We start from the raw sequence: 54,478 nt of genomic DNA on the forward strand, positions 1-54,478 counted from the left end.
TGCCCGTGGCCGTGGCGTTTTTGGTCTGGGACGAGATCGCCATCGCCGCGCACGTGTGGACGTACAACGGCGAATACATCACCGGCCTGGACATCCCGTTCCGGGTGCCGATCGAAGAGGTGCTGTTCTTCATCGTCATTCCGATCTGCGCGCTGCTCACCTACAACGCCGTGAGCACCATCCTGGGCAGGGTCAACCGGCGGTGAGCGGCCTGGGTTATACCGTTCCGGCCGTCGCATCGGTATTCGCCGTGTGCGCACTGGAATTGGCGGTGTTGCGCACCGGGCTCTTCCGACGGCCGGCGTACTGGCTGTCGATGCTGATCATTCTCGGGTTCCAGGTTCCGGTCGACGGATGGCTGACCAAGCTCAGTTCCCCCATCGTCAGCTACGACCCCCGCCACATCACCGGCCTGCGCGTCCCTTTCGACATCCCGGTCGAGGATTTCTTGTTCGGCTTCGCACTCGCCACCGCGGTGCTGCTGGGATGGGAACGCCAACGTGCGCGTCGGTGAAGCCGGCCCGACCCCCGGCGAACTGTCGGCCGCCTTCGACGCCGGAGCGGCGGCGTACGACGGGCTGGTGGGTGCCAGCCCCGGCTATCACAACCAATTGCTTCTCTCCGCCCGCCGCATGCGAATACGTGACCGCGGCAAGGGCTTACGCCTGCTCGACGCCGGCTGTGGCACGGGCGCGTCGACGGCCGCGCTGCTGGCCGTCGCCCCGGAGGCCGAGATCGTCGCCGTCGACGCGTCGCGGGGCATGCTCGACGCTGCGGCCGCGAAGGCCTGGCCCCGGTCGGTGCGATTCGTGCACACCCCCGTCGAGCAACTGGCCGAGCACGGGATCACCGGGCCGTTCGACGGAATTCTGGCCGCCTACCTGATCCGCAACCTCGCCGACCGGGACGGCCAATTGCGGAAACTCCGGGCCCTGCTGCGACCCGGTGCCACACTCGCGGTGCACGAGTACTCGGTGCGCGACTCCCCCGCCGCCACCGGAATCTGGCACGCCGTGTGCTGGGGCATCATCATTCCCGCCGGATGGTGGCGCACCCGCGACGCGGCGCTGTACCGCTACCTGTGGCGCAGCGTGCTCGAGTTCGACGGCGCGGCCCGATTCCGGGACCGCCTCGCCGACGCGGGCTTCACCGCCGTGCACAGCGAAACGATGCCGGGCTGGGAGGCCAACATCGTGCACACCTTCCTGGCGGACGCGCCGCTATGACGGCCCTCGGCACCGATCGCCGGCGCGAAACATTCGCCGCACCAACCGGATTCCCGGATGCCGGAGCGCTGGCGTCACGACCCCGAGTGGTCGTCGTGGGCGGCGGCATCGCGGGGCTGGCCGCTGCCACCGGCCTGGCCGAACGCGGCGTCGCCGTCGAAGTGATCGAGCGCGAACACTACCTCGGCGGCCGGGTCGGCGGCTGGACCGAACGCGAAAACGGGACCGACCTCGCCATGAATCGGGGCTTCCACGCGTTCTTTCGGCAGTACTACAACCTGCGCGCCCTGCTCCGCCGCATCGAACCGCAACTGCGGATGCTCACACCCGTCGACGACTATCCGCTCATCGACGGCGCGGGGCGGCGCGACACATTCCGGGGGCTACCACGCACCCCACCCTGGAACGCGGTGGCCTTCGCCGCCCGCAGCCCGACCTTCCGGCTTCGCGACTTCCTGCAGATCGACGCTCGCGCGGCCGCGCCGCTGGCCGCGGTGTCGGTGCCCGGGATCTACGAGCGCCTCGACCACTTCGATGCCGCGACGTTCCTCAAGAGCATCCGATTCCCCGAAGCAGCAAGGCATCTGGCGTTCGAGGTGTTCTCCCGCAGCTTCTTCGCCGACCCTTCGAAGCTGTCCGCGGCCGAGTTGGCGGCGATGTTTCACATCTACTTCCTCGGCTCGTCCGAAGGCCTGATCTTCGATGTGCCCACGTCGAACTACGACACCGCCCTCTGGCAGCCGCTGCGCCGATACCTCGAGGCGCGGGGCGTCGGGTTTCGCCTCGGCACCAGCGCCGCTCGCATCGAGGCCGGCTCGGCGGAGCCGTTTCGGGTGTGGACGGATTCGGGTGAGCGCCTGGACGCGGACGCCGTCGTGCTGGCCACCGATGTGGCCGGCCTGCAGCGTGTCGTGGGTGCATCGACCGGGCTGGCCACGGACGACTGGCGCGCACAGATCGCGCGGCTGCGGACGGCGCCGCCCTTCGCGGTCCACCGGCTGTGGCTCGATCGCCCCGTCGAGGCGCAGCGGCAGGCGTTTTTGGGCACGGCCGGCCACGAGCCACTGGACAACATCAGCGTGCTGGAGCGCTACGAACGCCAGGCCGCCGAGTGGTCGCGTGCGCACCACGGTTCTGTCGTCGAACTGCATTCCTACGCCCTCGACGCCGCGCCGTCCCGCGCGGCGGCGCTGCGGCAGCTGCGCAAGGTGTACCCGGAAACCGCGGCGGCGCAGGTCGTTTGCGAGCGACTGCTGCACCGCAGCGATTGCCCGCTGTTTGCGCCCGGCTCCTATGCGGACCGCCCGGCGGTGGTCAGCCCCCAGCCGGGCCTGCTGTTGGCCGGCGACGCCGTCCGCATCGACTTGCCGGTCGCGCTGATGGAGCGCGCCGCCACGACCGGTTGGTGCGCCGCGAACCATTTGCTGAGAAGATGGGGACTGGCCGGGCACCCGTTGGTCACCGTACCCACCCGAGGCCGGTCAGCCCTGTTGCGATGGCTCGCCACCCGCGAAGGATCCACTCAACGATGAATATTCGCGAACAGCTCCAGCACCTATGGCCGGGCGTGCGGACCAAAGATTGGCCGCTGCAAGTGATTCCGCGCACCCCGTGGGCCGACCAGCGCCCGACCTACCGCGAGGCGCAGCCCGCCATCATCGACGGCGCGCTGAAACGGGCCCAGGGCAGGCCCACCGGGAACTGGTTCGCGTTCGCCGGCAGCGCCGATGTTCGCCCCGGGCGGCCGTTCGGCGCCCGGATCGCCGGGGTTGACATCGTCGCCTGGCGCGATGACGAGCGCCGGCTCCGCGTCGGTCCGCGCGGTTGCCCCCACCTGGGGGCGGATCTGGCCACCGGGACGGTGCACGACGGCACGCTGATCTGCCGATGGCACGGACTTGCCCTGGACGGCCGGGCGCGCGAATTCGGCTGGAGCCCGTTGCCCGGCCACGACGACGGTGTCCTGGTGTGGGTTCGGCTCGACAAGGCGGGCGGCGAAGAGCCGTCGGCCGAACCGGTGATACCGGCCCGGCCGACCGGCGACACTCTGGCCGCCGTCGCCCGGATGGCGGGCGTGTGCGAGCCCGCCGACATCATCGCCAACCGGCTGGATCCCTGGCACGGTGCCTGGTTCCACCCCTATTCGTTCACCCGGCTCGAAGTGCTCACCACCCCAACCGAAACCGTCGATCGCTTCTTGGTGGCGGTGACCTTCAGGATGGGCCGCCTCGGCGTTCCGGTCGTCGCGGAATTCAGCTGCCCGGAGGCCCGCACGATCGTCATGCGCATCGTGGACGGCGAGGGAACCGGCAGTACTGTCGAAACCCACGCCACGCCAATCGGATCGGGCCCCGACGGCCTCCCCCGCACCGCCGTGCTGGAAGCCACCATCGCCCATTCGGACCGGCCGGGGTTCGCGCGCGCGTCGCGGGCCGCCCCCGTGGTCGCCCCTCTTATGCGCTTCGCGGCCAACAGGCTCTGGCGCGACGACCTCGCCTACGCCGAGCGCCGCTACCAGGTACGCGCCGGCCTCGGCTGACGGGGAAATCGCCGTGCGGAAAGGGTATGTCGCCGCCGTCGTCCTGACCGTTGCCGTGCACCTCGCCTACCTGGCCTACGTGCCGGTCGGCGGCTTCCTCGCGCTGCGCTGGCCGCGCACCATCGTGCTGCACCGGGCGGCCGTCGTCTGGGGCGTCGCCGTTGTCGCGCTCAAGCTGCCCTGCCCGTTGACGTCGGCGGAATCGTGGGCGCGTCGCCGCGCCGGGATGGATCCCCTGCCCACCACCGGGTTCGTCGACCGCTATGTCGCGGGCCTGCTGGTGCCGTCCGGCCGCGTCGGTGTCGCGCAGGCATTCGCGTTTCTATGGGCCGCCATCTCCTGGGGCCTGTTCGAGCGGCGCGTCAGCCGCTGAGGCCGGGCTGTGCCGCGGGACCGCCGGCGGCCGCCGAATCCGTGACGGGCGGCGCCGCTTCGTGCTGAGGCCGACGGGATTTGCGCTGCCACAACGCCCACGTGGCAACCGAAACCGCGACGGCCGAGAGGATCAAGGTCGGCCAGAGGGCCAGCTGCGCCAGCCACAAGTCGCGCTGCAGGCGCACCACGGTGCGCCGGCCACGCCAGACGCGCCTCGGCATCTCTTTGACAGTCATCGCAGCTCTCATACCCCGGAGCGGGCGAATCAAACGCCACCGCGCGAGAGGATTTCACGCTTCAACGGGTTTGGCTCACCGCGCTGGGGGCTAGTCACCAGCATGAGCACTGAATCGCGCGATCCCGCCGAGCCGTCATCGCGATCGTTCACCCGGCTAGCGGCCGCATGGTGGGCCCTCGTGGTCGGCCTGCTGATCCTGATCGTGCTGCTCATCTTCGTCGCGCAGAACACGGACTCGATAACCGTGCACTTCCTCGCTTTCCACTGGAACCTGCCGGTCGGAGTTGGCTACCTGCTGTCGGCGGTGGCCGGCGCCACAACGACGGTGCTCGTCGGCGCCGCCCGGATGATCCAACTGCGCAGGGCGGCCAAAAAGCAGCTCAAGGCGCTTTGATTCTCGCGGCGCGCAAAACCCTTCCTCAGCAAAGCGTTCCCCAATGCGGCCTGCTGGCGCGTCCGCAGTCTGACCACTAATTTAAATATTAATTAAATTAAGCGGCTAGACCCCCTCGCGGCGATTCGGTTCAGGTTTCACCGGGAATGCCACAGCGACAGGGCGGGAGGAACTCATGGGCCACAACGGAACAAGTGATGCGGTCGCGCAGGCGGTGGGCAAAGTCACCGAGGCTCTGGAGACCGTCGAGCGCGCCCGCGGACACCTATATTCGTTCCATCAGCTGACCGGGCGCGCCGACCTGCAACTCGACGACGCGGTGGCCCGGCTGAACGAGATCGGACACGCCGAGCTGGCCCAGCACATCAGCCGGGAACTCGTCGGGCGCAACGTGTTACCGGGTCGGTGGACCTTCCAGGTGGTCGACGACTACGACGACGGCTACTACCGCTGTTTCCGCGAGATCGAGCGGCTGGTGCGCGACCGGCTCACCGAAGGACGTCGCCATGTCCACGAAGCGCAGCTCAAGGAACGCCGGCGCACGGCGGGACATCCCGCCCACACCGCCACCCCCGACGACCACTCGGCGAAGGAGTGAATTGATGCATTGCGTCGTGTTCGGCGCCACGGGATACCTGGGGACGCGGCTCATCCCGCAGCTGCTCGCGAGCGGGCACTCCGTGCGCGTGCTGGCGCGCGACCCGGCCAAGCTCGGCGACGTTGCATGGCGGGCAGATGTCGAGGTCGTTCAGGGCGACGTCATCGACGCCGGCGCCGTGCGGCGGGCACTCGACGGTCAGCAGGTCCTGTACTACCTCGTGCATTCGCTGATGCGCTCCGATTTCGTCGACTTCGACCAGCGCGCCGCACGCAACGTGGCGGAGTGCGCAAACCAGGCGGGCCTGTCGCGCATCGTCTACGTCGGCGGCATCACGCCCGACGGGCAGCGGCTCTCCGACCATCTGGCCTCACGCGCCCAAGTGGGGCTGCTCCTGCGGGTTTCGGGCGTGCCGACCGTCGAGTTGCGCGCGGCCGCCATCATCGGGGCGGGCTCGGCCAGCTTTGAAATGCTGCGGTACCTCACCGAGCGCCTGCCGCTGATCGTCGCCCCACGCTGGCTGAGGACCTGCGTCCAACCCATCGCCGTGCGCGACGCGCTTTACTACCTGCTGCACGCGGCCGAGTTGCCCTGCGACGTGAACCGGCCTTTCGACATCGGCGGACCCGACCGCTTCACCTACACGGAGATGATCCGCAAATACGCCGTGATCGCGGGCCTGCCCCGGCGGCCCGCGGTCCCGGTGCCGCTGTTGAGCCCGCGGCTGTCGGCGCCGTTCGTGGACCTGCTCACCCCACTCCCCCGTCAGCTGGCCGTTTCGTTGATGGAGTCGCTGGAAAACGACGTGGTGTGCGCCAATCACGACATCGCCCGCTACATCCCCGATCCCGAGGGCGGGCTGACGCACTACGAAGAGGCCGTCGAACTTGCCCTGGCGCACGTGCGCGAACAGGACCTGCGCACCCGGTGGTCCCGCGCCGACACCAACGGTGCGCCTTCCCGACCGCTGCCGACCGACCCGCAATGGTCGGGCGGATCGCTGTACGAGGATGTGCGTCAACGCAATAGCCGCACGGACGCCGAGACGCTCTGGCGTGCCATCCAAACCGCCGTCGCCGAGCGCAACTGGTCGGCGTTCCCCCTGGAATGGCCCTTGCGCGGATGGATCAACGGCACGCTCGGGGCCCTCCGGCCGCGGCGCCGGACGCTCGACGGGCAGAAGTTGCACGAGGGCGAGGCCCTGGACTGGTGGCGGGTGGAGCGCATCGACACCCCTCGGCTGCTGCGATTGCGCGCCGACCTCCCCCTGCCCGGGCGCCTGTGGCTCGAGCTGTCGGCGAGCGCTGACGACAACGGCGGCTCCCGGTACCACCAACGGGCCCTCTTCCAGCCCTACGGGCTTGCGGGGCAACTTTTTTGGAACACGTCGGCACCGTATCGCGACGTGGTGTTCGGCGGCATTGCGCGCGACGTCACGGCCACGGCACGCGGCGGCGTGACCCGGGAGGCGGCTCCGTCGCACTGTTGAAAGGAGAGCGAGATGACCGACAAGGAATTCCACAAGGGCGACAAGGTCGAGTGGAAGAGCCACGGCAGCACCGTTCGCGGGACGGTGGAGGCCGAAATCACCTCCGACGCCGAAGCCGCCGGACGCACCGTGCGGGCGTCCAAGGACGAGCCTCAGTACCGGGTGCGCAGCGACAAGACGGGTGCTGACGCGGTGCACAAGCCGGGCGCGCTACGCCGAGCGGACTGATCGATGGCCGACGAGGACGAGAAAGCCACCTGGGACCGCTTCGAGAAGACGGTCAACATGACCGCTCGCGAGCTGGAAAAATGGCTCGCCACCGAGGAATCACAGCGCGTGGGACAGAGGCAGGGCGGCGACGAGTCGACCGGGCACGCCAGTGGGCGCCGCATTGTCGCGATACTCAAGACCAAACGGAGCGACCTCGGGCCCGACGAGTACGCGCACATGCGCAAGGTCGTCGGCTACGCCAATCGCCACCTGGCCCAACGCCCCCAGGGCGACATCCGCGAAAGCGCATGGCGGTACTCCCTGATGAACTGGGGGCACGACCCGACGAAGTCCTGAGCGCGCACGGCGGTCCCCTCGGCGTCCGCGTGTTCGCCGACCAATCCGGTGCAAATGCGAGACACTTATCGGGGTTCGCGGCGCGCGTGTGGCGGTCGCCGATACGCTGGTCGGCGAATCTCGCAAGAAGGACACCGATAAGTGACCAAGCGCGGCGCCGCAGACCGGCGAATGGACCGAGCCGAACTCGAGAAGTTGATGTCGGCCGACATGCGCGCACTCACGGCGCAATCGGACCGCATCGGCCGACACTTCGCCCGCCAGAACGACGTCGGTGGCACCGACTTACACGCCTTGTTGCACATCATGGTCGCCGAGACGGCCGGAACGCCGCTGACGCCGGCGCAGTTGCGGCAGCGCCTGGACGTGTCGCCCGCCGCCATCACGTACCTGGTGGACCGGATGATCGACTCCGGCCACCTGCGGCGCGAGCCGGATCCCGACGACCGGCGCAAGACGCTGCTGCGCTACGAGGAATCGGGCATGGCGCTGGCCCGCTCGTTCTTCACCCCCCTCGGCGCGCACCTACACGAGGCCCTCGCCGACGTGCCCGACCGCGATCTGACCGTCGCACACCGAGTTTTCCAGGCGATGATGGCGGCGATGTCCACCTTCGAAGCGCAACTCGCCACCCCAGGCTCCGAACCCCCGGAGACGGACGGAAAGCGCGGCCCCAGCAGGGCCCGCCGCCGTCCGGTGCACACCGGCGACAAACCCGCCTAGGACACCGGCCGACGGGCCGCGGAGCCAAGCACCCGCTGCTCGATCAGCTCGGCCCCGCGCCGCACCCCGCCCGTTGCGGCGAATCCGGCGGCCACCCGGCGGGCGCCGTCCGTCATCGTGGTCGCCTCGCGCACCTTCGCCCTCAGCCGCGCCGGCGTGAGGCTCTTGGCCGCCAGCCGGGTGCCGCAGCGAGCGACCTCCACACGCCGGGCGACTTCCGCCTGGTCGCGCGCGAACGGCACGACGCAGACGGGCACGCCGCGGTCGAGGGCCTTCAGCGTCGTGCCCATCCCGCCGTGGGTGATGGCGCAGCTGGCCCGCCGCAACAGGGCCGCGTGCGGGACGAAGCGGCAGACGGTCGCATTCGCCGGCTTGGGGAGGTCCGGCGGGATGCCGGCCGGAAACGTCGCCACCACGTGGACGGGCTCGTCGGCCAGCGCCCGCAACGCGATCCGTCCGAGGGCGGCGTCGGGCTGCCTGATCGATGACGTGTTCACCAGCACCACCGGCCGGTTGATGTCAGCGACCCACTCAGGCGTGGTTGCCTGCGCGGGTTCGAACACGCACGCGCCGATGTGGTGAACCAAACCGGCCCATCCCGGGTGGGGATACTCGAAGGGCTCGCCGCCGACGGCCAGCAACAGCGGTGCCCGCCGCACGAAGTCGTCGACCGACACGACCGGCGACAGCCCCAGCCCGGCGCGAATCTCGTTGACCCGCGGCAGCATTGGGCGGTCGAAAAGATACCGGACGATCGGCCGCACCGAGGCGTCGCGCAGTTCGCCGAGAATGCCCGGCAGTGGGCGCAGCCCGGGACCGAACGGCGGCACGCCGCGAGACCGCAGGTAGGGCGTGAACGGCGAGAACACCAGCCACGGCGTATCGCCTGCCTCCGCGGCCGACATGGCCCCCCAGCAGTTCGCGTCGACAATGACCGCATCCGGCCGGACGGCGGACACGGCCCGTCGCAAATCCTCGACTTCGAGTGCCGCGCGCCGGCACAACACATCGATGGTCAGCTTCAGCACTCCCAGTGCGTTTCGGGCGCGCCAGTCCTCACCGACGATCGACTCGATCGCGGGATCGACCGGCTCGGCGTGGACGCCGACCGCGCGCATCGTCGCGACGCCACCCGCCATGGTGCGTGCATGCACCTCATGACCGCGGCCGGCGAGTTCGGTCAGCAGGGCGCCGGCCGGCAACAGGTGGCCCAGGGCCGGCGATCCATAGGCCAGTATCACCGCCATGTCGCACCCAGCTATGGGACGGGAGTCAGGTCGACCGCGCGCAGGGCGGAAAGGGTTGCTGCGCCACAGCCGTGCAGGCAGACGCGAAGTTCATCGATGAACGGCTGCAGCCAATCGACAACGGCCGCAGCGGAATCGATCGCGGCCGGCAGCAAAGGTCGTGCCACCGCCACGACATCGGCTCCCAATGCGAGCGCCTTGGCCGCGTCCATGCCGGTGCGGATCCCGCCGGAAGCCACCAGCGGGATGTCCGGCAGCACCTCACGCACCTCCACGATCGCCCGCGCCGTCGGGATGCCCCAGTCGGCCAGGTGGGGATAACGCAGCTCGCCGTAGCGGACGAACTGCTCGACCCGCGACCACGAGGTGCCACCGGCGCCCGCGACGTCTATGCCGGCGACCGGCAGATTCCCCTCGGCCCCAACCAATTCCGCGGCGGCCGTCCCGCCGATGCCGTGACCGACCTCCTTGAGCAGCACCGGGCATTCTATCGCGTCGGCAGCGTCCCGCAGCCGGGCCAACGAGCCGGAGAAGTCGGTGTCACCGTTGCGCTGGATCGCCTCCTGCAACGGATTGGTGTGCACCGCAAGCGCATCGGCGCCCACCCGCTCCAAAGCCTTTGCCAGGTCGGGCACGGCGGCCTTCGTCAGTTGGGCCAGGCCGATGTTGCCGAACAGCAAGACATCCGGGGCCACGTCGCGGACGGTGAAGCTGGCCGCGGCCCGTTCGCCCAGCGCACTGTCCAGCATGATCCGCTGGGAGCCGAGCATCATCCCGATGCCGAGTTGCTGAGCGGCCGCGGCCAGATTCCTGTTGATGGTCCCCGACAACTCGGCACCGCCGGTCATCGCGCCGATCAGGACCGGGAAGCGCAGGTCCGCGCCGAAGAATTCGGTCGACAGGTCGATGTCGTCGAGGCTCGTCTGGGTCAGGGCGTTGTACGGCAACTGGTACCGCTCCAGCCCGGTGGTGACGTGCTCGTAGTTGACCGGCTCCGCGAGGCAGACGTCGATGTGCCGCCGCTTGCGGTTGGTCATCGGCGTCCGATCTGCCGTCAAGGCAGGCACCCCGGCGCGACAACGCCGCGCCCGCTCGCATCCATAATGTCCATAGTGCCCCTTGTTGCGTACCGGCAATGTGCAACGGTGCGTAATTTCAGTTGATTAATGTTTAACACACTGAAAGACTTCACATCGTGGTGTGGGATGGCGTGGCCGCGGCCGTGACGGGACGGCGCTCGTGGTTGCTCGCGCTTGCCGCCGTCCTCCTCGGTGGCGTTTTCATGGCGCTGGTCGGCGCCAACGCGGCGGCGGGGCAGGCGCCGCTGTCGGTGCCGACCGGCTCGGACTCCGCGAAGGTCGACGCCATGGCCCGCCAGTTCCCCGGGGGAGACCGGGTCCCGCTGATCCTGGTGGTCAGCCGCGCCGATGGCGCCGCGCTTGACGCCGCCGAAGTCACCGCCGCCCAAGCCGCTCGGGAGCGGATGCAGGCCGCCGCCCCGCCGGGCGGGGCCACCCCAGCGACGCCAGCGCGGGTGTCGGCCGACGGCAAGGCGGCCATCTCGGTGGTGCCGGTCAGCGCCGACCTCTCGGGGCTCGCCCTGACCGATGCGGTCGCCAAGCTGCGCAAGGCCGCCGCCACCGGCCTGCCGGAGCAGCTGGCGGCCCACGTCACCGGCGGCCCGGCGTTCGGCGCCGACATCGCCGGCGCCTTCACCAATGCCAACGTCACCCTGCTCGCCGTGACGGCATCGGTGGTCGCGTTGCTGCTGATCGCCACCTACCGCTCCCCCGTGCTGTGGCTGGTGCCGCTGCTGGTGGTCGGCTTCGCCGACCGGGTCGCGGCGGCGGTGGGCACCGCGGTGGCGCCGCTGACCGGGCTGAGCTTTGACGGGGCCACGTCCGGGATCACCAGCGTGCTGGTCTTCGGGGCGGGCACCAACTACGCGCTGCTGCTGATTTCCCGATACCGGCAGGAGCTTGGGCGCCATCGCGACCATCGAGATGCGCTGCGCCGCGCCGTGCGGATGGCCGGTCCGGCGATCGTCGCCAGCAACGCCACGGTGGTGCTGGCATTGCTCACGTTGCTGTTCGCCTCGACCCCGAGCACCCGCAGCCTGGGCGCGCTTGCGGCCTGCGGGCTGGTGGTCGCGGCGGTGTCCGCCCTGGTGATACTCCCGCCCCTGCTGGCGCTGAGCGGACGGCGATTGTTCTGGCCTTTCATCCCCCGGCCCGAAGGCACCGCCACCGCGGATTCGACGTCCTGGCAACGCATCGGCGAATGGGTGAACCGGCGCCCGGCGCTGGTCGCGGCCGTCGCGATCGCGGGCCTGGTGGCGCTGGCCACCGGCCTGCTCGGCACACGAATCGGCTTGTCGCAGACCGAGCAGTTCCGCGTCCACGCGGATTCGGTGTCCGGTTATGACATCGTCGCGGCGCATTTTCCGGCCGGCCTGGCGAACCCCACGCTCGTCATCGCCCCCACCGACTCGCCGGTCGCGCAGGCCATCGGGGCGACCCCCGGCGTGGTGTCGGCGAACGAATCGGGCCGCTCCCCGTCGGGCCTGACGAAATGGTCGGTGGTGATCGACGCCCCACCGTCCTCCGACAGGGCATTCGAAATCATTGCCGCACTTCGTGATACGACGAAGTCGGCAAGCCCGTCCGCGCTGGTGGGTGGGGCGGACGCGCAGGCGCTCGACATCCGCGACGCGGCCACCCATGACCGGCATCTGCTGATTCCGGCGATACTCGCGGTCATCCTGGTCGTGCTCTATGCCCTGCTGCGGTCCGCGCTCGCCCCTCCCACACTGCTGACGGCGACGATCCTCGGGGCGCTCGCCGCGCTCGGCATGGGCGGCTGGGCCAGCAGCCACATCTTCGGCTTCCCGGCGCTGGACAACAGCACACCCCTGTTCGCCTTCCTGTTCCTGGCCGCACTCGGCGTGGACTACACCATCTTTCTCGTCACCCGCGCCCGCGAAGAGTCCGCGGAACGTGGCGCACGCGCCGGCATGGTCGCAGCGGTGTCGGCCACCGGCGGCGTCATCACCAGTGCGGGAATAGTTTTGGCCGCCGTCTTCTGCGTGCTCGGCGTGCTGCCGCTGATCGTGCTGACCCAGTTGGGCATCATCGTCGGCCTGGGCATCCTGCTGGACACGTTCGTGGTCCGCACACTGGTCATTCCCGCGCTGTTCGCCCTCCTCGGCGACCGCATCTGGTGGCCCTCGGCCCCCAGACCCGCCAAAGCCACTGCAGCACAGGCAGAAAACCAACCGGAACGGAGCATCCCTTGAAAACGTCAACCCTCGCCGCCACCAGCCTCGCCGTCGCCGCCGCCGCGGTGACCGGCAGCGTCGCCAACGCCAAGGCCGCTCCGTCCTGGTATGCGCGGCTGCGCAAGCCGCCGTACCAGCCCCCCAACGTGGCCTTTCCGGTGGCATGGACCTCCCTCTACACCGACATCGCGGTCACATCGGCGGAGGCCATCGACCGGTTGCGGGCGGCGGGACGGGAGGACGAGGCGCGCCGCTACGCCGCGGCGCTCGGCGTGAACCTGGTTCTCAACGCCGGATGGAGTTGGCTCTTCTTCGGTTTCCACAAACTGGGCGCGTCGGCGGTCGGCGCCGCCGTGCTGACGGCCAGCAGCGCAGACCTCGCACGGCGGGCGGCGCAGGCCGACGCGCGGGCCGGCCTGGCCCTGTCGGCGTACCCGCTGTGGTGTTCCTTCGCGACCGTCCTGGCCACCCACGTTTGGCGACTGAACCGCTGAATCATGCCGACGCTTTTGTGGTTTCGTCGCGACCTGCGGTTGGGTGACCATCCCGCGCTCAACGCCGCGGCCGACGACGGCGAGGTGCTCGCCTGCTTCGTGCTGGACCCGAAACTCGAGGCGTCCTCGGGCCGGCGCCGGCTGCAGTTTCTCGGTGACTCGCTGCGGCGATTGCACGACGACCTGGACGGCCGGCTGTTGGTGACCCGCGGGCGGCCCGACGAGGTGATCCCGCGCATCGCCAAGGAGATCGCCGCATCGGCGGTGCACATCTCCGACGATTTCGCGCCGTACGGCAAGCGCCGTGACGAAAAGGTCCGTGCGGCACTGGATTCGGTCCCACTGGTGGCCACGGGTTCGCCGTATCTGGTCTCGCCGGGCCGCGTCGCGAAGAAGGACGGCTCGCCCTACCAAGTCTTCACACCGTTCCTGCGTCAATGGCGCGAGTCCGGCTGGCGGCCGCCGGCGAAATCGGGTGCCGCGTCGGCCCGCTGGCTCGATCCGGCGCGACTGCGGATCGACCGGGCCGAGATCCCCGATCCCGGCGCCACGCTCGATCTCGAAGCGGGCGAGACCGCGGCGCGCAAGCAATGGAAGTCGTTTGTCGACAACGGGTTACAGCGTTACGCCGAAGAGCGGAACCGCCCCGACCTACCCGGCACCAGCCGCATGTCGGCATACCTGAAGTTCGGCAGCATCCACCCCCGAACCATGGTCGCCAACCTCGATCTCCGTCACGGCGGGGCCCAGGCGTACCTGCGCGAGTTGGCGTTTCGCGATTTCTACGCCGACGTGTTACACCACTGGCCGGCCAGCGCCTGGCACAACTGGAACCGTCAATTCGACGGCATCCCCACCGACAGCGGCGCCGAGGCGAAACGCCGCTTCGAAACCTGGAAGGCCGGCGAGACCGGCTTCCCGATGGTGGACGCGGGAATGCGTCAGCTTCGGGAGACCGGATACATGCACAACCGGGTGCGGATGATCGTCGCCTCCTTCCTGGTGAAAGACCTGCACCTGCCGTGGCAGTGGGGCGCCGAGTGGTTCTTGGATCAATTGGTCGATGGCGACATGGCGAACAACCAGCACGGCTGGCAGTGGTGCGCGGGCTGCGGCACCGACGCCGCGCCGTACTTCCGGGTGTTCAACCCGACCACCCAGGGCGAGAAGTTCGATCCGTCCGGGGATTACATCCGGCGGTGGGTGCCCGAGTTGCGCTCCGTGGACGACGCGCACCTGCGCAAGGGCCGACGGCCGGCGGGCTACCCCGCCGAGATCGTCGACCACGGCGCCGAGCGCGCCGAGGCGCTGCGGCGTTATCAGAGCATCTGACCCGCGGGCTAGGACGCGGGCGCGGCACGGAATTGTCGCGTGCGTGAATGTTTGCTCAATCGCCCGCCCCGAAGCTGGTTGGCATGCAATTATCAGCCGATTCACAGTTGTCAAGCCGCTCGGGAGGCGCTACATGACACCCTTCATCGTTCGGACGTTGCTGGCCTCCGGTGCCGCCGCGGGCTTGCTGGCCGGCGTGACCGCCTGTTCGTGTTCCGTCGGTTCGTCGCACTCGGTCAGCAAGAGCGATGTCGCCGGTCAGATCACCTCGAAGTTGACCGACGCCGCCGGCAACAAGCCCGACTCGGTGAACTGTCCGAACGACCTGCCGGCGAAGGTTGGGGCGCAACTCAATTGCGAGATGAAGGTCAAGAACCAGACGTTCAACGTCAACGTGACCGTGACGAGCGTGGACGGCAAGGACGTCAAGTTCGACATGGTCGAGACGGTCGACAAGAACCAGGTCGCCAGCATCATCAGTAACAAGCTGGCCCAGCAGGTGGGCAGAAAGCCCGACTCGGTGACCTGCCCCGACAACCTGAAGGGCGTTCAGGGCGCGACGCTGCGGTGCCAACTCGTCGACGGCACCGACAAATACGGCATCGCGGTGACCGTCACCAACGTCGACGCCGGCGACGTCAACTTCGACTTCAAGGTCGATGACCACCCGGAACCGGCGTCCTAGCGGCGAAGCCGGGCACTGCGGGGTCACCGCCGTCTGATCAGCGAGCGGCCTTCTTGCGCTCGATGTCGGCCAGCGCGGCCGCCAGTTCGGCCCGCTGGGCCGCCGAGCTCTCCCAGGCGAGCTGGCGATTCTTGACCACCTTGGCCGGCGCGCCGACCGCGATGGAGTAGTCGGGGATCACGCCGCGGACCACCGCGTGTGACCCCAGCACGCAGCCGCGCCCGACCGCGGTGCCGCGCAGCACCGTCACCTTCACACCCACCCAGGTGTCGGGCCCGATCCGCACCGGTGACTTCACGATGCCCTGATCCTTGATCGGCAGGGTGATGTCGTCCATCCGGTGGTCGAAGTCGCAGACGTAGCACCAGTCCGCCATCAGCACCGAGTCGCCGAGCTCGATGTCGAGGTAGGCGTTGATGACGTTGTCGCGGCCCAGCACCACCTTGTCGCCGAACCGCAGCGAGCCTTCGTGGGCCCGAATGGTGTTCTTGTCGCCGATGTGCACCCACCGGCCGATCTCCAGCTGCGCCAGTTCGGGCGTGGCATGAATCTCCACGCCCTTGCCCAGGAACACCATCCCGCGGGTGATGATGTGCGGGTTGGCCAGCTTGAACTTCAGCAGCCGCCAGTAGCGCACCAGGTACCACGGTGTGTATGCGCGGTTGCGCAGCACCCATCGCAGCGAGGCCATCGTGAGGAACTTGGCCTGGCGCGGGTCCCGCAGGTTCGATCCCCGCCAGCGGCGGTGGACCGGTGCGCCCCACATGCTCGTCATGGCCGGACAGCCTAGCGCGCGCTTGCGGCGGCCGAGAACGGCGGGCAATCCGCCGGAGCCGAGTCCGCACGGGTTACCCTCACCTGTACTCACTGGCCGCTCATGCCGAACGCCGTGGAAAAGGATCTGGGATTCGAGGTGCTTGACCGACATCTCCCGCGTGGGCTTCGGCGTTGGTCATCCGCGCTGCTGGCGGCCGGGATCACGGTTGGACTCGGCGGGTGCGCCAACACCGACTCCTGGGTGGAGGCGTCAGCGTCGGCTGGCTGGCCCGCGCAATACGCCGACGCCGCCAACAGCGGCTACACCGGCACCGACGGCGCCTCCAAGCTTTCGTTGCGGTGGACGCGCTCGGTCAAGGGCAGCCTGGCGGCGGGTCCGGCGCTGAGCGCGCGCGGTTACCTGGCGCTCAACGCGCAGACCCCGGCCGGATGCTCGCTGATGGAATGGGAGAACGACAACAACGGCCGGCAGCGCTGGTGCGTGCGGCTGTTCCAGGGCGGGGGCTTTGCGGGCCCGCTCTTCGACGGGTTCGACAACCTCTACGTCGGCCAGCCCGGCGCCTTCCTTTCCTTTCCGGTGACGCAGTGGACGCGGTGGCGGCAGCCGGTGATCGGAATGCCAACCACCCCAAGGTTTCTCGGGCACGGGCAGCTGCTGGTCGCGACGCACCTGGGCCAAGTGCTGGTTTTCGAGGCCCACCGCGGCGCGGTGGTCGGCAGCCCGATGGATTTGGTGGACGGCGTCGATCCCACCGACGCGACGCGCGGGTTGGCCGATTGCGCGCCGGCCCGGCAGGGCTGCCCGGTGGCCGCCGCGCCCGCCTTCTCGGCGGCCAGCCAGATGGCGGTGCTGGGCGTCTGGCAGCCCGGCGCCCCGGCCGCGGGGCTGGTTGGGCTCAAATACCACGCCGGGCAGACGCCGCTGGTGTCCCGCGAGTGGACGAGCGACGCCGTCGGCGCCGGCGTCATCGCCAGCCCGGTGTTGTCCGCCGACGGGGCGACCGTTTATGTCAACGGTCGGGACCAGCGACTGTGGGCGTTGCGCGCCGCCGACGGAAAGGTGAAATGGTCGGCGCCGCTGGGGTTTCTGGCGCAGACACCGCCCGCGGTCACCCCGGCGGGCCTGATCGTGTCGGGCGGCGGCCCGGACACCCGGTTGGTGGCGTTCAAGGACGCGGGGGACCACGCGGATCAGGCGTGGCGCCGCGATGACGTCGTCCCGCTGTCGTCGTCGAGCCTGGCCGGCGCCGGCGTCGGCTACACCGTCGTCAGCGCACCCACGACGAACGGCGCACCCGGCATGTCGCTGCTGGTGTTCGACCCCGGCAACGGCCACACGCAGGGCAGTTACCCGCTTCCGGCCGCCACCGGCTATCCGGTCGGTGTGTCTGTCGGCACCGATCGCCGCGTGGCGGCCGCCACCAGCGACGGCCAGGTGTACGGTTTCGCGCCGGCGTGACCGGGACATACTGAGCCCATGTCCGACGACAACGAGATGCAGTCCGCGGTCGCCGCGTACTCGAGACGGAGCGAGCGCAGCCTCGCGGTGGACCGCACCGCGACCGTGGCGCTGCTCGCCGCGCAGGCTTTTCTGGTCGCGGTCACGATAGGCCTGCTCAGCGTCTACGTCATGGCCACCGACTCCTGCGGCTACCAAAAGTGCGGCGACCCGGCGTGGATCAATCGCGCCATGGTCCTGGGCATCGGCGGCGGCGGCGTTATCTTCGCCGCCGCCCTGTTCGTGGCGGTCCGCCGCCTCGCCCGGCGCCGGACCGCCTTCTTCGTGCCGATCATCGGTTGTCTGGCGCAGGTCGCGCTGGCCGCCGGCGCCGTGGCCATGGAGTTTCAGGCCGGCCCCGTCTAGGCGACGACCCGCCTCGCCCGGCCACACCGCGCTCGCGATCGCCGCTCGCCCGATGGCGGCGACCCGCCTCGCCCGGCCACACCGCGCTTGCGATCGCCGCTAAAGGGCCAGCGGGGGGATCGCGCTACGCGGCACCGAGGCCTGGACCGGCCCGGCGAAGGCCGGCAGCATCTCGCCGGGCGCGAAGTAGAAGATCAGGTCGTCGTCGGTGATGGCGAAGTTCTGGTAATGCGTCGAATCGTGTCCCGTCGACGGCAAAATGGCTGCGCCCAAAGGGGTCTGACGTTCCAGGTCCCGCTGCACGATCGGGAAGATGCTGTCCAGCGGCGTGGTGCCCGGCGCGAACAGATTGTCGAAGACGATGGGCTGCTTGGTCCCCAGGTTGTAGTTGAAGGCCTTGTACCAGATCGAGGGGTGCGCCCCGCCGAGATCTTGAAAGAACTTGAGCACCACACTGCGGGTGTTGTGCGGCGGCTGACCCGAGGCGCGTTGCTCGGTGGTGGCTTCCAATTGGTAGGGCTGATCCCGCGACCCGGAACTCTGTGCGACGTTGACGAAGCCGTCCCGGTTCTGCCCGACGTAATCGGCGAGCGCTTGCTCGTCGGGATAGTCGGCGGGGAACACGATGTTCAGCGTGTAGTTGGGGCCGGTCGCGCGCACGCGACACATCTGGCCGTCCTCGACGGTGCCGCCCACGGTGGCGCACGACGGTGGGGCGGCGGCCGCCGGCCAGCCCCACAGGGCCGCCGATGCGAGCACGGCGACCGCTATCAGATAACGCATTCTTCAGTGTCCTTGCAGGTTAGGCGGGGGCTGGGCGCCTGGCAGAGCGATCGCACCAGCCTACCGGGCGCTATCGCGACGGACGGCAGACGAAGGCCGTCGCGCGGCCGGCCCCCCGGGAGCCGATGCGGGTGATGACCACCGATAAGGCCCGGCCGCCGCGCAGCCGCATCCGTCGCCGCAGGGCGTCGGGGTCCACCCGCACACCGCGAACCAGGACCTCCAACGTCCCGCAGTCCAGCGCGGACAGCGCCTGGCGCAGCCGCCGCTCGTCGAACGCCAACTGCTCGAGCACCTCGAACCCCCGGACCGCCGACGGCAACTCATCCCCCGACAGGTAGGCGATGTCGGGGTCGAGTTGCCACAGCCGGTGCCGCGCGCCGTAGTGGCGCACCAGCCCGGCGCGGACCACCGCCCCATCGGGGTCGACGATCCACCGCCCGGCCGGCCGCGCGGGGCAGTCGTCTGGGTCGGCGTCGGTGATCTGCTCGCCGCGATCGAGGACGCTGGCGCGGCGCAGGACGCCGCGCCGGGCCAGTCCGGGAGACCAGAGGCACGCTTCGCGCACAGCGCCGCGGTAGGACGTCACCTCGATTTCGCCGCGGAAGCCGATCCGCTCCAGATCATCGAAATCTATTCCGGGAGAGCACTTTACGACAAGGTCGCGGTCCCGGTAGGTGTCGATCAGGGCGCCGAGCGCCGGCCGGTAATCGTCGAGACGGAAGCGGCGCCGCCCCCCGAGGCGCCGCGCGGGGTCCGCCAGGACGACGGCGTCACGGGTCACCGGAGCCAGCGCGTCGGCGCGGCAGAGCGGGGCCGACTCGCCGAGGTTGTGCCGGGCCATCGCCAGTCGCACCGCGTCGAGGTCGCTGCCGAGCGCCCGCACCCCGAGGGCGCGCAGGGCGGCCACCTCGGTGCCGATCGAGCAGGTGGCGTCGTGCACGACGGATCCGGTCTCGGCGAGCCGCCTGGACCGGTGCAGCGCCACCGGCGCGGCGGTGGCTTGCTGCAGCGCCTCGTCGGTGAACAGCCAGCTCGACGCCGGGTTTCCGGCGCCCAGCCCGCCCAGTTTCTCGGCGGCGCGCCGGCGCAGCAACGTCGTCTCCACCAACACCGCGGCCCGGTCCCCGAATCGGGCGCGCGCCGCGGCGACGTCGGCCACCCGGGTCGCGTCGGTCAGCTCGAGCTCTCCGACCGCCGCCAGGGCGGCGGCACCGGATTCCGATCGCAGGTAACGGACGTCCTCGACGGTGAAGGTGAGGCCGTCACTCAGGAGGGCTTGACCCCGGTGATCATCACGTTGTAGAACCAGCCCTTCGGCGCCACGTGCCGCCACACATTGGCGTCCAGCCAACTCAGCGTCTTCCAGCTGTTGAACGCGAACTTCGCCCAGCCCCAGCCGAGCCGTCCGGGCGGCACCGCACATTCGAACGTCCGCAGCGGCCAGCCCAGCATGGCAGCGGTGAATTCCACTGTGGCCGTTTGCACTTCGGCGGCGCCGGCGTTGCCCGCCATCCGCTCCAGGTCGCCCGGGTCGAAGGTGTGCAGGTCCACGACCGCCTCCAGCGCCGCGGCCCGGGAGGACTCGTCGAGTTCGGCCTGTGGCCGCCGCCAGCCGTCGAGGCCCGGCAGCTTGGTGACGTTGGTCGCGACGCGCCAGGTCAGGGTGGACAGCGTGCGGGCGTAGGTGTCCCCGACGGTGGTCGGCTCGCCGGCGAACACGAACCGCCCGCCCGGGCGCAGCACCCGGACGACCTCCCGAAGCGCCAGCTCGACATCGGGGATGTGGTGCAGCACCGCGTGCCCGACGACCAAGTCAAAGGTGTTGTCCTCGTATGGGATTCCCTCGGCGTCGGCGACCCGGCCGTCGATGTCCAGACCCAGCGCCTGCCCGTTGCGGGTGGCGACCTTTACCATCCCGGGTGACAGATCGGTGACCGATCCACGCCGGGCCACCCCGGACTGGATCAGGTTGAGCAGGAAAAACCCGGTGCCGCAGCCCAATTCGAGGGCGCGGTCGTAGGGCAGCTCGCGCTGCACCTCGGCGGGGACGATGGCGTCGAAGCAGTCCCGGGCGTAGTCCACGCAGCGCTGGTCATACGAGATCGACCACTTCTCGTCGTAGGACTCGGCCTCCCAGTCGTGGTAGAGCACCTGGGCCAGCTTGCTGTCGTGCCGGGCCGCCTCCACCTCTTCGGCCGTGGCATGCGGGTTGGGAACGGCATCGGTCGAACTCGTCGTCATGCAGGGCAGCCTAACGGGCCCCGGGTTCGGAGTCCTCGCCACCGGTCTGACCAGCGGCGAACACGTCGACGTAGCGTCGCCGCTCGGCGGCGACCCGGTCGGCCGGACCCAGCTCGAACACGTCGTTGATGCCCGCTTTCGCCGCGGCCAGCGCGTCTCGCGGGCCGTCGAGGAAGCGGCGAGCCCACCCCGCGGCGGCGTCGTAGACGTCATCGGGGGCCACCATCTCGTCGATCAGGCCCAGCGTCAGCGCCTCCTCGGCATCGAAGAACCGGCCGCTGAACACCAGCTCCTTGGCCCGGCTCGCCCCCGCCGCGCGGGTCAGGCGCGCCATGCCGTCGCCGCCCGGAATGAGGCCGGCCAGGATCTCGGTGGCGCCGAACTTCACGTTGTCGCCGCTGACGCGCCAATCCGCGGCCAGCGCCAGGGTGAGCCCGGCGCCCAGCGCGTAGCCCGTGATCGCGGCCACGGTCGGCTTGGGGATGGCCGCCACGGCGTCGATGGCCCGCTGCCGCGCCCGGGCCGCCGTCTCGGCCTCCGGCGCGCTCAGCGTCCGCAGCTCGGGCATGTCGTCGCCGGCGGAAAATATCTCGTGGCCGCCGAACAGGATTACGGCGGCCACGTCGTCACGCTCCCCCAGCTCGCCTGCCGCGGCCACGATCTCCCGGTAAACCTGGCGGGTCATGGCGTTCGTCGGCGGCCGCGACAGCAGCAGCATGGCCAGGCCGGCGTCCCGGGAGCCGTCGCTGACCACGGTGCTGACGAACTCGCTCAATGCCGCCATCCCATCCCGCCGGCCTCGCGCGCCTGGTGGTAGCGGTCGGAGTCGAAGAACTCGAACACCCAGTTGTCGCCCTGGATCTCCAGGTGCGGCTGCACCGTGACGATCTGCCGTTCGACCGCCAGCACTTCCGCGACGGTCCGGCCCGCCAGCGAATCCAGCTGGGTCCACGTCGGCGGCAGCAGGAAACAGCGCCCGGCGGAGAAGTCCTCGATGGCGGCCTGGGGCGTCGTCCAGCCGGCCCGATCGGATTCGGTGTTCTCGCCGTCGGCGCGCTGCCCGGCCGGCAGGGCCCCGACGAAGAAGTAGGTGTCGTACCGGCGGGTGCGCTCGGCTTCGGGGGTGACCCAGTTGGCCCACGGCCGCAGCAGGTCCGAGCGCAGCTCCAGGTTCTCGCGGCGCAGGAAGTCCGCGAACGACAGCGTCCCGTCGGCGAGTTCGCGGCGGGCGTCGGCGTACACCGAGGCGTCGCCCACGATCCCATCCGGGTCGCCCGCCGGCCCGGCGAACAGCACCCCCGACTCCTCGAAAGTCTCCCGGGCAGCGGCGCACACCAGCGCCTCGGCCAGGTCGGGTTCGATGCCGAAGCGCTCCGCCCACCACTGCGGCGGTGGGCCGGCCCAGGCGATATCGGCGTTGCGGTCGCGATCGTCGACGCCGCCGCCGGGGAACACCATCGTGCCCGCGGCGAACTCCATCTTGGCGTGGCGGCGCATCAGGAAGACGGCTAGCCCGGTTTCCAATCCGTCCGGATCGTCGCGGATCAGCATCACGGTCGCCGCCGGCCTCGGGACGAGCGGGGCCTCTTCGGTCGGTGACGTCATAGCGGCCTCCGGTGGGCTGCGCGGGAGCGGACGCGGCGGGCGAAATAGCGGCCGTCGGCGACGTCGAGCGCGATCGACTGGCCGAAGGCGGTGGACAGGTTCTCGGCGGTGAGCACGTCGGTCAGCAACCCGGCCGCGACCACCCTTCCCTCGGACAGCAGCATGCAGTGGCTGAAGCCGGGCGGGATCTCCTCGACGTGGTGGGTGACCAGCACCAGAGCCGGGGCCTCGGGATCGGCCGCCAGGTCGGCCAGCCGCGCCACCAGCTCCTCGCGGCCACCCAGGTCCAGCCCGGCGGCGGGTTCGTCGAGCAACAACAGCTCCGGGTCGGTCATCAGCGCGCGGGCGATCAATACCCGCTTGCGCTCGCCCTCAGACAATGTTCCGTAGCTACGGTCCGCGAGGTGCTCGGCGCCCAGGCTCTCCAGCATGTCGACGGCCCGGCGGTAGTCGACGTCCTCGTAACGCTCGCGCCACCGGCCCAGCACCGCGTAACCGGCTGAGACGACCAGGTCGCGCACTACCTCGTCGGTGGGCACTCGCTGCGCCAGGGCCGAGGAGCTGAGGCCGATCCGGGAGCGCAGCTCCGACACGTCCACCCGGCCCAGCCGCTCGCCGAGCACGAAGGCGACTCCCGACGACGGGTGCTCGGCCGCGGCCGCGATCCGCAGCAGCGACGTCTTGCCGGCCCCGTTGGGGCCCACGATGACCCAGCGCTCGTCGAGCTCGACCGCCCAATCCACCGGTCCGACGAGGCTGTGACCGCCGCGGCGCAGCGACACATTCCTGAAATCGATCAGCAGATCGGGGTCGGCTGCCTCGATCGTTTGGTCGGCTCCACCCTCGGATTCTTGCGAATCCTCGGATTTCACCTCCCGGCTTCCGTTTTCGGGCACTCGCTCATCGTGCCGTACCGCGGCCGTCCGACACCTGCCGGGTCGCCGCTCCGGCGGCCAGACGGAAAATCGCACGAAAGTGGCTGAGATCATGCGATTTTCTGACTGCTCGCGGCGACGCCGAGTTTGATGCGACCGCTACGCCTCGGGCGGGATCTCCACCCGGCGGACCTCGCCCGTCACCGCATCGGCGGCCTCGATTTCGCCGCGCGTCACGCCCAGCAGAAACAGCACCGTGTCAAGGTAGGGGTGGCTCAGCGAGGCGTCGGCCACCTCACGCAGTGCCGGCTTGGCGTTGAACGCCACACCCAGCCCTGCCGCGGCCAGCATGTCGATGTCGTTGGCGCCGTCGCCCACGGCTACCGTCTGCGCCATCGGCACCCCGGCCCGCTCCGCGAAGTCGCGCAACGCCGTAGCCTTGCCGGCGCGGTCGACGATCGGTCCGACGACCCGCCCGGTGAGCTTGCCGTCGACGATCTCCAGCTCGTTGGCGGCCACGTAGTCCAGCATCAGCTCCTCGGCCAACGGCTCGATGATCCCCCGGAAGCCACCGGAAACCACACCGCAGTGAAAACCCAAGCGCCGCAACGTCCGCAGCGTGGTCCGGGCGCCGGGCATCAGCTCCAGTTGCTCGGCGACCTCGTCGATCACGCTGGCGGGCAGGCCCGCCAGGGTTGCCACTCGCTGTTCGAGCGACTGCGCGAAGTCCAGCTCCCCCCGCATGGCCGCTTCGGTGATGGCGGCAACCTTGCCCTCGGCGCCCGCGCGGGCGGCCAGCATCTCGATGACCTCGCCCTGCACCAGCGTCGAGTCCACGTCGAACACGATCAGCCGCTTGGCCCGCCGCTCCAGGGTGTAGTCCTCGACCGCCACGTCCACCCGCTCCTCGGCCGACACCTGGTTCAGCGTCGTCCGCAGCGCGGCGTCGGATCCCGGCGGCACCGAGACCCGCAGCTCGAGGCCGGTCACCGGGTAGTCGGAGACACCGCGGATGAGGTCGATGTTCACCCCCAGGCCGGCCACCGCCCGGGCCACCGCGCCGAACGCGCCGGCGGTGATGGGCCGGCCCAGCACGAAGATGGTGTGGGTCGAGGGGTCCCGGATGATCGGCACGTCGTCACTGCGCTCGATGCTGACGTCAAGGCCCACCCCGCGGATGGCCGACTCGACGTCACTGCGCAGGTCGGGGCCGTCGGCGACGTCGGCCGGACAGCACACCAGCACGCCCAGGGTCAGGCGATGCCGAATCACCACCTGTTCGACGTTGAGCAGCTCGACGCCGTGCCGGGAGAGCGCCTCGAACAGGGCCGACGTGACGCCCGGTTGATCCACTCCGGTGACGGTGATCAGCACCGACACCTTCGGTGGTGCATTCACCTGCGGCTACCGCCGCTACTGGTCAGGAGTCGAGCGATCGGCTTCGGTCCGCGGACCGAACCCCTTCGGGGATTCCAGCGCCGTGGCGTGGCGTCCCACGTGCGCCTCGGCGCGCAGCCGCTCCACCATGTGCGGGTAGTGCAGCTCGAAAGCCGGGCGCTCCGAACGGATTCGGGGCAACTCGGTGAAGTTGTGCCGAGGCGGCGGGCAGCTGGTCGCCCACTCCAGGGAGTTGCCGTAACCCCACGGGTCGTCGACGGTCACGACCTCGCCGTAGCGCCAGCTCTTGAAGACGTTCCAGACGAACGGGAACATCGACGCGCCCAGGATGAACGCACCGACCGTCGAGACGATGTTGTACGGCTGGAAGCCGTCCGAGGGCAGGTAGTCGGCGTAGCGGCGCGGCATACCCATGTCACCCAGCCAGTGCTGCACCAGGAAGGTGGTGTGGAAGCCGATGAACGTCAACCAGAAGTGCAGCTTGCCCAGCCGCTCGTCGAGCAGTCGGCCGGTCATCTTCGGGAACCAGAAGTAGACGCCGGCGAACGTGGCGAACACGATCGTGCCGAACAGCACGTAGTGGAAGTGCGCGACAACGAAGTAGGTGTCGGTGACGTGGAAGTCCAGCGGAGGGCTGGCCAGCATGACGCCGGTCAGGCCGCCCAGCAGGAAGGTCACCAGGAAGCCCACCGAGAACAGCATCGGGGTCTCGAAGGTGATCTGCCCCTTCCACATCGTGCCGATCCAGTTGAAGAACTTGATCCCGGTCGGCACCGCAATCAGATACGTCATGAACGAAAAGAACGGCAGCAGAACGGCTCCGGTGGCGAACATGTGGTGCGCCCACACCGCGACCGACAGCGCCGCGATCGAGAGCGTCGCGTAAACCAACGTGGTGTAGCCGAAGACGGGCTTGCGCGAGAACACCGGGATGATCTCGGTGATGATCCCGAAGAACGGCAGCGCGATGATGTACACCTCGGGATGGCCGAAGAACCAGAACAGGTGCTGCCACAGCAGGACCCCGCCGTTGGCCGCGTCGTAGACGTGGGCCCCCAGATGTCGATCGGCAGCCAGGCCGAACAGCGCGGCGGTCAGGATCGGGAACGCGATCAGGATCAGGATCGACGTCACCATGATGTTCCAGGTGAAGATCGGCATCCGGAACATCGTCATACCGGGCGCGCGCATGCACACCACGGTGGTGATCATGTTGACCGCGCCCAGGATGGTGCCCAGACCGGCGACGATCAGGCCGGTGATCCACAGGTCGCCGCCGGCGCCCGGAGAGTGGACGGCGTCGGAGAGCGGCGTGTAGGCCGTCCAGCCGAAGTCGGCCGCGCCACCGGGGACGATGAAGCCGGCCGACGCGGTCAGACCGCCGAAGAGGAACAGCCAGAACGAGAAGGCGTTCAGCCGCGGGAACGCCACGTCGGGCGCGCCGATCTGCAGCGGCAGGACCAGGTTGGCGAACCCGAACACGACCGGCGTCGCATACAGCAGCAGCATGATCGTGCCGTGCATGGTGAACAGCTGGTTGTACTGCTCATTGGACAGGAACTGCAGCCCCGGAGCGGCCAGCTCGGTGCGCATCAACAGGGCCATCAGTCCGCCGATGAAGAAGAAGACGAAGCAGGTGACCGTGTACATGATGCCGATCATCTTGTGATCGGTGGTCGTGATCAGTTTGTAGACGAGGTTCCCTTTGGGACCGGTCCGGTCCGGGTACGGGCGAACGGCCTCGAGTTCTCCCAAGGGGGGCGCTTCGGCTGTCAACAGCTTCTCCAAACAGTTAGGACAGGGGCCCAAAAAACAGAGCTGACACGAATCTTAACCGTCGATCATGCCGACGTCAGGGCTGGTCCTACAAACTGTCGTAAACAGCTCGGCGGTGCGGCGTGTCGTTTCGGCCTGCCGGGCGCGGAGCCCGCGGATGTTAGCGTCTGACGCGTGCTTTTCGGCGTGACCAGAACCGCTTTCCTGCCGTCGGTCGCCGCGCTGGCGACGGCGGTCGCCGTCACGTGCGGCGGCTGCGGATCCGGCAAGCCCGCCACCTCGGCGACGACCCCCGCCCTGGTCACCCCCACCACGCAGATCGCCGGCGCCGGGGTGCTCGGCAACGACCGCCGACCGGACGATTCGTGCGCGCGGGACGCCGCCGCGGCGGATCCCGGGCCGAAGACGCGACAGGCCCACAACGCGGCCGGCGTCACACCGGACGTGGTGCAGGTCCCGGCGGAGCCGCAGCGCATCGTGGTGCTCTCCGGCGACCAGCTGGACGCCCTGTGTGCGCTCGGCCTGCAGTCGCGGGTGGTCGCCGCCGCCCTGCCGGACGGCTCCTCGAGCCAGCCCGCCTACCTGGGCGCCGCGGTGCGCGGCGTGCCCGGCGTCGGGACCCGCAACAATCCGGACCTCGCCGGGATCGCGGCACAACACCCCGACCTCATCCTGGGATCACAGGGGTTGACGCCCAAGTTGTATCCGCAGCTCGCCGCGATCGCCCCCACGGTGTTCACCGCGGCGCCCGGCGCCGCGTGGCAGGACAACCTGCGCGGCGTGGGCGGCGCGACGTCGCGCGGCGGCGCGGTGGACGCGCTGCTCAACGGCTTTTCGCAGCGGGCGAGCGACATCGGCGCCAGGCATGACGCCTCCCATTTCCAGGCGTCCGTCGTGCAGCTGACCACCGACAAGATCCGCGTCTACGGCACCAACAACTTCCCGGCCAGCGTCCTCGGCGCGGTCGGGGTCGACCGGCCGGCCGCCCAACGGTTCACCGACAAGCCGTACATCGAGATCGGCGCCACCGATGACGACCTGGCCAAGAACCCGGACCTGTCCGCCGCCGACGCCGACGTCGTCTACGTGTCGTGTGCGTCACCGGCGGCCGCCCAGCGCGCCGCCACCGTGCTGGACAGCAATCCATGGCGCAAGCTGTCCGCCAATCACGACAACCGCGTCTACGTCGTCAACGACGAGGTCTGGCAGACCGGCGAGGGCCTGATCGCCGCCCGCGGCATCGTCGACGACCTGCGGCTGGTGAACGCCCCGATCAACTAGGGGCCACCGCCAAGTGGCCGCAAAATATTACCTTAGCTAAACTTCTTCAGGACGCATCGAAATCGAAGAGGGATAGCAATGAGCACTGTTTCGGCTTACGCCGCCGCGTCGGCAACCGAACCGTTGACCAAGACCACCATCACCCGCCGCGACCCCGGCCCGCACGACGTGGCGATAGACATCAAATTCGCCGGCATCTGCCACTCGGACATCCACACCGTCAGGGGCGAGTGGGGCGAGCCGCACTACCCGCTGGTCGTCGGCCACGAGATCGCCGGCGTAGTGACCGCCGTCGGCCCCGAAGTCACCAAGCACAAGGTCGGCGACCGCGTCGGCGTGGGCTGCATGGTGGGCTCGTGCCGCGAATGCCGCAGCTGCCGGGCCGGGCTCGAGCAGTACTGCGAACGGGGCATGATCGGCACCTACAACGCCATCGACCGGGACGGCACCGTCACGCAGGGCGGCTACAGCCAGGCGATCGTCGTCGACGAAAACTACGTCCTACACATCCCCGACTCTCTGCCGCTGGACAAGGCGGCGCCGCTGCTGTGCGCCGGCATCACGCTGTTCTCGCCGCTGCGCCACTGGAAGGCCGGCGAGGGCACCCGGCTGGCGATCATCGGCCTGGGCGGGCTGGGACACATGGGCGTCAAACTGGGGGCCGCGATGGGCGCCCACGTGACCGTGTTGTCGCAGTCGCTGAAGAAGATGGAGGACGGGCTGCGCCTGGGCGCCAGCGAGTACTACGCCACCGCCGATCGCGAAACGTTCCGTAAGTTGCGCGGCAGCTTCGACCTGATCCTCAACACCGTCTCGGCCAACCTGAACCTGGCCGACTATCTGAAGCTGCTCGGCGTCGACGGCACCCTCGTCGAACTCGGCATCCCCGAACACCCCATGGAGGTGCCGGCGTTCGCACTCGCGTTGGCGCGCCGCAGCCTCTCCGGGTCGAACATCGGCGGGATCGCCGAAACCCAGGAGATGCTGGACTTCTGCGCCGAACACGATGTGACGCCCGAAATCGAGCTGATCGAGCCGGATTACATCAACGAGGCGTACGAGCGGGTGCTGGCGAGCGACGTTCGCTACCGCTTCGTCATCGACATCTCGAAGCTATGACGCGACCTCCGACGGCGTGCCGGGTGCGCAGTCACGGGCGATGACCTCGGCCGCCTCAGCGTGCTCGTCGTCGGGAACGACCTCGCTGACGTCGATGCCGGCCAGCGGCCATCCGGCGGCGGCCAACGTGGCGGCCACCCGGATGACATTTTCCTTGCCGGCGTCGAACTGCGTCATGTCCGAGATGAATTCGGCGATCTCGTCGCGATCGATCGGATGATCGATCGTCTCCGGTGACCCTTCCTTGGCGGTGATGTGGCGCACCACCTCGCGAATCTGGTCTTCGGTGAGCGGTGTGCTGCGGAGCAGGGCCATCAGTGGCACGCGGTCCGGGCCGGGAACGCCGTTCGGGTAGCCGACCTGCAGCCAGCGAATCACTGAACGGCAGAAGTGGTGGCGGTGATCCTTCTCAGCGGAGGCGGGTTTCGTCACCAGAACAGTGTCGGGCAGGGGCAGCACCGGCGCTAGCGAGCCGTCCCGGGATCCCCACTATTCACAAGCCGTTCATGGCCCGAACATCTGCACGTCGGGCACGGCGCCTGCGGTTCAAGACCAGGTTTTGTCGGCGGCCCTCCCTACGATCGAGTCGTGCTCACCGCACTCGTCGTGCTTCCACTCGCCTGCGGGCTGTTCGTCGGCGTGGTCGAGCACAGTCCCGGGATGGGGTTCCAGGCCTTCTACCTGATGGTGCTGCTCGAGGTGCTCGTCGGCTGGTCAACCAAGCGCCGATGGCCGCGCGGCGGGCGCGCCGACGCCACCCTGCGGGCGATCGACGCCATGGACGGCGTCGAGTTCGAGGGCTACGTGGCCGCCCGCCTGCGTCGGGCGGGCTGGCGGGTGACCTTGACCCCGCCGGTCGGGGACTACGGCGTCGACCTGATCGCCGAACAGGACGGCCACTCGGTGGCGGTCCAGTGCAAGCGCTACGGCAAATCGGTGGGTGTCGCGGCCGTCCAGCAGGTGGTTTCCGGCGCCCGCCACCATGGGTGCGCGCGGAGCATCGTGGTGAGCAATCAGGAATTCACCAGGGCCGCAAAGCAGTTGGCGCACACCCATGGCTGCCAGCTGATCGGCCGCAAGGTTCTGCAGGCGTGGGTGCCGCCACCCGCGGGCAGCGCGAAGAACGTGGCGGGAAGAAAATCGGCCCAGCCGGTGTCTGAACAGTAGATCGGGCCGGCCCCAGTCCCTCCCCCCCGACGGTGCGGCCGGCCCGATTCTCAATCTTTTAGAAGTCCCAGTCCTCGTCCTCGGTGACGACGGCCTTGCCGATCACGTAGGACGAGCCCGAGCCGGAGAAGAAGTCGTGGTTCTCGTCGGCGTTGGGCGACAGCGCCGACAGGATCGCCGGGTTCACGTCGGTCTCGTCCCGCGGGAACAGCGCCTCGTAGCCCAGGTTCATCAGCGCCTTGTTGGCGTTGTAGCGCAGGAACTTCTTGACGTCCTCGGTCAGCCCCACCTCGTCGTAGAGGTCCTGGGTGTACTCAACCTCGTTGTCGTAGAGCTCGAACAGCAGCTCGTAGGTGTAGTCCTTGAGCTCGGCCCGCTTGGCCTCGTCGACCAGCGCCAGCCCACGCTGGTACTTGTAGCCGATGTAGTAGCCGTGCACGGCCTCGTCGCGGATGATCAGCCGGATCATGTCGGCGGTGTTGGTCAGCTTGGCCCGGCTCGACCAGTACATCGGCAGGTAGAAGCCGGAGTAGAACAGGAAGCTTTCGAGCAGCGTCGAGGCCACCTTGCGCTTGAGCGGCTCGTCGCCCTTGTAGTACTGCATGACGATCTCGGCCTTGCGCTGCAGGTTGGGGTTCTCCTCCGACCAGCGGAACGCGTCATCGATCTCGGCGGTCGAGCACAGCGTGGAAAAGATGTTGCTGTAGCTGCGGGCGTGCACCGACTCCATGAAGGCGATGTTGGTGTAGACGGCCTCCTCGTGCGGGGTCAGCGCGTCGGGGATGAGGCTGACCGCCCCGACCGTGCCCTGGATGGTGTCCAGCAGCGTCAACCCGGTGAACACCCGCATGGTCAGTTGCTTCTCGCCGGCCGTCAGCGTCGCCCACGACGGCAGGTCGTTGGACACCGGCACCTTCTCCGGCAACCAGAAGTTTCCGGTCAGCCGGTCCCAGACCTCGGCGTCCTTCTCGTCCTGCAGCCGGTTCCAGTTGATCGCCGAAACGCGGTCAATCAGCTTCATGTTTTCGGTCACCAGAACCCCACTTCACACGCCGTTTTGCCTGAGGGACGTCAGGCTCCAAACACTACCCCTGGGGTACGACAACGGGGCGGAACACAAGAAGTTGTGTTTTGCGTGTCGTGCCCGGGCGCCGCGTTCGATGTCACTTCCTCAAGTATTGCGCGATTGCCGGGCCATGCGAGGAGACGCTACCCAAGCGGCCGGTCTCGATGTACCATTTGGTACATGCTTACCGAAGACAGCATTGAGATCGACGCGCCACCGCAGCGGGTGTGGGATGTCTTCAGCGACGTCCAGCGCTGGCCCGAATGGACCGCCTCCGTGACGTCGCTGGTCGGCCGGGACGGGCCCGCGCTCGCAGTCGGCAGACGCTTCGCGATCAAGCAGCCCGGCATGGCGAAGCTGATCTGGAAGGTCACCGAGATCCACCCGGGCTCATCGTGGACGTGGGTCCAGCGCTCCCCCGGTGTGCTGGTGAGCGCCCGGCACGACGTCACCGCGCTGCCCGGCGGCCGCACCCTGGTACGTCAGCAACTGGATCAGCGCGGTGTGCTCGGCGCACTGGTCGGACGGCTGATGACCACCAAGACCAAGCGATTCCTCAAATTGGAGGCGCAAGGACTCAAGGCCCGGTCTGAGCAACTCAGCCGCGCCGATGGCGCGCACTGAAGATTCCGAACGGCGCCGGCAGCTGCTCGACGCACTCGTCACCGAGTTCGCGGCGGGCGGCGTGGGCGACCGATCGTTGCGGGACGTAGCCGCCGCGGTGGGCACCAGCCATCGAATGCTGCTGCACCACTTCGGGTCTCGCGAGGACATGCTGTTGGCTGTCGTCGAGGAAGTGGAGCGCCGCCAGATGGGCGCCCTGGCCGACCTACCCCGGACACCGGCCGAGGGCTTCGCCGCCATGTGGGCCGACGTCCGCCGACCCGAGCTTCGCCAAGCCGAACGCCTCTTCTTCGAGTGCTATGCCCGCGCCGCCCAGGGCGAAAGACCATTCGACCGAATGGTTCCCGGCGCGGTCGACGGGTGGCTCACGGAAATCGGGGCGCTGGACGGCGATTCGGACCCCGCGCTGGCCCGGCTCGGGCTCGCCGTGATCCGCGGCCTGCTGCTCGATCTCGCCGCCACCGACGACGACGCCGGCGTCGACGCCGCCGCGCAAGCTTTCGCCAGCCTGCTGCGCCGCTGAGCTACTCGGCTTTCGGCAGCACCGAGATGAGTGTGTCCACAAGCTCTTCGGCGTTGGTGTGCCACTTGTCCAAGTCCATGTGACCGCTCAAATCCAATCCCGTGATCCCGTGGGCACTGGTCAAGAGCAACGCCCCATAACGCCGGGCGTGCTCAGGACCCGTGATCCGGCCAATGATGTCGAGAAACAGATCCTGCGCGCGTTCGGCCACCCGCATCGCCTCCGTCGGATCTCCCGGCGGCGGGGTGAACATCAGCCGGTACAGATGCGGTCGCGCGCGGCCCAACTCGATCAGCGCGAGCAGACCCGAGCGCAGGGACTCCTCGGGCGGATCGTCGCTATCGACCAATGCCTGTAGCAAGTCACCCAATTCGCTCAGGGCGTCAGTGGCCAGGACCGCAAGCAGCGATTCCTTGTCGGCGAAGTGGCGATACGCCGCCGAGCGGGAAACCCCGGCCCGGGCGCCTACCTCGCGCAACGTGACGGCCTCGACGCCGCCGAGGTCGAGAAGCGCGCCGGCCGCCTCGAGCAGCGAGCGGCGCGTTGCCGCAGCCGTCTCCGCTCGTGTCGCCATCCGCCGAGCATAAGCGGAGACTTCAGTTGACACTGTCAACTGAACCAGTTAGGTTCAGTTGACAGTGTCAACTCAAAGGCTCGGATGCCGAATGGAGACCGTGATGACTTCCCCGCATTCCACCGACCGCAATCAGCTGATCGTCGTGACCGGCGCATCCACCGGCATGGGTGCCGCTACCGCGAGATTGTTGGCCCGCAATGGTTTTCATGTGCTCGCCGGTGTGCGTCGCGACGTCGACGCGGACGCGCTGCGGGCCGAGCGCATCGAACCGCACATCTTGGACATCACCGTCGAGTCGGACGTCGTCGCGATGGCCGATCGTGTCGCGAATGATCCACTGCGCCGCCCCCTTCGCGCGCTGGTCAACAACGCCGGGATCGCGATCAACGCGCCGGTCGAGACGCTGCCGATTGCGCAGTGGCGCAAGCAGTTCGAGGTCAACCTGTTCGGACACATCGCGATGACTCAGGCGCTGCTGCCGGCCCTGTTGGACGGCAAGGGCACCGTCGTGAACATAAGTTCCGTCGGCGGGAAGGTCGTCTTGCCGACGTACGGCGCATACGCCGGTTCGAAGTTCGCGCTCGAGGCGGTCAGCGACGCCCTGCGCCGCGAGGTCGGAGGTCTCGGGGTCAAGGTCGTCGTCGTCGAACCCGGCGCGGTCAAGACCGAAATGGCCGAGCGGGGAATCGCCACCGCGGAGGCCCTGATGGCCGACATGTCCCCTGCCCAGCTCGCACGCTACGACGCGCTCGCAGCGGCCGTCACCGCCCAAGCCCGATCGTTCGGCGAGGACGGCGTCCCGGCCGAACACGCCGCCGAGGTGATCGTGAAGGCGGCGACCGCGTCTCGCCCCCGGACCCGCTACACCATCGGGCGCGACGCCGCGATCCTCACGCGGGTCAGCCGTGTCGTGTCCGACCGGGTGCTGGATCGCATCGTGCGCCTTAGCCTTCGCTCATTCGCGAAGGGGTCGGAGTCAAGCGAACGGCGCAGCGCCGCAACCACCTCGGCCGGCGCCTAGCCGGTCGGACGGGTTCGCCGATCAGCCGGAGGTGTGGACGATCAGGACGTCGGTCTTGGCCCTGCGGGAGACTTCTGACGGGACCGATCCCAGTAGCCGCCCCGCGACGCTGCTGAGGCCGACGTTGCCGACAACCAGCAGGTCGGCATCGACCTCCTCGGCGAGCTGCACCAGCGCGTTGATGGGGGGACCGACGATGGCCCTCTCCTCCACGTTCTTGGCCCCGGCCTGGTGCGCCCGCTCCCTGGCGTTCTGCAAAATCGCGTAGAACGGGGCGTGTCCCAGCGTCCGGTAGTCCTGACCGTGGTCACTCCCCGGCGGGATGGCGTAGCGGCCGCGTTCCTCGGGAACCGGGAGATGCGCCGTCGCGACGATCAATGTCGCGCCGTGATCCGCGGCCGTCGCGGCGGCGCGCTCCACCGCACGGAGCGACGACTCCGAGCCATCGGTGCCGACCACAACGATCTGATAAGCGCACATTCCTCACTGAGTGTAGGCCCTGGACGCGCTCCCCGGCAGTCGTCGCGCGACCACCGCGGCTCAGCCCTGTGCGGCCGCCGCGACGCGCTTGGCGCCCGACCCGTTGCCGAAGAACTCGTACTCCTCGGGCTTGACCGAGCGCGTCTCCCGCCAGTACTCCCAGGTGTAGCCGCCCCACAGCACTGTGTTCTTGCCGTGCTCGTCGAGGTACCAGCTGGCGCAGCCACCGCTGTTCCACACCGACGGTCCCAGCCGGCGCTGCAACTCGTCGTTGAAGGCGTCCTGGGCGGCGCGCGTGGGCGCGAGTGCCTGCACGCCCAGCTTGTCGCAGGTCTTGATCGCGCTGGCGACGTAGCGGATCTGGGACTCGATCATGAACACCACCGAGTTGTGCCCCAGGCCGGTGTTCGGTCCCAGCAGGAAGAACAGGTTGGGCATGTCGGCGACGGTGATGCCGCGGTGGGCGGCGATGCCCTCCCGGTTCCAGCGGTCCACCAGGTCCTCACCGTTGTGGCCCTTGATCTGCACGTAGGTGTAGGAGTCGGTGACGTGGAACCCGGTGCCGTAGACGATCACGTCGACGTCGCGCTCCGTGCCGTCGGCGGTGACGATCCCGGTGGGCGTGATCCGCGCGATGTGGTCGGTGATGAGCTCGGTCTTCGGGTCGGCGACCGCGCGATAGTACGTGGAGGAGTTCAGGATTCGCTTACAACCGATGCGATAGTGCGGGGTCAGTTTGCGGCGCAGTTCGCGGTCCTTGACCGACCGGCGGATGTTGTATTTGACGTAGGCCTCGATGAACTTCAGCGCGTTGGGACGCTTGGTCATGCCGATCGCCAGCGCCTCCTGGCCCCAGTAGATCGCGAGACGCGTCATTGCCCGCAGGCCGGGGACGTTCGCCATGGCCCGGCGCAGCGCCACCGGAATCTCGGGGTTGGAGCGCGGCACCACCCACGGCGGGGTGCGTTGGTAGAGCTGAAGTTCGGCGACCTGCCCGACGATCTCCGGCACGATCTGGATCGCGCTGGCGCCGGTGCCGATCATCGCCACCCGCTTACCGGTCAGGTCGACGCTGTGATCCCACTCCGCGGAATGGAAAGCGGGACCGCGGAATTCGTCGCGCCCCTCGATGTCGGGCAGGGACGGGATGTGCAGCGCGCCCGCGCCCGAGATCAGGAACTGCCCGACGAATTCGCGGCCGTCCTCGGTGAAGACGTGCCAGCGTTGCTCGTCGTCGTCCCAGTGCGCCCGATCGACAAGCGAATTGAACTCGATGTAGCGGCGCAGGCCGTATTTCTCGGTGACGCCCTTGAGGTAGTCCCAGATCTCGGGCTGGTAGGAGAACGGGTTGCGCCAGTCGGGCTTGGGCTCGAACGAGAACGAGTACAGGTGCGAGGGGATGTCGCAGGCGCACCCGGGGTAGCTGTTGTCGCGCCAGGTGCCGCCGACGTCGCCGAACTTTTCCAGAATGACGAAGTCCACACCCTGCTGCTGCAGCCGGATCGCCATTCCCAGGCCGGAGAACCCGGTCCCGATGATGATGGCGCGGGTGTGCACGGGCTGGTGTGCGGATGTCGGTTCGGCGTGTGTCACAACGTCGGTCACGGTGGATCGATCTCCCTGCTAGAAATACCCGGTACCCAGGGTATCGAATGGCACGAGTGTCGACGATCGCTGCGGCGATGTCAACGTGCTTAGGACCTCAGCTGGCCGCGGGGTTGCTGGGCACCACGCTGTGCACCGGCTGATCCGGGTTCATCGCGATGCCGAGCACCTCCGCGGTGCCGACGATGACCCCGACCATGATCGTCGTCAGGTGCGCGACGAACTGGTCGCGCGGCATGCGCCGCGCGCTTTGCGGGTCGGGGCCCAGCCACCATTCGGTGGCCGAGGCGGCCGAGCCGAAGGCCGCGTGCGCGGCCAGCTCGAACGCCGCATGGTCGAGTTCCATTTCGCGCAGCTCGTTGTCGAAGAGATCCGCCATCGCCAGCGTGATGCCGCGGCCCTCGTTGAGGGTCTGCGGGCTGGCGGCCGAGCGGCCCTGGATGAAGACCCGCAGCACGTTGGGGTGCAGATCGACGAGGTTGACGTACTCGTCGACCGCGCGCCGGATCACCTCACGCGCCGAGTCGGTTTTCAGGTCGATGGCCGGGAAGATCGCCGCCCAGAGCATGTCGCGCAGCCGTTCCCCGATGGCCTGGAACAGGTCGGACTTGTCGTGGAAATGACGGTAGATCTTCGGCTTGGCCGTGCCGGCCTCCTCGGCGATCTCCCGCACGCTCAGCTCGGGGCCCAGGCGGTCGATGGCGCGAAAGGCCGCATCCACGATCTCGCCGCGCACCTTCTTGCGGTGTTCGCGCCAACGCTCGCTGCGCGCGTCGACCTTCGCCCCGGGCGGCTTGACGCTGGGGTGGGGTGGTCGGGAGGGTCGAGGCATTCTCACCACGTCATGCACCATACCCCCCGGGCCGGCCGTCGAGCCCCTGACCTGGGCAGACCAGGCGGCCGGAGCCCCGACCCGGCGGTCAGAGCATGCAGGACACGCAGCCCTCGACCTCGGTTCCCTCCAAGGCCATCTGCCGCAGCCGGATGTAGTAGAGCGTCTTGATTCCCTTGCGCCAGGCGTAGATCTGCGCCTTGTTCACGTCGCGGGTGGTGGCGGTGTCCTTGAAGAACAGCGTCAGGCTCAGCCCCTGGTCGACGTGCTGGGTGGCGGCGGCGTAGGTGTCGATGACCTTCTCGTAGCCGATCTCGTAGGCGTCCTGGAAGTACTCCAGGTTGTCGTTGGTCATGTAGGGCGCCGGGTAATAGACGCGGCCGATCTTGCCTTCCTTGCGGATCTCCACCTTGCTGGCGATCGGGTGGATCGAGCTGGTCGAGTGGTTGATGTAGGAGATCGACCCTGTCGGCGGGACGGCCTGCAGGTTCTGGTTGTAGATGCCGTGCGCCTGCACCGACTCCTTCAGCCGCTTCCAGTCGTCCTGGGTGGGGATGCGAATGTCCGCGTCGGCGAACAGCTGACGCACCTTGTCGGTCTGCGGCTCCCACACCTGCTCGGTGTACTTGTCGAAGAACTCGCCCGAGGCGTACTTCGACCGCTCGAAACCGCCGAACGCCGTGCCCCGTTCGATGGCGATGCGGTTCGACGCCCGCAGCGCGTGGTAGAGCACCGTGTAGAAGTAGATGTTGGTGAAGTCGATGCCTTCCTCGGAGCCGTAGAAGATCCGCTCCCGGGCGAGGTAGCCGTGCAGGTTCATCTGCCCCAGCCCGATCGCGTGAGACTCGTTGTTGCCCTGCTCGATCGACGGCACCGACGTGATGTGCGTCTGGTCGCTCACCGCGGTCAGCGCTCGGATCGCCACCTCGATCGTCTGCGCGAAGTCCGGCGAATCCATCGCCTTGGCGATGTTCAGCGAGCCGAGGTTGCACGAAATGTCTTTGCCCACCTTGGAATACGACAGATCGTCGTTGAACTCAGACGGCGTGGACACCTGCAGGATCTCCGAGCACAGGTTCGAGTGGGTGATCTTGCCCTCGATCGGGTTGGCCCGGTTCACCGTGTCCTCGAACATGATGTAGGGGTAACCGGACTCGAACTGCAGCTCGGCCAGCGTCTGGAAGAATTCCCGCGCCTTGATCTTCGTCTTGCGGATGCGCGCGTCGTCGACCATCTCGTAGTACTTCTCGGTCACCGAGATGTCGGCAAACGGCACGCCGTAGACCCGCTCGACGTCGTACGGCGAGAACAGGTACATGTCCTCGTTCTTCTTGGCCAGCTCGAAGGTGATGTCGGGGATCACCACGCCGAGGCTGAGCGTCTTGATCCGGATCTTCTCGTCGGCGTTCTCCCGCTTGGTGTCCAGGAAACGGTAGATGTCGGGGTGATGCGCATGCAGGTACACCGCGCCGGCGCCCTGGCGCGCACCCAGCTGATTGGCGTAGGAGAACGAGTCCTCGAGCAACTTCATGATCGGGATGACGCCCGAGGACTGGTTCTCGATGTTCTTGATCGGCGCGCCGTGCTCGCGAATGTTGGTCAGCAGCAACGCAACCCCGCCGCCACGCTTGGACAGCTGCAGCGCGGAGTTGATCGATCGCCCGATCGACTCCATGTTGTCCTCGATGCGCAGCAGAAAGCAGCTCACCGGCTCGCCGCGCTGCTTCTTGCCCGAGTTCAAAAACGTCGGGGTGGCCGGCTGAAACCGGCCGTCGATGATCTCGTCCACCAGCTTCTCGGCCAGGGCCGTGTCACCGGCCGCAAGGGTGAGCGAGACCATGACGACGCGGTCCTCGAAGCGCTCCAGGTAGCGCTTCCCGTCGAACGTCTTCAGCGTGTAGGAGGTGTAGTACTTGAACGCGCCCAGGAACGTCGGGAAGCGGAACTTCTTGGCGTAGGCGCGGTCCAGCAGCGACTTGACGAAGTTGCGCGAGTACTGGTCGAGAACCTCACGCTCGTAATAGTTCTCGCGGATCAGGTAGTCGATCTTCTCGTCCTGATTGTGGAAGAAGACGGTGTTCTGGTTGACGTGCTGCAAGAAGTACTCGCGCGCGGCCAACACGTCCTTGTCGAACTGAATCTTGCCGTCCGCGTCGTACAGATTCAGCATCGCGTTCAGCGCGTGGTAGTCCGTCTCACCGGGCAACGCGTGCGCGCCGGACGTTACAGGCTCTGCAGTGACGGTTGGTGGCACGTCTGTTCCTTCCAGAATTCTTCCAAGCCCGCGCGGACGGCTTCCACGTCGTCCGGGGTTCCCATCAGTTCGAAGCGGTAGAGGTACGGAACGCCGCATTTGCGGGAGATCACGTTGCCCGCATAGGCGAATTCGGCACCGAAGTTGTTGTTGCCCGCGGCGATGACACCGCGGATCAACGACCGGTTCTGCTCGTTGTTCAGGAATGCGATGACCTGCTTGGGGACATAGCCACCGGCATTGAGGTCCGGGGTGGCCCGGCCGCCGCCGTAGGTGGGCAGGATCAGCACGTACGGCTCGTCGACCTCGATGCGCCCATGCAGCGGTATCCGTGTGGCGGGAACACCCAGCTTCTCCACGAAGCGATGGGTGTTCTCCGACACCGAGGAGAAATAGACCAGTGGCGATCGCAAGCGCGGCGCAGCCGGGCGAAGCGGGTCGCCACTCATCCAGCCTGGGTTGCGCGAGTGCACCGCAACCTCCTTCTTACCTAACGTCCGGCTAAGCGCTGAGAGCCGATTCCGCGAGCGCCTTGATGCGGTCCGGCCGGAAGCCCGACCAGTGGTCGTTGCCCGCCACCACCACGGGGGCCTGCAGATAACCCAATGCCATCACGTAGTCACGCGCCTCGTTGTCGAGCGTGATGTCGACCTTCTCGTAGCCGACGCCCTGCTTGTCCAGGGCCTTGAACGTGGCGCTGCACTGCACGCATGCCGGCTTGGTGTACACGGTGATGCTCATGGAAGCCGCTCCTTTGCGGAAGGTGGGACTTGTAACGGACTGGCAACTACTCGGGTACTGCAACAAACGCTGTCTTTGCTGTGTTTCAGCGGCCCGTCAAGCCCCCACGTTCCCGTCCTGCGGCCGTCGGGGTCGAATGACCTGTGTGCCGATTTCGGGTGGTGAACCAGGGCCCGGTCGGCCTGGTGAACCTGGGATCTGCCGGTGCTCGAAACACTACACCTAGTGGCTGACAAGATGTCGAGATACAACATGTTCGGAATAACAATTCTGAAATTCGCTGGTCGTAAGGCTTCCGCGGCGGACACGCCCGGCGTGTCGCAGGTCACAATCTTCCTCGAAGCCGCGCATGCGAATCGTTGTATCACCGACCACCGACAAGCCCCGTCAACGCGCACCGATGCCGCCCCGGGCCAGGCCGTCCGGGCGACCACTAGCAAAGCCGCCAGCGAGGGCTGGCGGCTTCGGCTATCCGATTGCGGCAACCCTGCTGGTCGCCCGGCGATCGGCTTGTTGACTTCTGCCAATCAGGCGACTTCGGCGGCCAGCTTCCCTAGGGCATCGCGCACGTTGTCCGAGAGCTCGCCGTGCTCCGCGGGGGCCTTGCCCTCGAGCGTTTTGAACGGCACCGAGAGCTTGATCGACTCGACCACGCGGGCGCCGGCGATGCCGAACGACTTACGGGTTTCGTCGTGGGCCCATACGCCGCCGTACTGGCCGAAGGACCCCCCGATGACCGCCAGCGGCTTGCCCTTCAGCGCGCCGTTGCCGAACGGGCGGGACAGCCAGTCGATCGCGTTCTTGATGACGGCCGGGATGCTGCCGTTGTATTCCGGCGTGACCACCAGGGCGGCGTCGGCGTCGGCCGCCGCGGTGCGCAGCGCGGCCACCGGGGCCAGCGGCGGCGCGTCAGTGTTCATCGCGTCGTCGATCTCCTCGTTGTAGAACGGCAGCTCCGCCAGCCCTTCGAATACCGTCACGCTGACGCCTTCGGGGGCGATGTCGGCCGCGAGTTCGGCGATCTGACGATTGATCGACGCCGTGCGCAGGCTCCCCACTAACGCCAAGACCTTGATGTTGTCTGCCACCGTTCTGTATCCCTTCATTCGTTGGTCTCCATCCTCGCACACACAACCGGACTACAGTCCGGTTCTATTCCCGCCGCGTTAAAGTACAGGGATGAGCAGTGTCGAGCGGTTGGGCGAACTGCCCGTCTACCAACTCCAGGCAGCCCAGCCGGAGCGGGGCGACGCGGCACGCAACCGCGCCCTCCTGTTGGACGCGGCCCGCAGGCTGATCGCCGAACGCGGCGCGGACGCGGTCACCATGGACGACGTCGCGGCCGCCGCCGGCGTCGGCAAGGGCACGTTGTTTCGCCGGTTCGGCAGCCGCGCCGGCCTGATGATGGTGCTGCTCGACGAGGACGAGCGAGCCAGCCAGCAGGCCTTCCTGTTCGGCCCGCCTCCCCTGGGACCCGACGCCCCACCGATCGACCGACTGGTGGCGTTCGGCCGGGAGCGCATCGGATTCGCGCACGCCCATCGCGAACTGCTGTCGGAGGCCCACCGCGATCCGCAAACTCGCTACAGCGCGCCCGTCCTCGTGCACCACACCCACATCCGGGTGTTGCTCGAGGCGGCACACTCCACCGGCGACCTCGACGCTCAGACCGATGCCCTGCTGGCCCTCCTCCACGTGAACTATGTCGAGCACCAGCTCAACGAGCGCGGCCACACCCTGCAGACGTTGGGCGACGCATGGGAAAGCGTGGCGCGCAAGCTTTGTGGGCGATAGCGGAATGACCGCGCCGCCGGCACCGCTCTGGGTCCTGCACGTCGACCTCGATCAGTTTCTGGCGTCGGTCGAGTTGCGCCGCCATCCCGAGCTGATCGGGCTGCCGGTCATCGTCGGCGGCAGCGGCGACCCGACCGAACCGCGCAAGGTGGTCACCTGCGCCTCCTATGAGGCCCGGGAATTCGGCGTCCGCGCCGGCATGCCGTTGCGGACGGCCGCGCGCCGCTGCCCCGAGGCGACGTTCCTGCCGTCGGATGCCGCCGCCTACGACGCGGCCTCCGAACAGGTGATGGCGTTGCTGCGCGACCTGGGGCACCCGGTCGAGGTGTGGGGTTGGGACGAGGCGTACGTCGGGGTGGCGGGGGCCGACCCGATCGGGGTCGCCGAAGAGATCCGGACCGTCATCGCGTCGGAAACCGGGCTGTCGTGTTCGGTGGGGATCAGCGACAACAAGCAGCGCGCCAAGGTCGCGACCGGCTTCGCCAAACCGGCGGGCATCTTCACGCTCACCGACGCGAACTGGATGACCGTGATGGCGGACCGTCCGGTCGACGCCTTGTGGGGCGTGGGCCCGAAGACGACGAAAAAGCTTGCGGCGCTGGGGATAACGACGGTCTGGGAGCTCGCACACAGCGATGCCGAGTTGTTGACGTCCGCGTTCGGCCCACGCACCGGACTGTGGCTGCTCCTGCTAGCCAAGGGTGGCGGTGACGCGCAAGTCAGCGCCGAGCCGTGGGTCCCGCGCTCGCGCAGCCACGTCGTCACCTTCCCGCGCGACCTCACCGACCGCTCCGAAATGGATTCTGCCGTAAAGCAATTGGCCGAACAGGCGTTGGCGGACGTCCTCGCCTCCGGCCGCATCGTGACCCGGGTCGCGGTCACCGTGCGAACCGCGACGTTCTACACCCGCACCAAGATCCGCAAGCTGGAAGCACCGACCACCGGTCGCGAGACCATCGTGGCGGCGGCGCTGCGCGTGCTGGACCTATTCGAGCTCGACCGCCCGGTTCGGCTGCTCGGGGTGCGCCTCGAACTGGCCATGGGAGACTAGCGGTGCGGGGGCGGGCCGCAGCGCGCGGGTGAACACCACATTGACCTGGCGCATGGCCACGCTGTAGGGCCACCAGGCCAGTCGTTTGAACGCGTACAGCGCCCGGATGTCCGGCGACGTATAGATCAGGTAGCGGTTTTTGGCGACGCCCGCCAAGATCTTCGCGGCCGCCTTCTCCGGCGAGACGGCGTGGCCGCTGAAGCGGTTCACCCAGCGCGCAACCTTGGGGTCTTCGCGGTCCACGCCGGCGATCTCGACGGTTTGGACCAGCGGGGTGTTGACCGCGCCCGGCACCACGACCGACACGCCGATGCGGTGCCGGGCCAGGTCGAAGCGCAGCACCTCCGACAGCCCGCGCAGTCCGTATTTGCTTGCGCTGTAAGCGGCATGCCACGGCAGCGCAACCAAACCGGCCGCCGACGACACGTTGACCAGGTGCCCGCCGTTGCGGGCCGCCACCATCGGCGGGACGAACGTCTCGATGACGTGGATCGGACCCATCAGGTTGATCGCGATCATCTTGCTCCACTGATCGTGGCTCAGCCGGTCGACGGTGCCCCAGGCGGAGACTCCGGCGATGTTGAGCACGGCGTCCATGCTCGGGTGGTCGCGATGGATGTCGGCGGCGAACGACGCCACCGCGTCGTAGTCCGCGATGTCGAGGGCCCGGTGCGCGGGCACTTCCGCGCCCAGGGCGCGCGCGTCGGCCACGGTCTGCTCGAGCCCGTCGCGGTCCCGGTCGGTCAGATACAGCTCGGCGCCATCCGCGGCCAGCCGCAACGCGGTCGCACGGCCGATGCCGCTGGCCGCGCCGGTGACCAGACACCGTTTGCCTGCGAAGTACCCCTGCTGCCCCATTGCGGTGACGATACCGGCGGTAGCGCCCTAGGGACGGCCGCCCCAGAGCGCGTGCAGCCACAAGCGCTCGAGCACGTGCACGCGGCGGTCGAGATCGCTGTCGCGGCCGGCCAGGATCGGATCGCCGGTCAGCATCAGCGCGGTGGTACCGGCCAGGGTGCGGATCAGGGTGGGCAGGTCGTCGCTGATCGGGTGGGCGGTCCCCGCCTTCATCTCGGCCTCCACGATCGCGACGATCTGGCCCAGCACCGCGTCGAACTGCCGATCCATCAGGTTGCGGATCTCGACGTCGGTGTTGCGCGCCTCGTTGCAGGCGGTCATCACCGGGTCGTTGTGCGCGTAGACGGCCGCCGCGCTGCCGACCATGCGTTTGGCGAACTGCTCGGGGGACTCCCCCGGCTCCCGCGGCGCGAAATCCTGGGTGAGTTCTTCGAGTTCCTCGGCGGCCTCGGCCATCAACTGGGCGAGAACGGCGTACTTGGAATCGAAATAGAAGTAGAAGCCGGACCGCGCCACCCCCGCCCGCACACTGATGCTGCTGACCGACAGCTCAGCGAATGGCTTCTCCTGCAGCAGTTCCCGCACCGCCTGCAGGATCGCCTGGCGCTGCTTGTCGCCGCGCCGTTGCCCGCCCGGTTCCGGGGTGGCGGGGTGGCTGCTCATTCCCCGACCTTGCACCACGCCGGGAAAAAAGCAAACTTGACAGCCGTCAAGTTTTTTCCGAAGGTTATTAGACAGTGACGGCTGTCACCTCGGAGGGAACGCGCAAAGGAGCGTCTATGACCGCCACCATCAGCACCCCGCAATACCTGTTGGACCAGGCGCGGCGCCGGTTCACCCCATCGGTCAACAACTTTCCCGGCATGGGCGTCGCGGAGCGCAAGCTGCGCACCGTCCAGTTCCCCGAACACGTGTTGGCCCAGCCGCCGCCGGGCAGCGGGCTCAAACCGGTGGTGGGTGACGCGGGGCTGCCGGTGATCGGGCACCTCATCGAGATGCTGCGCGGCGGCCCGGATTACCTGATGTTCCTGTACCAGACCAAAGGGCCGCTCGTCTTCGGCGACTCTCCCCTCCTGCCGTTCGTCGCGGCGCTGGGCCCCGACGCCGCCCAGGAGCTCTACTCGAACCGCAATAAGGACTACTCCCAGCAGGGCTGGACCCCGGTGATCGGCGCCTTCTTCAAGCGCGGCCTGATGCTGCTTGACTTCGAAGAGCACCTGTTCCACCGGCGAATCATGCAGGAGGCGTTCATCCGCTCCCGGCTCGCCGGTTACGTCGAGCACATGGACAGGGTGGTGTCGCAGGTCACCGCCGACGACTGGGTGATCGACGACCCGCGCTTCCTGCTCTACCCGGCGATGAAGGAGCTCACCCTCGACATCGCGTCGATGGTGTTCATGGGCCACGAGCCCGGCACCGATCGTGAGCTGGTGACCAAGGTGAACAGGGCGTTCACCATGACCGTCCGGGCCGGCAATGCGATCATTCGCAACCCGGTGCCGCCGTTCACGTGGTGGCGCGGAGTCCGGGCCCGACAACTGCTGGAGAACTACTTCGACGAACGAGTCAAGGAGCGCCGCGGCAAGGACGGCAGCGACCTGCTGACCGTGTTGTGCCAGACCGAGGACGAAGACGGCAACCGCTTCTCCGACGAGGACATCGTCAACCACATGATCTTCTTGATGATGGCCGCGCACGACACGTCCACCACCACCGCGACGAACATGGCTTACCAGCTCGCCGCGAATCCGCAGTGGCAGCAGCGCTGCCGCGACGAGTCCGACCGCCTCGGGGATGGACCGCTCGACATCGAATCGCTGGAGAAGCTGGAATCGCTGGATCTGGTGATGAACGAGTCGATCCGGCTGGTGACCCCGGTGCAGTGGGCCATGCGCCGGACGGTGCGCGACACCGAACTGCTGGGCCACTACCTACCGAAGGGCACCAACGTCACCGCGTTTCCGGGGGTGAACCACCTGCTACCCGAGATCTGGACCGACCCGTTGAAGTTCGACCCGGAACGGTTCACCGAGCCGCGCAACGAACACAAGCGGCACCGGTACGCGTGGACTCCGTTCGGCGGCGGCGCGCACAAGTGCATCGGCATGGTTTTCGGCCAGTTGGAGGTCAAGACGATCATGCATCGGCTGCTGCGTCGCTACCGGCTCGAGCTGCCCCGGCCGGGCTACGAGTCGAAGTGGGACTACCGCACCATCCCCATCCCGATGGACGGCATGCCGATCGTGCTGCGCCCCCTGTAGGCCTCAGGCGAGCAGGCGGTTAGCGCAGGCGACCACCGCACGCAGCGCCGACTGCGTCGAATCGTCCGACCAGCCCATCGCCCATTCGGCGCGGGTCCCGTTGCTCCCGCAGACAAACGTGACCGTGCGGCCGCCGGAGCCCAGCTGATGAAACTTGACGATCTCCACCGGGATTCCGTGATCGTGCAGCATCGCGCTCAACGCCGCGATCGGGCCGCTGCCGCCGGCGGTCGAGGTGCTGATGCGGTCACCGACGGCGATCACGGCCTGGAAGTTGCGGGCCTGCGGCCCCGGCCGCCTCTCGGTGTCGGTGCAGGCCCAGCTGCCCAGCCGGACGGGCCCGCCCGCGCGGGCGTAGGTCGCGACGAAATCATCCCAGGACATCGCGCCCGCCTGCTCCCGCAGGCCGCGGGGCAGCGGGGCGCCGAACTCCCGGGCGAACACCGCCGTGGCGGGGGCCGGAGTACTGGATTGAGCGAGCCGCTCGGGAATGGTCATGGTGCCGGTCTTCTTCGGTCGAAAGGAGTGACCGACGGCAGTAGCTTCCGACCCACAGCGGGGGGTCGGTCTGGGTCAGACCCCGCTGCGGGTGCTAGCTACTACGGCTCGATCGAGAAGACGCACGAGCGCAGACTTTAGCCCTACACGGCCCTGACGTGCAAGTTCCGCCTCGCGTCATAACGCGGCGACCCGTCGCGAAATTCTTAAGAAATTTTGGTTTACGTGTGTGTAACAGGGGGTATGAGGCGAGGGCAACAGTCGTTCAACGGCTGTGCAACAACCCCTCGAAGGAATGATGAAAGAAGGCTCATCATGAAGGCAAAGAGCATCAGGAAATCTCTTAAATCAGCCACCGTGGCCGTCGGGTTGGCCGCGGTGTTATTACTCCCGACTGGATGTGCTTCCTCAGCGGCCGGCAGCGGTGGACTGCTCGGCGGCACGGTCGGCGGCGGTAGTGGCGGTATTTTGGGTACGGTCGGCGGGATTGTCGGCGGCCTCTAACTGATTTTCAGGCGGCCCTCGGGAAGCGATTCCCGGGGGCCGCTTGCGTCATCCGGTCGGCCCGGCCGACGGCTCGAACCGCAGATACGCCTGAATGGTCGTACCGCTGGGCGTCGTATGCGTGCGCACCAGGTCCGAGATGGCGTTGACCAGATAAAGTCCCCGGCTGGCGGGACCGCACGGCCCCGGGTCCAGCCGGCCTACGAGCGGATCCTCGAAGCACCCGGTGTCGCGCGCCTCGCAGACCAGGTATCCGTCGTCTCGCCAGAAGGCGAGCTGACAGGCTCCGTCGGTGTACATCAAGCTGTTGCTGGCCAGCTCGGTGGCGACCAGTTGCAGATCTTCGATTCCGTCCTGCGACAAGCCAATCCATCCGGCGTAGTTGACGGCGAAGGACCGTGCGGGACTGAGGTCCGCCGACTTGCTCACCGTGTAGGTGACGGCCCCCGGCTTGGCGGGCAGCGGCCGGTTGCAGCGCTGCAAGGCGGCATCGGGCGCGTAGTCGGCGCTGCGCTGCAGGGCGCCGCCCCGCCACAGCAGAGGGTGTGTCGCCCGCACGTCCGCGAGCACATCGTCGTCGAGCCGGCTTCCGTCGTAGAGGCACAGCCCGGTCACCTGGTAGCCGTCCATGGCCCCGTTGACCAGCGCCTCGTGCTCCACGCAGGCGACCAACTCTTCCTCGGTGCGGCCGGGCCAGGCGAGTTGACTGACGATGCGCACCCGCCGGTCGGGGTGGTCATCGACGAAAGACCCCTCCATGGCCATGAATCGGCTCGGGTTGCGCCCCGCCTCGGTGATGTCGAGCAGTTGGAGATCGCCCGGCAGCTCGCCCGGGCCGAGCGCGTCGTGCAGCAAGACCAACTTGTCGGACGGCACCGCAACCAGTACCGCCTCGTCCATCGCCAACCCGTCGCTGACGAAGCGGGTGACGAAATCCAGGTACTCCTGCTGGGATTGGTAGATGAGTGCGGAGTGGACGAAGCCGAGCTGGCCAATTTCGGTGCCCGTCGTCACTCCAGGACTCTCGCTTTCGATCACTGAATGCCAACCCCCTGCTGGACCGGCCGTTAAGTTCTCCCTCCCCAGTACCCGCGGCGGGCCTTCGCTATACCGAGCTGCAGATCACATCTGAGAACTCAGTATTCGCTAAAGCCACCAGGAGGCGGCCGCGTCCAGATGACGGCGCACGCGGTAGCGGGCCAGGCTCTCGTCACCGGCCTCGATCGCGTCGGCAATCCGCTGGTGAGCGTGGTGAACGGCCAGGACGTCCGCCCAGGTCGGCGGCGCCTGCCCGGTGCTGGACCAGTGCCGCCGGAACAACTCGACGATGATGCGCAGAAACAGGTCGAGCAGCGTGTTGCCGGCCAGCTGGGCCAGTCCGACGTGAAACCGGAACTCCTCCGCCGAGGCGTCCGCCACATCGCCGGGCGTTTCCTCGACGTCGGACCGATGCGCGGCCACAAAGGCGGCCACTTCCGGTTCGCCGCACCGCTTGACGACCTTGGCGACGTTGTCGATCTCGATGGCGTCCCGGACGCAACGGAGGTCTTCGCGACTCGGGTCGCGGTACTGCAGGTATAAGGCAATGGTGTCGATGCTGGCCTGCGCCCGGGGCCTGGCGATGACGAGGCCGCCACCGGGCCCGCGGCGCATGTGCGCGATCGAGTGATATTCGAGCAGCCGCACCGCTTCCCGGAGCACCGCGCGGCTCACCCGGTACCGCTCGAGAAGGGCCGTCTCGGTGCCGAAGACGGATCCGACCTGCCAGCCGCTGGCAGCGATGTCGTCGCCGATCGTGGCCGCCAGCATCTCCGCCAGCTTGCCGCGGGGCACCTCGATGTTGAGCGGCCGCGGCTTGCGCCGCCGGCTCGGGGCGCCGGGGTGGTGGTGCTGTAGCCACGCGGTCACGGCCTCGACGTGCCGCTGGCTGAGCGTTTTGGCGCGCGCCGAGTCGCCGGCGGTGACGGCCTCGACGAGCTCGGAGTGGTCGATGTGCATCCGGTCGATCGCCTCGGTGGCCTCGGTGGCCGAGTCGGTCCGCGACTGCAGGGCATACCGGGTGGTGAGGCGCATCAGCACGTTGACAAAGAGTTGCAGGACCGGGTTTTTCGATTGCTCGGCCAACGCGATGTGGAACTCGTCCCGCGGCGTGGGGAGCCCCGGCCTCCACTCCTCTTCGCCCCGCAGCACCGCCCGCAACCGGGCGATGCCCGCCTCGTCGATCCGTTCCGCGGCCAGCGAAGCCGCCAGCGGTTCGAGCACAAGGCGCGCGTTGAGCAGGTCGCCCAGGGTGGTGCCGAGGTATTCGAGATAGATCACGACGGCGCGGGTGGCGGGCCCGGCATCGGGCTCGCAGATGATCAGACCGCCACCGGGCCCGCGGCGCATGCGGGCGACCTGATGGTGTTCGACGAGCCGGACGGCCTCGCGCAGGACCGAGCGACTCACCCCGAAGCGCTCTTGCAACGCGTGCTCGGAACCGAGCGATTCGCCGATGGCCCAACCGCGGCGAACGATCTCCGCCTCGAGGTCCCGCGCGATTCCGGAAGCCAGTTTGTTCGCGAGGCCGGTACTCATATCAAGCCCAACGGCGTCGGGCGCAGGGGATTTCAGCATGTGAGCAACATGCAGCCGGCGACGGGCCCGCCGCCGACCGACACGACGCCGACGTCCGGGCGACGCGATACCTGCCGCTCCCCCGCTTCCCCGCGCAACTGCAGACAACCCTCGTGCAACGCCCAGTAACCGTGCATGCGCCCCGCCGACAGCTGGCCGCCGTAGGTGTTGAGGGGAAGGTCCCCGTCTCGGGCGATTCGGGCGCCGCCATCGACGTAGGGCCCGGCCTCGCCGTCGCCGCAGATTCCCAGGGCTTCCAGCCAGGCGAGGGTGAGATAGGTGAAGCCGTCGTACAATTCGGCGACCTTGAGGTCGGCCGGTTTCAGGTCCGTGCGCGACCACATCTGCGCCGTCGCGTCCGACATCGCCATCTTCGGGTAGTCGTCGCGGTGGAACCAGCCCCCGGCGCCGTCGGACCCGCCGATCGCCTCCACCGCCACCGCGCGATGGGGGCAATCCCGGGTGTAATCCGTGTGCGAGACCACCACCGCAATCGAGCCGTCGATCGGGACATCGCAGTCCAGCAGGCCGAACGGGGTGGAGACCGGCCGCGCGCTCAGGTAGTCGGCCATCGTCATCGGGTCGCGATACACGGCGCGCGGATTCAGGGCGGCGTTGCGCCTGCCGTTCAGGGCGACCCAGCCCAGCTGTTGCTTGGTGGTCCCATACAACTCCATGTGGCGCCGGCAGTTCAGCGCCAGCCAATTCGCGGCGGAATAGGCGTTGGCCGCGACCAGGTCGTTGACGTCGTCCATCGCGCCCACGGCGGGCCGTTCCGCACCCTCCGGCGTCTCGAACATCCGGGCCAGCGGCGGCGCGGGCGCGTTCTCCTGCGGCTTCACCGGGACGGTGCCGCCGAGCATTTGGATGGTCCGGTACACCACCACGTGCCGGGCGCGACGTTCGGCGACGGCGCGGCACGCCGACATCACCGGGCTGAGCAAGCCGCCGGTGCCGAAGCCGGATCCGCAATCGGCCGCTTCGATCCGCAGTTGGGCGTTGACCTCTGCGGCGGGGGTGTCGCCCAGCGTCGCGATGCCGTCGATGTCGGCGGGGGCCAAGCCGGCGTCTTCGATGGCGGAACGCACCGCCTCCATGGTCAGGTCCACGCCCGCGATGCCGGTGCGCCGGCCGATCCGAGAGATGCCGATGCCGGACAGGATCGCGTCCTTCTCGAAATGCGTCATGCACACCGCCCGTCAGACCATCGAATCAATTGAGTGTACTGTATTCGTCGTGCCGGACGAGCCGCTGCTCATCGAATACTGCGAGGACTGCGCGCGCTGGGTGCATCCGCCTGCCGGCGAATGCCGCACGTGCAAAGCCCCGCTGGTCGCCCGGCCCGTCTCCGGGCGTGGCACCGTGTTCACCTTTACGGTGAACCATCACCCGTACAACCCGGAGATCCCGGTTCCGTACGTGATCGCCATCGTCGAACTCGCCGAACAAGAGGGCCTGCGGGTGGCCGCCAATGTCGTTGACTGCGAACCCGATTCGGTCACGTGCGGTATGCCCGTCGCGATCCGGCCGGACAGGGGCAGCGGCGGGGCTCCGCTGTTCGCACCCACCTGAGCGAGGCAGCTAGTTGATCAGCGGGTCGCGCGGCATGCCGAGGATCCGCTCGGCGATCTGATTGCGGGTGACTTCCGAGGTGCCGCCGGCGATCGCCATGCCGCGTGCGCCCATCGCCAGCCTGCCCACCACCGCACCGGGGCCATCCATGAGTGCGACCTCCGGGCCGGCCAGCACCGCCCAGATCGCGGCCCCGTCGACCATGTGCTCGGCCAGCTTCAGCTTGGTGATGTTGCCTTCCGGGCCGGGCCCGGCCCCCTCGACGCTGCGGGCCGCGCGACGCAGGTTCAGCAACCGCAGCGCATGGTCGTCGGCGAGGAAGGATCCGATCCGGACCGGCGCTCCCGCCAGGCGGTCCGACTGCTGCGCGAGCTGGACCAGGGTGGGCGCCAATCCCTCGTAGAACGACCCGCTGCCGCCGATGCTGACCCGCTCGTTGCCGAGCGTCGCCCGGGCGACGGTCCAGCCGGAGTTGGGCGCCCCGACGACGTCCTCGTCGGGGACGAAGACGTCGTTGAAGAACACCTCGTTGAACTCCGAGCCGCCGGTGATCTGCCGCAGCGGGCGCACCTCGACGCCCGGGCCCTTCATGTCGATGATGACGGTGGTGATGCCGGCGTGCTTGGGGGCGTCCGGATCGGTGCGCACGGTGGCCAGGCCGCGCGCGCAGTACTGCGCGCCGCTGGTCCAGACCTTCTGCCCGTTGATCTTCCAGCCGCCGTCCACCCGGGTGGCGCGGGTCTTCACGGACGCCGCGTCGGAGCCGGCCTCGGGCTCGGAGAACAGCTGGCACCAGATCTCTTCCTGGCGCAGCGCCTTCTCCACGAATCTTTCGATCTGCCAATCGGTTCCGTGCTGGATCAGGGTGAGGATCACCCAGCCGGTGATCGAGTAGTCGGGGCGCTTGATGCCGGCCGCGCGGAATTCCTCCTCGATGACCAGCTGCTCCACCGCGTCGGCGGCGCGACCCCAGGGCTTCGGCCAGTGCGGCATGACGTAGCCCGTCTCGATCAGCTTGTCGCGCTGCGCCGCTTTGTCCAGGGCGGCGATCTCGGCGGCGTCGGCGTGGATCCGGGTGCGCAGTTCCTCGGCCTCGGCAGGCAGGTCCAGGCTGTTCTCCCGTTTGGCGCCTGCGGCGGTGCGCTCGAAGACATCCCGGGCCGGCGCGTCGCCACCGAACAGCGCCCCAACCACCAGCGCGCGGCGCAGGTGCAGATGCGCGTCGTGCTCCCAGGTGAAGCCGATGCCGCCGTGCACCTGGATGTTCAGCTCGGCGTTGCGCGCATAGGCGGGGAACGCCAGGGCCGCCGCCACCGCGGCGGCGAGCCGGAACTGGTCCTCGTCCTCGGACGCCGCCCGCGAGGCGTCCCACACCGCGGCGACGCCCGATTCGGCCGCCACCAGCATGTTGGCGCAATGATGCTTCACCGCTTGGAATGTCGCGATGGTGCGCCCGAATTGCTGCCGCACCTTGGCATAGTCCACGGCGGCGTCGACGCAGTCCGCCGCGCCGCCCACCGCCTCGGCGGCCAACAACGTCCGGGCCCGGGCCAGCGCGGAAGCCCGCCCGCCGGTCAGGATGTCGTCGGCGCCGACGTTGACGTTCTCCAGGCGCACGCGTCCGGAACGCCGGGTCGGGTCGAAGTTGTTCGGCACCTCGACCGATACGCCGGCACGGTCACGCTCCAACAGCAGCACGTCCTCGCCTGCGGCGATCAGCAACAGCTCGGCCAGCCCGGCGCCCAGCACGATCCCGGCGTCACCGTCGGCGACGCCGTTCTTGAGGCGCACCTCCCCGTCCAGACCGATTCCAGCGGTCACGGTCCCGTCGATCAAGCCGGGCAGCAGCCGCGACTTCTGTTCGGCGCTGCCATCTTTGGCGATCACCGCCGACGCGATCACGGTCGGCACGAACGGCCCCGGCGCTACGGCCCGGCCGAGTTCTTCGACCACCACCACGAGTTCGGGCAGCCCGAAGCCGGATCCGCCGTGCTCTTCGTCGATGTGCAGGCCGAGCCAGCCCAGCTCGACCAGGTTCTGCCAGAACGCCGGCCGGGATTCCTCCGCGGCGTCGAGCAGCGAACGCGCCGCCCAACGGGCCTTCTGCGAGGTCAGGAACGCGCGGGCGACCCCGGCGAGTTCGCGGTGGTCGTCGGTCAGTGCGATACCCATGAGGGGCCCTCCTCGCTACCGGCTGGGTAGCCTGCCCCGCTTCGAGGGGAAGCGGGGCGGCTGCCTAAAGAGTGTACTTAATGCGGGGAGGGCGACCCGTGGGGGTGGCTACTTGGGCGCGAAGCGCTGGCCCGCGTCCAGCCGAAGGCACTGGCCGTTGAGCATCGGGTTCTCGACGATCGCCGCAACCAGCTTGGCGTACTCGATCGGCCGGCCGAGGCGCTTGGGGAAGGCGGCGTCCTTGGTGAGCGCCGACGCGAATTCGTCCGGAATCCCCTGCGTCAACCCGGTGGCGAACAGGCTCGGCGCGATCGCCAGCACCCGGATGCCCAGCGAGCCCAGGTCCCGGGCCATGGTCAGGCACATGCCGGCGACGCCGGCCTTGGCGGCGGTGTAGGCGACCTGCCCGATCTGCCCCTCGAACGCCGCGATCGACGCGGTGTTGATGATGACGCCGCGCTCCTCGTCCTCCGGCTCGTTCTTGGCCATGTGCGCGGCCGCGAGCCGGCTGATGTTGAAGGTGGCGATCAGGTTGAGGTCGATCACGGACTGGAAGGACTCGAGGTCGTGGGGACCGGACTTGGTCATCGTCCGCTTGGCGATGCCGCCACCCGCGGTGGTGATGATGACATGCAGGCCGCCCAGTTTGTCGACCGCGGTCTGCAGCGTCTCCTCGGTGCCCTTGAAGTCGGTGACGTCGACCGGATAGAACGCGCCGCCGACGGCCTCGGCCACGGTCTTGCCGTCGGAACCCTCACGGTCCAGGATGGCGACCTCCGCCCCGCGCTCGGCCAGCAGCTCAGCGGAGGCGCGACCCATTCCCGACGCGCCGCCGATGACGACGACCTTCTTCCCGTTGATCTCCATCCGGACCCTTCCTTTCGGGTTGTCAGATCCCTAGCAATCTGTAACGTTACGTAGGCACGCTAGCGTGTGCGCCGCCGAGGGTTGACCCCGCCTTGTTCGAGACCCGTGCCAAGCTGATTTCGTGCTCCTCCTCGACGTGGCGACGACCTCACTTGACGTAGGCGGCACGTCGTCACGGCTGAGCAAGGTCGCCCACATCGCCGACCTGTTGCGCCGCGCCGCGGCCGACCCCGACGAAGTCGCCATCGTCGTCTCCTGGCTCTCGGGTGAGTTGCGCCAGCGCCAGATCGGGGTCGGCTGGGCAGCGCTGCGGTCACGGCCGCCCCCGGCGCCGCATCCGGCGTTGACCGTCGCCGCGGTGGACGCCAGTTTCTCCGAGATCGGGGCGGTGTCGGGCAAGGGATCGCAGGCGCGCCGCGCGCTGTACCGCCGCGACGGGGAGGCCGGCGGCCTTGGCCACCGCGTCGGCCATGATCCCGGCCAGCGCCC

The 54,478-nt window shown here is 68.4% G+C and carries 59 protein-coding genes and 1 pseudogene (1 of these 60 only partly in view); 30 read left to right on the forward strand and 30 right to left on the reverse strand.

Annotated features, from left to right (window positions below; genetic code table 11):
• The 6 genes in view from A5691_RS18220 to A5691_RS18245 are tightly spaced (at most 13 nt apart) and all read left to right on the forward strand, a layout consistent with a single transcriptional unit that may run on beyond the window.
• Window positions 1–206 carry the 3' portion of a lycopene cyclase domain-containing protein gene (locus tag A5691_RS18220; protein ID WP_067751090.1) on the forward strand. The gene continues 118 nt to the left of window position 1, outside the view, so 206 of the gene's 324 nt are visible here — the last part of the coding sequence; the start codon falls outside the window, past its left edge; its stop codon occupies window positions 204–206.
• A complete protein-coding gene (locus A5691_RS18225; protein WP_067751093.1) occupies window positions 203–514 on the forward strand; it encodes a lycopene cyclase domain-containing protein in 312 nt (103 codons plus the stop codon). Before A5691_RS18220 ends, A5691_RS18225 begins: the two co-directional genes overlap by 4 nt.
• On the forward strand, window positions 501–1,226 hold the full coding sequence (locus tag A5691_RS18230; RefSeq protein WP_067751096.1) for a class I SAM-dependent methyltransferase: 726 nt from the start codon (window positions 501–503) through the stop codon (window positions 1,224–1,226). Before A5691_RS18225 ends, A5691_RS18230 begins: the two co-directional genes overlap by 14 nt.
• Complete coding sequence (locus tag A5691_RS18235; RefSeq protein ID WP_067751101.1) at window positions 1,223–2,758, forward strand: FAD-dependent oxidoreductase; 1,536 nt, start codon at window positions 1,223–1,225, stop codon at window positions 2,756–2,758. Before A5691_RS18230 ends, A5691_RS18235 begins: the two co-directional genes overlap by 4 nt.
• Window positions 2,755–3,765, forward strand: a complete 1,011-nt coding sequence (locus A5691_RS18240) for a DUF5914 domain-containing protein (protein ID WP_067751104.1) — start codon at window positions 2,755–2,757, stop codon at window positions 3,763–3,765. The genes A5691_RS18235 and A5691_RS18240 overlap by 4 nt, the downstream gene beginning before the upstream one ends.
• Window positions 3,766–3,778: 13 nt before the next feature.
• On the forward strand, window positions 3,779–4,138 hold the full coding sequence (locus tag A5691_RS18245) for a DUF2784 domain-containing protein (RefSeq protein ID WP_231969175.1): 360 nt from the start codon (window positions 3,779–3,781) through the stop codon (window positions 4,136–4,138).
• Here the strand turns inward: A5691_RS18245 and A5691_RS18250 are convergent.
• Entirely contained in the window at window positions 4,128–4,376 is a 249-nt protein-coding gene (locus tag A5691_RS18250) for a hypothetical protein (RefSeq protein WP_067751107.1), read from the reverse strand. The genes A5691_RS18245 and A5691_RS18250 overlap by 11 nt on opposite strands.
• 102 nt (window positions 4,377–4,478) lie before the next feature.
• On the opposite strand from A5691_RS18250, the gene A5691_RS18255 reads away from it, so the two are divergent.
• The 6 genes from A5691_RS18255 (at window position 4,479) to A5691_RS18280 (ending at window position 8,149) form a co-directional block, all read left to right on the forward strand.
• Window positions 4,479–4,772: a lipopolysaccharide assembly LapA domain-containing protein gene (locus tag A5691_RS18255; RefSeq protein WP_067751110.1), complete on the forward strand. Its 294-nt coding sequence runs from the start codon at window positions 4,479–4,481 to the stop codon at window positions 4,770–4,772.
• Between the two features lie 175 nt (window positions 4,773–4,947).
• Window positions 4,948–5,370 carry a hypothetical protein gene (locus A5691_RS18260; RefSeq protein WP_067751113.1) on the forward strand — a complete coding sequence of 141 codons (423 nt, stop codon included), beginning with the start codon at window positions 4,948–4,950 and terminating at the stop codon, window positions 5,368–5,370.
• A gap of 4 nt (window positions 5,371–5,374) precedes the next feature.
• Window positions 5,375–6,859, forward strand: a complete 1,485-nt coding sequence (locus tag A5691_RS18265) for a DUF2867 domain-containing protein (RefSeq protein ID WP_068016352.1) — start codon at window positions 5,375–5,377, stop codon at window positions 6,857–6,859.
• Window positions 6,860–6,871: 12 nt separating this feature from the next.
• Window positions 6,872–7,087 carry a DUF2945 domain-containing protein gene (locus tag A5691_RS18270; protein ID WP_067751116.1) on the forward strand — a complete coding sequence of 72 codons (216 nt, stop codon included), beginning with the start codon at window positions 6,872–6,874 and terminating at the stop codon, window positions 7,085–7,087.
• 3 nt (window positions 7,088–7,090) lie between these two features.
• On the forward strand, window positions 7,091–7,426 hold the full coding sequence (locus A5691_RS18275; protein WP_067751119.1) for a DUF3140 domain-containing protein: 336 nt from the start codon (window positions 7,091–7,093) through the stop codon (window positions 7,424–7,426).
• Between the two features lie 141 nt (window positions 7,427–7,567).
• On the forward strand, window positions 7,568–8,149 hold the full coding sequence (locus A5691_RS18280) for a MarR family winged helix-turn-helix transcriptional regulator (RefSeq protein WP_067890390.1): 582 nt from the start codon (window positions 7,568–7,570) through the stop codon (window positions 8,147–8,149).
• Here the strand turns inward: A5691_RS18280 and A5691_RS18285 are convergent.
• Together A5691_RS18285 and fni are read right to left on the reverse strand one after the other, a co-directional pair.
• Entirely contained in the window at window positions 8,146–9,396 is a 1,251-nt protein-coding gene (locus tag A5691_RS18285) for a glycosyltransferase (protein ID WP_067784884.1), read from the reverse strand. The two genes, A5691_RS18280 and A5691_RS18285, sit on opposite strands and share 4 nt — an antisense overlap.
• A gap of 11 nt (window positions 9,397–9,407) precedes the next feature.
• A complete protein-coding gene (fni, locus tag A5691_RS18290) occupies window positions 9,408–10,433 on the reverse strand; it encodes a type 2 isopentenyl-diphosphate Delta-isomerase (protein ID WP_156675586.1) in 1,026 nt (341 codons plus the stop codon).
• Between the two features lie 158 nt (window positions 10,434–10,591).
• Here fni and A5691_RS18295 point away from each other — a divergent pair, with 158 nt between their 5' ends.
• From A5691_RS18295 to A5691_RS18310, 4 genes are all read left to right on the forward strand, one after another.
• Window positions 10,592–12,691 (forward strand): MMPL family transporter, encoded by a 2,100-nt coding sequence (locus tag A5691_RS18295; protein WP_067783218.1) that lies wholly within the window; start codon window positions 10,592–10,594, stop codon window positions 12,689–12,691.
• Window positions 12,688–13,167 (forward strand): TspO/MBR family protein, encoded by a 480-nt coding sequence (locus A5691_RS18300; RefSeq protein WP_067751149.1) that lies wholly within the window; start codon window positions 12,688–12,690, stop codon window positions 13,165–13,167. The genes A5691_RS18295 and A5691_RS18300 overlap by 4 nt, the downstream gene beginning before the upstream one ends.
• Window positions 13,168–13,170: 3 nt before the next feature.
• Complete coding sequence (locus A5691_RS18305; RefSeq protein WP_067783215.1) at window positions 13,171–14,499, forward strand: deoxyribodipyrimidine photo-lyase; 1,329 nt, start codon at window positions 13,171–13,173, stop codon at window positions 14,497–14,499.
• A 133-nt stretch (window positions 14,500–14,632) separates the two neighbouring features.
• Window positions 14,633–15,184: a DUF4333 domain-containing protein gene (locus A5691_RS18310; RefSeq protein WP_067751161.1), complete on the forward strand. Its 552-nt coding sequence runs from the start codon at window positions 14,633–14,635 to the stop codon at window positions 15,182–15,184.
• A gap of 37 nt (window positions 15,185–15,221) precedes the next feature.
• Here A5691_RS18310 and A5691_RS18315 read toward each other — a convergent pair whose 3' ends face one another.
• A complete protein-coding gene (locus A5691_RS18315; protein WP_067751167.1) occupies window positions 15,222–15,959 on the reverse strand; it encodes an acyltransferase in 738 nt (245 codons plus the stop codon).
• A gap of 102 nt (window positions 15,960–16,061) precedes the next feature.
• On the opposite strand from A5691_RS18315, the gene A5691_RS18320 reads away from it, so the two are divergent.
• Together A5691_RS18320 and A5691_RS18325 are read left to right on the forward strand one after the other, a co-directional pair.
• Window positions 16,062–17,420, forward strand: coding sequence for a PQQ-binding-like beta-propeller repeat protein (locus A5691_RS18320; RefSeq protein WP_369827070.1), 1,359 nt, complete (start codon window positions 16,062–16,064; stop codon window positions 17,418–17,420).
• Between the two features lie 18 nt (window positions 17,421–17,438).
• Window positions 17,439–17,825, forward strand: coding sequence for a DUF6264 family protein (locus A5691_RS18325; protein ID WP_067890403.1), 387 nt, complete (start codon window positions 17,439–17,441; stop codon window positions 17,823–17,825).
• Between the two features lie 99 nt (window positions 17,826–17,924).
• Here A5691_RS18325 and A5691_RS18330 read toward each other — a convergent pair whose 3' ends face one another.
• The 8 genes from A5691_RS18330 to ctaD all read right to left on the reverse strand — a co-directional run bounded on the left by A5691_RS18330 (window position 17,925) and on the right by ctaD (window position 26,506).
• On the reverse strand, window positions 17,925–18,608 hold the full coding sequence (locus tag A5691_RS18330) for an esterase (RefSeq protein ID WP_067783209.1): 684 nt from the start codon (window positions 18,606–18,608) through the stop codon (window positions 17,925–17,927).
• Between the two features lie 70 nt (window positions 18,609–18,678).
• The gene (locus A5691_RS18335) at window positions 18,679–19,920 is read right to left on the reverse strand and encodes an SAM-dependent methyltransferase (RefSeq protein ID WP_082950398.1); all 1,242 of its coding nucleotides are present in this window, start codon (window positions 19,918–19,920) and stop codon (window positions 18,679–18,681) included.
• Window positions 19,878–20,852, reverse strand: a complete 975-nt coding sequence (locus tag A5691_RS18340) for a class I SAM-dependent methyltransferase (RefSeq protein WP_067751187.1) — start codon at window positions 20,850–20,852, stop codon at window positions 19,878–19,880. Before A5691_RS18340 ends, A5691_RS18335 begins: the two co-directional genes overlap by 43 nt.
• Window positions 20,853–20,862: 10 nt before the next feature.
• Window positions 20,863–21,627, reverse strand: a complete 765-nt coding sequence (locus tag A5691_RS18345; protein WP_156669996.1) for an enoyl-CoA hydratase — start codon at window positions 21,625–21,627, stop codon at window positions 20,863–20,865.
• Window positions 21,624–22,457, reverse strand: coding sequence for an NUDIX hydrolase (locus A5691_RS18350; protein WP_067751202.1), 834 nt, complete (start codon window positions 22,455–22,457; stop codon window positions 21,624–21,626). Before A5691_RS18350 ends, A5691_RS18345 begins: the two co-directional genes overlap by 4 nt.
• Window positions 22,454–23,329, reverse strand: a complete 876-nt coding sequence (locus A5691_RS18355; RefSeq protein ID WP_369807400.1) for an ABC transporter ATP-binding protein — start codon at window positions 23,327–23,329, stop codon at window positions 22,454–22,456. Before A5691_RS18355 ends, A5691_RS18350 begins: the two co-directional genes overlap by 4 nt.
• Window positions 23,330–23,491: 162 nt before the next feature.
• The gene (serB, locus tag A5691_RS18360; RefSeq protein ID WP_067751206.1) at window positions 23,492–24,730 is read right to left on the reverse strand and encodes a phosphoserine phosphatase SerB; all 1,239 of its coding nucleotides are present in this window, start codon (window positions 24,728–24,730) and stop codon (window positions 23,492–23,494) included.
• Window positions 24,731–24,745: 15 nt separating this feature from the next.
• Window positions 24,746–26,506, reverse strand: a complete 1,761-nt coding sequence (gene ctaD, locus A5691_RS18365) for a cytochrome c oxidase subunit I (RefSeq protein WP_067751283.1) — start codon at window positions 26,504–26,506, stop codon at window positions 24,746–24,748.
• A 204-nt stretch (window positions 26,507–26,710) separates the two neighbouring features.
• On the opposite strand from ctaD, the gene A5691_RS18370 reads away from it, so the two are divergent.
• Window positions 26,711–27,787, forward strand: coding sequence for an iron-siderophore ABC transporter substrate-binding protein (locus tag A5691_RS18370; protein WP_197504945.1), 1,077 nt, complete (start codon window positions 26,711–26,713; stop codon window positions 27,785–27,787).
• A 78-nt stretch (window positions 27,788–27,865) separates the two neighbouring features.
• Entirely contained in the window at window positions 27,866–28,906 is a 1,041-nt protein-coding gene (locus tag A5691_RS18375; protein ID WP_067751216.1) for an NAD(P)-dependent alcohol dehydrogenase, read from the forward strand.
• On the opposite strand, the gene A5691_RS18380 is transcribed toward A5691_RS18375, so the two are convergent.
• The gene (locus A5691_RS18380; protein ID WP_067751288.1) at window positions 28,901–29,338 is read right to left on the reverse strand and encodes a DUF3349 domain-containing protein; all 438 of its coding nucleotides are present in this window, start codon (window positions 29,336–29,338) and stop codon (window positions 28,901–28,903) included. The two genes, A5691_RS18375 and A5691_RS18380, sit on opposite strands and share 6 nt — an antisense overlap.
• A gap of 156 nt (window positions 29,339–29,494) precedes the next feature.
• On the opposite strand from A5691_RS18380, the gene A5691_RS18385 reads away from it, so the two are divergent.
• The gene (locus A5691_RS18385; protein WP_067751222.1) at window positions 29,495–30,073 is read left to right on the forward strand and encodes a restriction endonuclease; all 579 of its coding nucleotides are present in this window, start codon (window positions 29,495–29,497) and stop codon (window positions 30,071–30,073) included.
• A gap of 58 nt (window positions 30,074–30,131) precedes the next feature.
• Here A5691_RS18385 and nrdF read toward each other — a convergent pair whose 3' ends face one another.
• Complete coding sequence (nrdF, locus tag A5691_RS18390; protein WP_197501105.1) at window positions 30,132–31,106, reverse strand: class 1b ribonucleoside-diphosphate reductase subunit beta; 975 nt, start codon at window positions 31,104–31,106, stop codon at window positions 30,132–30,134.
• A gap of 213 nt (window positions 31,107–31,319) precedes the next feature.
• Here nrdF and A5691_RS18395 point away from each other — a divergent pair, with 213 nt between their 5' ends.
• On the forward strand, window positions 31,320–31,763 hold the full coding sequence (locus A5691_RS18395) for an SRPBCC family protein (protein ID WP_067756558.1): 444 nt from the start codon (window positions 31,320–31,322) through the stop codon (window positions 31,761–31,763).
• Window positions 31,750–32,286, forward strand: a complete 537-nt coding sequence (locus tag A5691_RS18400; RefSeq protein WP_067756561.1) for a TetR/AcrR family transcriptional regulator — start codon at window positions 31,750–31,752, stop codon at window positions 32,284–32,286. The genes A5691_RS18395 and A5691_RS18400 overlap by 14 nt, the downstream gene beginning before the upstream one ends.
• 1 nt (window position 32,287) lies before the next feature.
• Here A5691_RS18400 and A5691_RS18405 read toward each other — a convergent pair whose 3' ends face one another.
• Window positions 32,288–32,860, reverse strand: coding sequence for a TetR/AcrR family transcriptional regulator (locus A5691_RS18405; protein WP_067756571.1), 573 nt, complete (start codon window positions 32,858–32,860; stop codon window positions 32,288–32,290).
• Between the two features lie 103 nt (window positions 32,861–32,963).
• Here A5691_RS18405 and A5691_RS18410 point away from each other — a divergent pair, with 103 nt between their 5' ends.
• A complete protein-coding gene (locus tag A5691_RS18410) occupies window positions 32,964–33,884 on the forward strand; it encodes an SDR family NAD(P)-dependent oxidoreductase (protein ID WP_067756633.1) in 921 nt (306 codons plus the stop codon).
• Between the two features lie 21 nt (window positions 33,885–33,905).
• Here the strand turns inward: A5691_RS18410 and A5691_RS18415 are convergent, their stop codons facing one another.
• From A5691_RS18415 to A5691_RS18445, 7 genes are all read right to left on the reverse strand, one after another.
• Window positions 33,906–34,364: a universal stress protein gene (locus tag A5691_RS18415; RefSeq protein ID WP_067756574.1), complete on the reverse strand. Its 459-nt coding sequence runs from the start codon at window positions 34,362–34,364 to the stop codon at window positions 33,906–33,908.
• Between the two features lie 60 nt (window positions 34,365–34,424).
• On the reverse strand, window positions 34,425–35,969 hold the full coding sequence (locus tag A5691_RS18420) for an NAD(P)/FAD-dependent oxidoreductase (RefSeq protein WP_067756577.1): 1,545 nt from the start codon (window positions 35,967–35,969) through the stop codon (window positions 34,425–34,427).
• Window positions 35,970–36,066: 97 nt separating this feature from the next.
• Window positions 36,067–36,810, reverse strand: a complete 744-nt coding sequence (locus tag A5691_RS18425; RefSeq protein ID WP_156670148.1) for a TetR/AcrR family transcriptional regulator — start codon at window positions 36,808–36,810, stop codon at window positions 36,067–36,069.
• A 79-nt stretch (window positions 36,811–36,889) separates the two neighbouring features.
• Window positions 36,890–39,055 carry a class 1b ribonucleoside-diphosphate reductase subunit alpha gene (gene nrdE, locus A5691_RS18430; RefSeq protein WP_067756580.1) on the reverse strand — a complete coding sequence of 722 codons (2,166 nt, stop codon included), beginning with the start codon at window positions 39,053–39,055 and terminating at the stop codon, window positions 36,890–36,892.
• Window positions 39,025–39,504 (reverse strand): class Ib ribonucleoside-diphosphate reductase assembly flavoprotein NrdI, encoded by a 480-nt coding sequence (nrdI, locus tag A5691_RS18435; RefSeq protein WP_068266742.1) that lies wholly within the window; start codon window positions 39,502–39,504, stop codon window positions 39,025–39,027. Before nrdI ends, nrdE begins: the two co-directional genes overlap by 31 nt.
• A gap of 52 nt (window positions 39,505–39,556) precedes the next feature.
• Window positions 39,557–39,796, reverse strand: coding sequence for a redoxin NrdH (locus tag A5691_RS18440; protein ID WP_067274703.1), 240 nt, complete (start codon window positions 39,794–39,796; stop codon window positions 39,557–39,559).
• Between the two features lie 527 nt (window positions 39,797–40,323).
• The gene (locus A5691_RS18445; protein WP_231972848.1) at window positions 40,324–40,884 is read right to left on the reverse strand and encodes an NAD(P)H-dependent oxidoreductase; all 561 of its coding nucleotides are present in this window, start codon (window positions 40,882–40,884) and stop codon (window positions 40,324–40,326) included.
• 91 nt (window positions 40,885–40,975) lie between these two features.
• Here A5691_RS18445 and A5691_RS18450 point away from each other — a divergent pair, with 91 nt between their 5' ends.
• Entirely contained in the window at window positions 40,976–41,590 is a 615-nt protein-coding gene (locus tag A5691_RS18450) for a TetR/AcrR family transcriptional regulator (RefSeq protein ID WP_067756589.1), read from the forward strand.
• Window positions 41,591–41,594: 4 nt separating this feature from the next.
• Window positions 41,595–42,641, forward strand: coding sequence for a DNA polymerase IV (locus A5691_RS18455; RefSeq protein WP_067756592.1), 1,047 nt, complete (start codon window positions 41,595–41,597; stop codon window positions 42,639–42,641).
• Here the strand turns inward: A5691_RS18455 and A5691_RS18460 are convergent.
• Both A5691_RS18460 and A5691_RS18465 read right to left on the reverse strand, forming a co-directional pair.
• Window positions 42,576–43,499 (reverse strand): SDR family oxidoreductase, encoded by a 924-nt coding sequence (locus tag A5691_RS18460; RefSeq protein ID WP_068016330.1) that lies wholly within the window; start codon window positions 43,497–43,499, stop codon window positions 42,576–42,578. The two genes, A5691_RS18455 and A5691_RS18460, sit on opposite strands and share 66 nt — an antisense overlap.
• A gap of 27 nt (window positions 43,500–43,526) precedes the next feature.
• Complete coding sequence (locus A5691_RS18465; protein WP_067756598.1) at window positions 43,527–44,162, reverse strand: TetR/AcrR family transcriptional regulator; 636 nt, start codon at window positions 44,160–44,162, stop codon at window positions 43,527–43,529.
• A 116-nt stretch (window positions 44,163–44,278) separates the two neighbouring features.
• Here A5691_RS18465 and A5691_RS18470 point away from each other — a divergent pair, with 116 nt between their 5' ends.
• Window positions 44,279–45,760 (forward strand): cytochrome P450, encoded by a 1,482-nt coding sequence (locus A5691_RS18470; RefSeq protein WP_067783865.1) that lies wholly within the window; start codon window positions 44,279–44,281, stop codon window positions 45,758–45,760.
• 3 nt (window positions 45,761–45,763) lie between these two features.
• Here the strand turns inward: A5691_RS18470 and A5691_RS18475 are convergent, their stop codons facing one another.
• Window positions 45,764–46,258, reverse strand: coding sequence for an alpha-isopropylmalate synthase regulatory domain-containing protein (locus tag A5691_RS18475; protein WP_068016332.1), 495 nt, complete (start codon window positions 46,256–46,258; stop codon window positions 45,764–45,766).
• A gap of 315 nt (window positions 46,259–46,573) precedes the next feature.
• Between A5691_RS18475 and A5691_RS27485 the strand changes: the two genes are divergently transcribed.
• Window positions 46,574–46,762, forward strand: a complete 189-nt coding sequence (locus tag A5691_RS27485; RefSeq protein ID WP_082950395.1) for a hypothetical protein — start codon at window positions 46,574–46,576, stop codon at window positions 46,760–46,762.
• A 48-nt stretch (window positions 46,763–46,810) separates the two neighbouring features.
• Here A5691_RS27485 and A5691_RS18480 read toward each other — a convergent pair whose 3' ends face one another.
• The 3 genes from A5691_RS18480 to A5691_RS18490 all read right to left on the reverse strand — a co-directional run bounded on the left by A5691_RS18480 (window position 46,811) and on the right by A5691_RS18490 (window position 50,565).
• Entirely contained in the window at window positions 46,811–47,800 is a 990-nt protein-coding gene (locus A5691_RS18480) for a sensor histidine kinase (protein ID WP_067890423.1), read from the reverse strand.
• 108 nt (window positions 47,801–47,908) lie between these two features.
• A complete protein-coding gene (locus A5691_RS18485; RefSeq protein WP_369827073.1) occupies window positions 47,909–49,378 on the reverse strand; it encodes a FadR/GntR family transcriptional regulator in 1,470 nt (489 codons plus the stop codon).
• Window positions 49,372–50,565 (reverse strand): thiolase family protein, encoded by a 1,194-nt coding sequence (locus A5691_RS18490; RefSeq protein ID WP_068016339.1) that lies wholly within the window; start codon window positions 50,563–50,565, stop codon window positions 49,372–49,374. Before A5691_RS18490 ends, A5691_RS18485 begins: the two co-directional genes overlap by 7 nt.
• Before the next feature lie 49 nt (window positions 50,566–50,614).
• Here A5691_RS18490 and A5691_RS18495 point away from each other — a divergent pair, with 49 nt between their 5' ends.
• Window positions 50,615–50,950: a Zn-ribbon domain-containing OB-fold protein gene (locus tag A5691_RS18495; protein WP_067756617.1), complete on the forward strand. Its 336-nt coding sequence runs from the start codon at window positions 50,615–50,617 to the stop codon at window positions 50,948–50,950.
• A 9-nt stretch (window positions 50,951–50,959) separates the two neighbouring features.
• Here the strand turns inward: A5691_RS18495 and A5691_RS18500 are convergent, their stop codons facing one another.
• Together A5691_RS18500 and A5691_RS18505 are read right to left on the reverse strand one after the other, a co-directional pair.
• Complete coding sequence (locus A5691_RS18500; protein ID WP_068016343.1) at window positions 50,960–53,122, reverse strand: acyl-CoA dehydrogenase; 2,163 nt, start codon at window positions 53,120–53,122, stop codon at window positions 50,960–50,962.
• A gap of 108 nt (window positions 53,123–53,230) precedes the next feature.
• On the reverse strand, window positions 53,231–53,989 hold the full coding sequence (locus A5691_RS18505; RefSeq protein ID WP_067756623.1) for an SDR family NAD(P)-dependent oxidoreductase: 759 nt from the start codon (window positions 53,987–53,989) through the stop codon (window positions 53,231–53,233).
• Between the two features lie 121 nt (window positions 53,990–54,110).
• Between A5691_RS18505 and A5691_RS18510 the strand changes: the two are divergent.
• Window positions 54,111–54,478, forward strand: a pseudogene (locus A5691_RS18510) (hypothetical protein); the annotation flags it as partial.

Origin of the sequence: Mycobacterium sp. E183, assembly GCF_001667735.1 — a bacterium.
In the GTDB taxonomy this organism is placed as follows: domain Bacteria; phylum Actinomycetota; class Actinomycetes; order Mycobacteriales; family Mycobacteriaceae; genus Mycobacterium.

What these genes read in the sequence shown, in the direction of transcription:
- A5691_RS18235 (WP_067751101.1), top strand. Translation starts at nt 1,223, where the DNA reads ATGACGGCCCTCGGCACCGATCGCCGGCGCGAAACATTCGCCGCACCA.
- A5691_RS18240 (WP_067751104.1), top strand. Translation starts at nt 2,755, where the DNA reads ATGAATATTCGCGAACAGCTCCAGCACCTATGGCCGGGCGTGCGGACC.
- A5691_RS18250 (WP_067751107.1), bottom strand. Translation starts at nt 4,376, where the DNA reads ATGACTGTCAAAGAGATGCCGAGGCGCGTCTGGCGTGGCCGGCGCACC.
- A5691_RS18255 (WP_067751110.1), top strand. Translation starts at nt 4,479, where the DNA reads ATGAGCACTGAATCGCGCGATCCCGCCGAGCCGTCATCGCGATCGTTC.
- A5691_RS18260 (WP_067751113.1), top strand. Translation starts at nt 4,948, where the DNA reads ATGGGCCACAACGGAACAAGTGATGCGGTCGCGCAGGCGGTGGGCAAA.
- A5691_RS18265 (WP_068016352.1), top strand. Translation starts at nt 5,375, where the DNA reads ATGCATTGCGTCGTGTTCGGCGCCACGGGATACCTGGGGACGCGGCTC.
- A5691_RS18270 (WP_067751116.1), top strand. Translation starts at nt 6,872, where the DNA reads ATGACCGACAAGGAATTCCACAAGGGCGACAAGGTCGAGTGGAAGAGC.
- A5691_RS18275 (WP_067751119.1), top strand. Translation starts at nt 7,091, where the DNA reads ATGGCCGACGAGGACGAGAAAGCCACCTGGGACCGCTTCGAGAAGACG.
- A5691_RS18285 (WP_067784884.1), bottom strand. Translation starts at nt 9,396, where the DNA reads ATGGCGGTGATACTGGCCTATGGATCGCCGGCCCTGGGCCACCTGTTG.
- fni (WP_156675586.1), bottom strand. Translation starts at nt 10,433, where the DNA reads ATGACCAACCGCAAGCGGCGGCACATCGACGTCTGCCTCGCGGAGCCG.
- A5691_RS18305 (WP_067783215.1), top strand. Translation starts at nt 13,171, where the DNA reads ATGCCGACGCTTTTGTGGTTTCGTCGCGACCTGCGGTTGGGTGACCAT.
- A5691_RS18310 (WP_067751161.1), top strand. Translation starts at nt 14,633, where the DNA reads ATGACACCCTTCATCGTTCGGACGTTGCTGGCCTCCGGTGCCGCCGCG.
- A5691_RS18315 (WP_067751167.1), bottom strand. Translation starts at nt 15,959, where the DNA reads ATGACGAGCATGTGGGGCGCACCGGTCCACCGCCGCTGGCGGGGATCG.
- A5691_RS18320 (WP_369827070.1), top strand. Translation starts at nt 16,062, where the DNA reads ATGCCGAACGCCGTGGAAAAGGATCTGGGATTCGAGGTGCTTGACCGA.
- A5691_RS18325 (WP_067890403.1), top strand. Translation starts at nt 17,439, where the DNA reads ATGTCCGACGACAACGAGATGCAGTCCGCGGTCGCCGCGTACTCGAGA.
- A5691_RS18330 (WP_067783209.1), bottom strand. Translation starts at nt 18,608, where the DNA reads ATGCGTTATCTGATAGCGGTCGCCGTGCTCGCATCGGCGGCCCTGTGG.
- A5691_RS18340 (WP_067751187.1), bottom strand. Translation starts at nt 20,852, where the DNA reads ATGACGACGAGTTCGACCGATGCCGTTCCCAACCCGCATGCCACGGCC.
- A5691_RS18350 (WP_067751202.1), bottom strand. Translation starts at nt 22,457, where the DNA reads ATGACGTCACCGACCGAAGAGGCCCCGCTCGTCCCGAGGCCGGCGGCG.
- A5691_RS18375 (WP_067751216.1), top strand. Translation starts at nt 27,866, where the DNA reads ATGAGCACTGTTTCGGCTTACGCCGCCGCGTCGGCAACCGAACCGTTG.
- A5691_RS18395 (WP_067756558.1), top strand. Translation starts at nt 31,320, where the DNA reads ATGCTTACCGAAGACAGCATTGAGATCGACGCGCCACCGCAGCGGGTG.
- A5691_RS18400 (WP_067756561.1), top strand. Translation starts at nt 31,750, where the DNA reads ATGGCGCGCACTGAAGATTCCGAACGGCGCCGGCAGCTGCTCGACGCA.
- A5691_RS18405 (WP_067756571.1), bottom strand. Translation starts at nt 32,860, where the DNA reads ATGGCGACACGAGCGGAGACGGCTGCGGCAACGCGCCGCTCGCTGCTC.
- A5691_RS18410 (WP_067756633.1), top strand. Translation starts at nt 32,964, where the DNA reads ATGACTTCCCCGCATTCCACCGACCGCAATCAGCTGATCGTCGTGACC.
- A5691_RS18415 (WP_067756574.1), bottom strand. Translation starts at nt 34,364, where the DNA reads ATGTGCGCTTATCAGATCGTTGTGGTCGGCACCGATGGCTCGGAGTCG.
- nrdI (WP_068266742.1), bottom strand. Translation starts at nt 39,504, where the DNA reads ATGAGTGGCGACCCGCTTCGCCCGGCTGCGCCGCGCTTGCGATCGCCA.
- A5691_RS18440 (WP_067274703.1), bottom strand. Translation starts at nt 39,796, where the DNA reads ATGAGCATCACCGTGTACACCAAGCCGGCATGCGTGCAGTGCAGCGCC.
- A5691_RS18450 (WP_067756589.1), top strand. Translation starts at nt 40,976, where the DNA reads ATGAGCAGTGTCGAGCGGTTGGGCGAACTGCCCGTCTACCAACTCCAG.
- A5691_RS18455 (WP_067756592.1), top strand. Translation starts at nt 41,595, where the DNA reads ATGACCGCGCCGCCGGCACCGCTCTGGGTCCTGCACGTCGACCTCGAT.
- A5691_RS18460 (WP_068016330.1), bottom strand. Translation starts at nt 43,499, where the DNA reads ATGGGGCAGCAGGGGTACTTCGCAGGCAAACGGTGTCTGGTCACCGGC.
- A5691_RS18465 (WP_067756598.1), bottom strand. Translation starts at nt 44,162, where the DNA reads ATGAGCAGCCACCCCGCCACCCCGGAACCGGGCGGGCAACGGCGCGGC.
- A5691_RS18470 (WP_067783865.1), top strand. Translation starts at nt 44,279, where the DNA reads ATGACCGCCACCATCAGCACCCCGCAATACCTGTTGGACCAGGCGCGG.
- A5691_RS18475 (WP_068016332.1), bottom strand. Translation starts at nt 46,258, where the DNA reads ATGACCATTCCCGAGCGGCTCGCTCAATCCAGTACTCCGGCCCCCGCC.
- A5691_RS27485 (WP_082950395.1), top strand. Translation starts at nt 46,574, where the DNA reads ATGAAGGCAAAGAGCATCAGGAAATCTCTTAAATCAGCCACCGTGGCC.
- A5691_RS18485 (WP_369827073.1), bottom strand. Translation starts at nt 49,378, where the DNA reads ATGCTGAAATCCCCTGCGCCCGACGCCGTTGGGCTTGATATGAGTACC.
- A5691_RS18490 (WP_068016339.1), bottom strand. Translation starts at nt 50,565, where the DNA reads ATGACGCATTTCGAGAAGGACGCGATCCTGTCCGGCATCGGCATCTCT.
- A5691_RS18500 (WP_068016343.1), bottom strand. Translation starts at nt 53,122, where the DNA reads ATGGGTATCGCACTGACCGACGACCACCGCGAACTCGCCGGGGTCGCC.
- A5691_RS18505 (WP_067756623.1), bottom strand. Translation starts at nt 53,989, where the DNA reads ATGGAGATCAACGGGAAGAAGGTCGTCGTCATCGGCGGCGCGTCGGGA.